Annotated in this window: 39 protein-coding genes and 2 tRNA genes; 21 read left to right on the top strand and 20 right to left on the bottom strand. The window is 62.7% G+C overall.

Annotated features, from left to right (window positions below; translation table 11 throughout):
- Window positions 1–110: 110 nt before the first annotated feature.
- Window positions 111–1,577, bottom strand: a complete 1,467-nt coding sequence (locus B7Y43_RS17550; protein ID WP_374132973.1) for a porin family protein — start codon at window positions 1,575–1,577, stop codon at window positions 111–113.
- Here B7Y43_RS17550 and B7Y43_RS17545 point away from each other — a divergent pair.
- Window positions 1,577–2,530 carry a transferrin-binding protein-like solute binding protein gene (locus tag B7Y43_RS17545; RefSeq protein ID WP_374132972.1) on the top strand — a complete coding sequence of 318 codons (954 nt, stop codon included), beginning with the start codon at window positions 1,577–1,579 and terminating at the stop codon, window positions 2,528–2,530. The two genes, B7Y43_RS17550 and B7Y43_RS17545, sit on opposite strands and share 1 nt — an antisense overlap.
- 150 nt (window positions 2,531–2,680) lie before the next feature.
- Here B7Y43_RS17545 and B7Y43_RS17540 read toward each other — a convergent pair whose 3' ends face one another.
- The gene (locus B7Y43_RS17540) at window positions 2,681–3,391 is read right to left on the bottom strand and encodes an NAD-dependent deacylase (RefSeq protein WP_374132975.1); all 711 of its coding nucleotides are present in this window, start codon (window positions 3,389–3,391) and stop codon (window positions 2,681–2,683) included.
- Window positions 3,392–3,583: 192 nt separating this feature from the next.
- Here B7Y43_RS17540 and dapB point away from each other — a divergent pair, with 192 nt between their 5' ends.
- From dapB to B7Y43_RS17520, 4 genes are all read left to right on the top strand, one after another.
- Window positions 3,584–4,312 (top strand): 4-hydroxy-tetrahydrodipicolinate reductase, encoded by a 729-nt coding sequence (gene dapB, locus B7Y43_RS17535; RefSeq protein WP_374132971.1) that lies wholly within the window; start codon window positions 3,584–3,586, stop codon window positions 4,310–4,312.
- Window positions 4,309–5,007: an endonuclease III gene (gene nth, locus B7Y43_RS17530; protein ID WP_374132970.1), complete on the top strand. Its 699-nt coding sequence runs from the start codon at window positions 4,309–4,311 to the stop codon at window positions 5,005–5,007. The genes dapB and nth overlap by 4 nt, the downstream gene beginning before the upstream one ends.
- 4 nt (window positions 5,008–5,011) lie before the next feature.
- Window positions 5,012–5,410 (top strand): hypothetical protein, encoded by a 399-nt coding sequence (locus tag B7Y43_RS17525; RefSeq protein ID WP_374132969.1) that lies wholly within the window; start codon window positions 5,012–5,014, stop codon window positions 5,408–5,410.
- Window positions 5,411–5,466: 56 nt separating this feature from the next.
- Window positions 5,467–5,543, top strand: a tRNA-Arg gene (locus B7Y43_RS17520).
- An 86-nt stretch (window positions 5,544–5,629) separates the two neighbouring features.
- On the opposite strand, the gene B7Y43_RS17515 is transcribed toward B7Y43_RS17520, so the two are convergent.
- From B7Y43_RS17515 to B7Y43_RS17500, 4 genes are all read right to left on the bottom strand, one after another.
- The gene (locus tag B7Y43_RS17515) at window positions 5,630–6,409 is read right to left on the bottom strand and encodes a carbon-nitrogen hydrolase family protein (RefSeq protein ID WP_374132968.1); all 780 of its coding nucleotides are present in this window, start codon (window positions 6,407–6,409) and stop codon (window positions 5,630–5,632) included.
- Between the two features lie 84 nt (window positions 6,410–6,493).
- Window positions 6,494–8,635: a GH92 family glycosyl hydrolase gene (locus B7Y43_RS17510; protein WP_374132967.1), complete on the bottom strand. Its 2,142-nt coding sequence runs from the start codon at window positions 8,633–8,635 to the stop codon at window positions 6,494–6,496.
- On the bottom strand, window positions 8,632–9,480 hold the full coding sequence (locus B7Y43_RS17505) for a phytanoyl-CoA dioxygenase family protein (protein ID WP_374132966.1): 849 nt from the start codon (window positions 9,478–9,480) through the stop codon (window positions 8,632–8,634). The genes B7Y43_RS17510 and B7Y43_RS17505 overlap by 4 nt, the downstream gene beginning before the upstream one ends.
- 70 nt (window positions 9,481–9,550) lie before the next feature.
- Window positions 9,551–11,167, bottom strand: a complete 1,617-nt coding sequence (locus B7Y43_RS17500; protein ID WP_374132965.1) for an alpha-amylase family glycosyl hydrolase — start codon at window positions 11,165–11,167, stop codon at window positions 9,551–9,553.
- 219 nt (window positions 11,168–11,386) lie between these two features.
- Here B7Y43_RS17500 and B7Y43_RS17495 point away from each other — a divergent pair, with 219 nt between their 5' ends.
- From B7Y43_RS17495 to B7Y43_RS17465, 7 genes are all read left to right on the top strand, one after another.
- The gene (locus B7Y43_RS17495; protein WP_374132964.1) at window positions 11,387–12,148 is read left to right on the top strand and encodes a phytanoyl-CoA dioxygenase family protein; all 762 of its coding nucleotides are present in this window, start codon (window positions 11,387–11,389) and stop codon (window positions 12,146–12,148) included.
- A complete protein-coding gene (locus B7Y43_RS17490) occupies window positions 12,148–13,551 on the top strand; it encodes an MFS transporter (RefSeq protein ID WP_374132963.1) in 1,404 nt (467 codons plus the stop codon). The genes B7Y43_RS17495 and B7Y43_RS17490 overlap by 1 nt, the downstream gene beginning before the upstream one ends.
- A 17-nt stretch (window positions 13,552–13,568) precedes the next feature.
- Complete coding sequence (locus tag B7Y43_RS17485; protein WP_374132962.1) at window positions 13,569–15,128, top strand: alpha-amylase family glycosyl hydrolase; 1,560 nt, start codon at window positions 13,569–13,571, stop codon at window positions 15,126–15,128.
- Window positions 15,129–15,166: 38 nt separating this feature from the next.
- Complete coding sequence (locus tag B7Y43_RS17480) at window positions 15,167–16,018, top strand: AraC family transcriptional regulator (protein ID WP_374132961.1); 852 nt, start codon at window positions 15,167–15,169, stop codon at window positions 16,016–16,018.
- A gap of 321 nt (window positions 16,019–16,339) precedes the next feature.
- Window positions 16,340–16,594: a PadR family transcriptional regulator gene (locus B7Y43_RS17475; protein ID WP_374132960.1), complete on the top strand. Its 255-nt coding sequence runs from the start codon at window positions 16,340–16,342 to the stop codon at window positions 16,592–16,594.
- Window positions 16,595–16,680: 86 nt separating this feature from the next.
- Window positions 16,681–17,169 (top strand): hypothetical protein, encoded by a 489-nt coding sequence (locus B7Y43_RS17470; protein ID WP_374132959.1) that lies wholly within the window; start codon window positions 16,681–16,683, stop codon window positions 17,167–17,169.
- An 8-nt stretch (window positions 17,170–17,177) separates the two neighbouring features.
- Entirely contained in the window at window positions 17,178–17,570 is a 393-nt protein-coding gene (locus tag B7Y43_RS17465) for a hypothetical protein (protein WP_374132958.1), read from the top strand.
- A 51-nt stretch (window positions 17,571–17,621) separates the two neighbouring features.
- Here B7Y43_RS17465 and B7Y43_RS17460 read toward each other — a convergent pair whose 3' ends face one another.
- Entirely contained in the window at window positions 17,622–21,188 is a 3,567-nt protein-coding gene (locus B7Y43_RS17460; protein WP_374132957.1) for a hydantoinase B/oxoprolinase family protein, read from the bottom strand.
- A gap of 155 nt (window positions 21,189–21,343) precedes the next feature.
- Between B7Y43_RS17460 and B7Y43_RS17455 the strand changes: the two genes are divergently transcribed.
- The 4 genes from B7Y43_RS17455 (at window position 21,344) to B7Y43_RS17440 (ending at window position 27,493) form a co-directional block, all read left to right on the top strand.
- A complete protein-coding gene (locus B7Y43_RS17455; RefSeq protein ID WP_374132956.1) occupies window positions 21,344–22,003 on the top strand; it encodes a DUF969 domain-containing protein in 660 nt (219 codons plus the stop codon).
- Complete coding sequence (locus B7Y43_RS17450) at window positions 22,000–22,908, top strand: DUF979 domain-containing protein (protein ID WP_374132955.1); 909 nt, start codon at window positions 22,000–22,002, stop codon at window positions 22,906–22,908. The genes B7Y43_RS17455 and B7Y43_RS17450 overlap by 4 nt, the downstream gene beginning before the upstream one ends.
- Window positions 22,905–23,921, top strand: a complete 1,017-nt coding sequence (locus tag B7Y43_RS17445; protein ID WP_374132954.1) for a DUF2891 domain-containing protein — start codon at window positions 22,905–22,907, stop codon at window positions 23,919–23,921. The genes B7Y43_RS17450 and B7Y43_RS17445 overlap by 4 nt, the downstream gene beginning before the upstream one ends.
- Window positions 23,922–24,124: 203 nt before the next feature.
- Window positions 24,125–27,493, top strand: coding sequence for a glycosyltransferase (locus tag B7Y43_RS17440; RefSeq protein WP_374132953.1), 3,369 nt, complete (start codon window positions 24,125–24,127; stop codon window positions 27,491–27,493).
- A gap of 207 nt (window positions 27,494–27,700) precedes the next feature.
- Here the strand turns inward: B7Y43_RS17440 and B7Y43_RS17435 are convergent, their stop codons facing one another.
- Entirely contained in the window at window positions 27,701–28,039 is a 339-nt protein-coding gene (locus tag B7Y43_RS17435) for a hypothetical protein (protein ID WP_374132952.1), read from the bottom strand.
- A 183-nt stretch (window positions 28,040–28,222) separates the two neighbouring features.
- On the opposite strand from B7Y43_RS17435, the gene B7Y43_RS17430 reads away from it, so the two are divergent.
- Together B7Y43_RS17430 and B7Y43_RS17425 are read left to right on the top strand one after the other, a co-directional pair.
- A complete protein-coding gene (locus B7Y43_RS17430) occupies window positions 28,223–28,543 on the top strand; it encodes a hypothetical protein (protein ID WP_374132951.1) in 321 nt (106 codons plus the stop codon).
- Window positions 28,544–28,600: 57 nt separating this feature from the next.
- Window positions 28,601–29,161, top strand: coding sequence for a YkgJ family cysteine cluster protein (locus tag B7Y43_RS17425; RefSeq protein WP_374132950.1), 561 nt, complete (start codon window positions 28,601–28,603; stop codon window positions 29,159–29,161).
- 45 nt (window positions 29,162–29,206) lie between these two features.
- On the opposite strand, the gene B7Y43_RS17420 is transcribed toward B7Y43_RS17425, so the two are convergent.
- Window positions 29,207–29,914 carry a L,D-transpeptidase family protein gene (locus tag B7Y43_RS17420; RefSeq protein WP_374132949.1) on the bottom strand — a complete coding sequence of 236 codons (708 nt, stop codon included), beginning with the start codon at window positions 29,912–29,914 and terminating at the stop codon, window positions 29,207–29,209.
- A gap of 180 nt (window positions 29,915–30,094) precedes the next feature.
- On the opposite strand from B7Y43_RS17420, the gene B7Y43_RS17415 reads away from it, so the two are divergent.
- Window positions 30,095–31,237 (top strand): pyridoxal phosphate-dependent aminotransferase, encoded by a 1,143-nt coding sequence (locus tag B7Y43_RS17415; RefSeq protein WP_374132948.1) that lies wholly within the window; start codon window positions 30,095–30,097, stop codon window positions 31,235–31,237.
- A 14-nt stretch (window positions 31,238–31,251) separates the two neighbouring features.
- Here B7Y43_RS17415 and B7Y43_RS17410 read toward each other — a convergent pair whose 3' ends face one another.
- From B7Y43_RS17410 to B7Y43_RS17370, 9 genes are all read right to left on the bottom strand, one after another.
- The gene (locus B7Y43_RS17410) at window positions 31,252–31,509 is read right to left on the bottom strand and encodes a BrnA antitoxin family protein (RefSeq protein WP_374132947.1); all 258 of its coding nucleotides are present in this window, start codon (window positions 31,507–31,509) and stop codon (window positions 31,252–31,254) included.
- A complete protein-coding gene (locus B7Y43_RS17405) occupies window positions 31,460–31,741 on the bottom strand; it encodes a BrnT family toxin (protein WP_374132946.1) in 282 nt (93 codons plus the stop codon). Before B7Y43_RS17405 ends, B7Y43_RS17410 begins: the two co-directional genes overlap by 50 nt.
- A gap of 107 nt (window positions 31,742–31,848) precedes the next feature.
- On the bottom strand, window positions 31,849–32,880 hold the full coding sequence (mtnA, locus tag B7Y43_RS17400) for an S-methyl-5-thioribose-1-phosphate isomerase (RefSeq protein ID WP_374132945.1): 1,032 nt from the start codon (window positions 32,878–32,880) through the stop codon (window positions 31,849–31,851).
- Between the two features lie 121 nt (window positions 32,881–33,001).
- Window positions 33,002–33,634, bottom strand: coding sequence for an acireductone synthase (gene mtnC, locus B7Y43_RS17395; RefSeq protein ID WP_374132974.1), 633 nt, complete (start codon window positions 33,632–33,634; stop codon window positions 33,002–33,004).
- Window positions 33,635–33,637: 3 nt separating this feature from the next.
- Window positions 33,638–34,180: an acireductone dioxygenase gene (locus tag B7Y43_RS17390; RefSeq protein ID WP_374132944.1), complete on the bottom strand. Its 543-nt coding sequence runs from the start codon at window positions 34,178–34,180 to the stop codon at window positions 33,638–33,640.
- Window positions 34,177–34,806 carry a methylthioribulose 1-phosphate dehydratase gene (gene mtnB / locus B7Y43_RS17385; RefSeq protein ID WP_374132943.1) on the bottom strand — a complete coding sequence of 210 codons (630 nt, stop codon included), beginning with the start codon at window positions 34,804–34,806 and terminating at the stop codon, window positions 34,177–34,179. The genes B7Y43_RS17390 and mtnB overlap by 4 nt, the downstream gene beginning before the upstream one ends.
- 22 nt (window positions 34,807–34,828) lie before the next feature.
- Window positions 34,829–34,902 (bottom strand) — tRNA-Gly (locus B7Y43_RS17380).
- A gap of 20 nt (window positions 34,903–34,922) precedes the next feature.
- A complete protein-coding gene (locus tag B7Y43_RS17375) occupies window positions 34,923–35,990 on the bottom strand; it encodes a helix-turn-helix domain-containing protein (RefSeq protein WP_374132942.1) in 1,068 nt (355 codons plus the stop codon).
- Window positions 35,991–36,078: 88 nt separating this feature from the next.
- Window positions 36,079–36,897 carry a sterol desaturase family protein gene (locus tag B7Y43_RS17370; RefSeq protein ID WP_374132941.1) on the bottom strand — a complete coding sequence of 273 codons (819 nt, stop codon included), beginning with the start codon at window positions 36,895–36,897 and terminating at the stop codon, window positions 36,079–36,081.
- 343 nt (window positions 36,898–37,240) lie between these two features.
- Here B7Y43_RS17370 and B7Y43_RS17365 point away from each other — a divergent pair, with 343 nt between their 5' ends.
- Both B7Y43_RS17365 and B7Y43_RS17360 read left to right on the top strand, forming a co-directional pair.
- Window positions 37,241–38,539: an isoprenylcysteine carboxylmethyltransferase family protein gene (locus B7Y43_RS17365; protein ID WP_374132940.1), complete on the top strand. Its 1,299-nt coding sequence runs from the start codon at window positions 37,241–37,243 to the stop codon at window positions 38,537–38,539.
- A 54-nt stretch (window positions 38,540–38,593) separates the two neighbouring features.
- A complete protein-coding gene (locus tag B7Y43_RS17360) occupies window positions 38,594–39,025 on the top strand; it encodes a hypothetical protein (protein WP_374132939.1) in 432 nt (143 codons plus the stop codon).
- Here B7Y43_RS17360 and B7Y43_RS17355 read toward each other — a convergent pair.
- Both B7Y43_RS17355 and B7Y43_RS17350 read right to left on the bottom strand, forming a co-directional pair.
- Complete coding sequence (locus B7Y43_RS17355) at window positions 39,022–40,395, bottom strand: glutamate--cysteine ligase (protein ID WP_374132938.1); 1,374 nt, start codon at window positions 40,393–40,395, stop codon at window positions 39,022–39,024. The genes B7Y43_RS17360 and B7Y43_RS17355 overlap by 4 nt on opposite strands.
- Before the next feature lie 66 nt (window positions 40,396–40,461).
- The gene (locus B7Y43_RS17350) at window positions 40,462–41,205 is read right to left on the bottom strand and encodes a 16S rRNA (uracil(1498)-N(3))-methyltransferase (protein ID WP_374132937.1); all 744 of its coding nucleotides are present in this window, start codon (window positions 41,203–41,205) and stop codon (window positions 40,462–40,464) included.
- Window positions 41,206–41,436: the final 231 nt, after the last annotated feature.

Genomic DNA, 41,436 nt, shown 5'->3' with positions numbered 1-41,436 from the left:
CATCTCTGCCGGCCTCCCTCACCAGCAAAGATCGTGAATCAGAAAAAGTCAGCCGTGGGAATCCCCAATCGATTCACCATCGTCGGAAACCGCTCTAGCCCGAATTTTTATTAAAACGCGGTGGCTACCCCCAATTCGCCTGCAAATCTTCGATAGTCATACAGTTGCACCGACGACACTCTGCGCTCGAAGGTCAGGCGCGCCAAGGGCACAATGGAACCGACCCGTAGCTGGCGAAATGTGCCGGTCAAACTGGCCACAAAATCGTTGTTCACCCGCCGCGTGAAAAACAGGGCCAACCGCTTGTCGGCCTCAATATGGTTATAGGACAGGCTAGCGGTGACAGTTGTCCGCCCAAACTCGCGGTACAGATACATATTGGCGCCGCCGCTGATCGTGGCGTAACCGGGGTCGTTGGCCCCCTGACGATTGACGGAAAGTTGCAGGCCGCCGCCCATACTGGCCGAAAAAGCCCGATCGACGCTGGTCGCGAGGCTGCCTACATACCCGCTTTCGAGCGCATTGCGACGGTTGTCCAGATAGGCCAGACTGGCATCGACCCGCAACTGGGTGCGTGGCCCTATGGCATGCTGCCAGTTGCCATTGGCTGCAATTGAAAAAGTAAAGGGTTTCGTGCCGTACCAGCGCCATGCTGGCCCGGCAGCCACACTCAGGCTGCCGCGGTTCGAAACCCACTCTGGGCCGATCTGCGGGGAAACGACAAAATCGTCAAACTGAGGTGATTTGTAGACCGTGGCACTCCCGGAAAGGCGCGCGAGCAGGTTGCTCTTGGCCCCCAACGGCAAGCGCACAAAACCCTGACCGCGAACCGATAGGCCGAGCCCTGAGCGGGCCTGCGCGTCAGGATCCAGCACGAAATTTCCGATGACCGTACCCAAAGTGCCCGAAGTCGTGGCTTGGTTGATATTGCTGTCCGGCGCCAGAGTGACCTCGAGGTTGCCGCCGGTTGGGCGGCGGGCGTTGAGCGCCTGCGCATAGAAGCGGATCATCCGTTCTACGTCTGGGGGCAGGCCACTTGCCTCGACAGCGCGCAATTCGCGCGCGGCATCGCCGATATTGCCGAGCAGCGCATGAATGCGAGCCAACTCCAGCCTGGCCCGGGCGGCGCGGGGCTTTTCGTCCAGGATGTGCCGTAATTCCAAGGCTGCGGCGCGATAGCGGTGTTGCTGATTGGCCAGCATAAGTGCCAGGCGAAACCGGGCTTCGCTCCGCAACTCGCCATCTGCATTGGTAGAAAGCGCACGATACGCCACTTCGGCGGTGGCATAATCACCACGGTCCCGCGCTGCATCAGCAAAGGCGAAAAGCTGGTTTGTGTTTAGTTCAACTTTGGCCGAGGTCTGCGCGGAAACTGGCGTACACACACTGGCTATCAAGAGACCAACGAAGGCGACAAACGAAATATTCCACAGTGAATACGGAGCCTGATCTTTGTGCAACATCATAGCTGCGTCAATGTCAGTATGTCGAAAATAACGCAACGCCAACATTGTCCCAAGAGCAGAGTTAACCCTCTCAATTTCAGTGACTAACTTGTTGACAGGCAGATGGTACATTGCAAAATGTTCATCCGTTCAATTTTTTGCCCATAGAGAGGCTCACCATGGCGAACCGGCATTTCTGGACCCAATGCGCACCGGCCGCACTCGCGATATTCGCCTTGTCCGGCTGCAGCGGCGTTGCTGCCACTGGCGGCGGCGTGGCCTCCGCACCGCCACCGCCCACCTACCCGACATTGGCATCAGGGACCGGCACATTGAGCACAACGGGCGTCGTCGAAAATTTCGATCGCAGCGCGGGCGCCGCAGTTCCGACCCTTCGCATATCTCCGGCCAATATCGAGATCAGCTATAATGCCTCAACCCAGACCTATTCGTTGAGTGGGGTTCTGAGTCCCCAGGGCGCCCGCCCGGATACCGCCAGTTATGGCCCTGCAGAATTGCAGGCCGCAGCACAGCGTCAGGGCTTTGGTTACGATGCAACAACCGTCGTCAACGGCGTGACTAACGTGAGCAGGCTGCAACTCGACGTGGCAATCCCACTGACCTATTCCAACATCGGTCTTTGGACCTTCGGCGTTACCCGGGCGGACGGCAGCCAGAGCTTCGCCAATGCCTATTTCAGTTACGGCGTGCAGACTTTGGCTAACGACATGCCAAGGACCGGAACGGCCAGCTATAATGTAAATATTTCCGGCACCGGCGGCGCGGCTCCTCTCGGCGGTAGCGGGGTGATCACGGCGAATTTTGGCGCTGCCAACCTATCAGTCGCTCTGTCGCCGACGATCGTTTTCGGCCCAACCAGAATCTCCCAGCTTGGGACGTTAACGGGAACCGGCCTGATTTCGTCAAATTCATTCGCTGCAGATATCGCCGGTGCTGGCTATACAGGCACAGCTAGAGGGCTGTTCTATGGCCCACAGGCGAGCGAAATTGGCGGTGCCTTCTCCTTTGCGGGACCGGGTTTAGGCGGCCCGGTTGGCGGCGCTTTTATCGGCAAACGCAACTGAGCAGTGCTTGCTCAAAGTGCCCGATTAATGGATCGGTATTTGATCGACCCTCATAAGCGATGGTTGAGTCCTATGCTCTCGGCGAAATGCGGCCAGCAGCAAACCCGCGCTGAACGGCATCGATTGATCGTTAGACGAAGGGAACGTCTGTCAGTCTCCGACCAAACCCAGCACTTCATCCACCCAGGCCGGCACCAGCGCGCTCGCCGCACCAAGCCGGGTCTCATGGAACAACCGGCTCCCCGCCGATGGCTCCAGGTTGAGTTCGAGTGTCTGCGCGCCATAGGCTCGCGCCGTCTGGACAAAGCCTGCCGCTGGATAAACACCGCCCGATGTGCCGATTGAAACGAACAAGGCGGCTTGTGCCAGCACTCGTTCAATTTGCTCCATCCGGTAGGGAATTTCGCCGAAAAAGACGATGTCGGGTCGCAGCGCTGCCTTCCCGCAGGCAGGGCATGCGCTGCTGGGCGGCAGCGTCCCGGTCCAGCTGTGCCGCGCGCCGCAAGCGGCACAGAGCGCTGATTGCAATTCGCCGTGCATGTGGAGCAGCCGCGTCGCCCCGGCGCGTTCGTGCAGATCATCGACATTTTGCGTCACGATCAACAACTCGCCCGGCCAGTCGGCATCAAGCCGCGCCAGCGCCTTGTGCGCTGCATTGGGCACAACGCCAGCAAGTGCGGCGCGGCGATCATCATAGAAACGGTGGACCAGCGCCGGATCACGCGCCAGCGCCTGGGGCGTACAGACATCCTCGACGCGGTGACCTTCCCAAAGCCCGCCCGGCCCGCGAAACGTCGCCAGGCCGCTTTCGGCGGAGATCCCAGCGCCGGTGAGAATCACGATTGTCGAATGGCGGTCCATGCGTGTTTGGTAGCTGGACTTACCCTTGAAGGCCATGCGCGCGATTTTTGGGAAATAGGGCAATAAGCCCCCTGTTTTCCTCTGCCGCTTTCTGCCATTTCGCAGGCCTGGCCGACGCGATTGATTCTGCAGCGCCTGGCGCGTGGCGGGTGTTTTTCGCAGTCCTCAACGAACGATAATCGGAGCATCTTGGTGACGGCGATCGGAATCTACGGCTGCGCAGGGCGCATGGGGCAGGCTATCGCGCTGATCTTGCCGGAATATGGTGCAGGGCTTGCTGGCGGTATCGATGCTGGTGAAGATCCGGCGCCGCTTGCTGGCCTGGCGGATGTGCTCGTTGATTTTACCGTGCCGGGCGCGTTGCCTGCTAACCTTGCCGCCGCGCGCAAGGCGGGGACACCGATTCTGATCGGCACCACCGGCATTACCCAGGCGCACCGGGCGATGATTGCCGAAGCGTCAGAGGAGATTGCGGTGCTGCAAACCGGCAATACCTCGCTCGGCGTGACGTTGCTCGCCCGGCTGGTGCGCGAAGCGGCCGCCCGGCTCGACATCAGCTGGGATATCGAAATTGTCGAAATGCATCACCGCGCCAAGGTGGATGCCCCATCAGGCACCTCACTGATGCTGGGCGAGGCTGCGGCGGCGGGCCGGGGCGTGGCACTGGGCGATGTCAGCGTGGTTGGGCGGGCGGGGCTTAGCGGCGATCGCGCGGAGGGCACGATTGGCATGGCCAGCCTGCGCGGCGGCACCGTCGCTGGCGATCATCAGGTGATCTTTGCCGGCAATGGCGAACGGATCGAGCTTGGCCACCGGGCGGAGGATCGCGCGATCTTTGCGCATGGCGCGGTTACAGCGGCACTGTGGCTGGCGGGCAAACCTGCCGGGCGCTATTCGATGGCTGAGGTGCTCGGGATTTGAAGAAGACCGATATCGTCGAATTTTACGCGCGGCTCGCTGCGGACAACCCGCACCCTGAAACTGAGCTTGAAGCGGGTAATGCCTATCAATTGCTGGTCGCCGTCGTGCTGTCTGCCCAGGCCACCGATATTGGCGTGAACAAGGCCACCCGCGCGCTGTTCCAGACGGTAAAAACGCCCGAAGCCATGGTCGCGTTGGGGGAGGCGGGTCTTAAGGATCACATCAAGACGATCGGCCTTTTCAATACCAAGGCGAAAAATGTCATCGCGCTTTCGGCGGCGCTGATCGCAGACCATGGCAGCCAGGTGCCACCAGACCGTGATGCGCTCGAAGCACTGCCGGGCGTCGGCCGCAAGACTGCCAATGTCGTGATGAACGTCGCTTTCGGTGCCGAAACCTTCGCCGTCGATACGCATATATTCCGGGTCGGCAATCGGACTGGCTTGGCACAGGGCAAGACGCCGCTGGCGGTTGAAGAAAAGCTAGACAAGGCAACGCCGCAGCCGTTCCGGCTTCATGCTCATCACTGGTTAATCCTGCACGGACGATATGTCTGCAAAGCGCGCAAGCCCGAATGCTGGCGGTGCGGGGTCAGTGATCTGTGCGCGTTCAAGGCAAAGACGGCCAAGGCCAAAACTGCTGTGGTCGGGAAACAGCCAATGCCGCTACCGCCTGCGCCGGAGCGTGAGGAGTAAACAGATGCGTCGCCCGATTTCCACCCTAGCGGCCACCGCGCTGACGATCGGTGCGGGGATGGCGCTGTGGATAAATCACAGCAGCGCCCGTGACCGGGTCCCGGTAGCGACGCCTGTTGGCAAGCCCGAATTCTGCATCCCGCATCGCCAGATCACTGAATCGCTTGTCCGCAGCGATTCGGTGATCGATTTCAAGATGCGCGGTGGCAAAGTCTATCGCGTGACCATCGATGGCGGCTGTCCGGGATTAGGGTTTGAGGGGCGCTTTGGCTATTCGACCTCGCTCGACAGGCTTTGTGCCAGCGACATCATCACCGTCCTTTATGTCAGCCCGATCGCCAGCGGCGCGCGCTGCGCGCTTGGGCCATTCCAGCCAGTGACGCTGGCGCCAGCCGAGAAATAGCGCTGCGGAAAAAATCTGGCCTTCTCGGTAGGGCTTTGCTAGGCGCTCAATTCCAGGCACCCGTAGCTCAGCTGGATAGAGCGCTGCCCTCCGAAGGCAGAGGCCACACGTTCGAATCGTGTCGGGTGCACCAGTTTTCCGCCGTTTGCGCTCCACCCGGTTTCGTGGACACCAAGATAAGGTGTTTTTGGAACCGGAGCGTGGTGCAACGATGGAGGTTCAGCCGGAACCTCGGCGATAGCGCAGCGCGCAGAAAAACAGGTCCTCTTGGCCAAATGCCGCCAGTCCAGCGATTGACCCATCACCATGAACCGCCAATGATCTGCCGATGATCGGGCGACCATCCCATGCGCCGCCTTCGATCCGCCCGACATTGCTGGCAGCGGCCACGGCGACGCCGCATTGACGCGCCAAGCTGCCATAGGCGCTGGGCCATTCGCCACCATAGGGCGTGATCACCTCGTCATGATCGTCCGGAACAGCCCATGCTGAGGGCGATAGAATGATTTCAGCGCCCATGGCCGCCAGCGCTGCGCCAATTTCGGGAATCAGCAGATCAGCACAGATGGCAATGCCAACTCGGCCGATCGATGTGTCAAAAACCTCCAGCTTGGCCCCGGTGGTGTAAAGCGATCGCGCAAAGTCCAGTTCGTTGATCTTGCGATGCTGGCCAATGATGGTCCCGTCGCGGTCGATCAGAATGGCGGCGTTGTAAATTTGGTCGCCAGCACGCTCGCTGAGTCCGGCCGTCAAGACGATGCCAGCGGCGCCGGCGCGCGCCGCAAGCAATGCCGCTCTGGGGCCGGGGATCGGTTCGGCACCTGACCGCGCGGCGTCGCTAGCCCAGCCGAAATCGAGGCATTCGGGGAGGACGAGCACCTCCGCGCCCGCCGCCGCTGCCGCATCGATGGCCGCCAGCGCCCGCCCGATATTATCGTCGGCCCTCCCCGGCTCGACAAGAATCTGGCCGAGCGCGACCCGGACGCAGCGGCCGTTCATTGGTTCATCGCCGAGGAAACAGGCCGACAAAGATAGACAGGCCCAACCGCTCGTCCCCAATGATCGCCGTTTGGCGGTCGATCGTCACGGGTGGTTTCCCTCGGCCCCCGACAGCCGGAGCACGCCGCCCCGCATCAGCGCGCGATAGGCGATCGTCCGGGTCAGAGGCTCGCCATTGATCACGCGGCCGTCCTTGCCCGGCGCGATCGCAAGCGTTTTGCCGTTCGGCAGGCTGACCGTTGCGTGCGCGACCAGCGGTTGCCCCAGCACAAAGTCGCCGCTCGTCGGGTTGACAGGGTAGAAGCCGAGCGTCGCGAAGATGTACCAGGCGCTCATCTGCCCGCAATCATCGTTGCCGACGATCCCGTCGGGGGTGTCCTTGTAAAAGCGTGTCGCGATTTCGCGGACCAGTTCGGGGCCGCGCTCAGGGCGGTCGGACCAGGCATAGAGCCAGGCGATGTGGTGGCTGGGTTCGTTGCCATGCGCATATTGGCCGATCAGCGCCTCCTGCCCAAGGAATTTCGATTCCTTGCCAGGAAGCGAGAAGAAAGAGTCGAGCATCGTTGTAAATGCCGCACGCCCGCCCATCGCCGCGACCAGGCCATCCACATCGTGCAGCGCGGGCGTCCAGCTATATTGCCAGGCATTGGCCTCGGTATAATCGCCAGGGTTGTTGAGTGGCGAGGTGGCGGTGAGCGGATCGAACGGCGTGCGCCAAGCACCGTTGCTGTCCTTTCCCCGCGCGAGCTTTGTTTCCGGGTCGATGAGCGCGCGATAGCCGTTGGCACGGGCGCCGAATCGTTTTGCGGACTCGGCGTCGCCCAGCATCGCCGCCATCTTCGCCGTGGCGGCGTCGCCGATCCCCGCCTCTAACGTGCGGGAGACAGCCTCATTCGATAGCTTGCCGGTCGGGTAATAGCCGTAGCGATCGAACAAGCTCCAGTCCGATTGAGCATGGTCGGTCGTGGATGTCGCGCGCATCGCAGAGAGCGCTTCCTGGCCATCAAACCCGCGAAATCCCTTGGCCCAGGCATCGGCGATTACGGGCAGCGCGGGATCGCCGATCATCGTGTTGGTCTCGCCACCCCAGATCGGCCAAAGCGGCAACGTGCCCGCGGCCTTGGCATGATCGAGCAGAGTCAGGACGAAGTCATCGACTCGCTCGGGGATCAGCAGTGTATAAAGGGGGTGCGCCGCGCGAAACGTATCCCACAAAGATAGCGTCGAATAATAATGGCGCCCGCGTGCCTTGGCGATCTGCCCGGTCGGCCCGCGATAGCGCCCGTCAGCGTCGGAGATGATGCTGGGCTGCAGGAACAGGTGATACAGCGCCGTGTAGAAAACCCGCTTGGTGCGCGCATCGGCATCGATACGGACGCGGCTGAGCAGCTTTTCCCATTCGGCATCGGCGGCACGCGCCACGGCGTCGAAATCCCAGCCCGGCAGCTCGGCAAAATTGGCACGCGCACCCGCGACATCGGTGGTCGACACCGCGACCTTTGCTTGCAGTACGGCGTGCTCACCCAGATCAAAGCCAAGCAGATAACGCGGCGCCTTGCTCGACGGCAAAGGGCGGACTTCGGCAACCGGATGGTCGAATTCCAGCGCGAAGGCGATCGTCCGCTTGGTCCAGTTGGTTGCGGTGATGCTGCCTTCGGCGCCGGTTGTCGTCGTGCGCACCGATGCCGTATCGACCGGCTCCTTGGTCAAGAAGCGCAGCCGGTGTTCGGTATCGACCAGCACCCACACGCGCCCGGCGCGGGCGAAACGATAGCGGTGGAGGGCGACACGCAGGCCGCAAGTGAGCTCCACCGACGCACCATTGTCGGCGAGCTTGACCGCATAATAGCCGGGCCGTGCGACTTCGCTCGCCTTGTCATAGTGACTGGCCAGATCGTCGCGCGGGTCGAGCACCGGCTGCAGCAGGATATCGCCGAGCTCGGGAATGCCAGTGCCGCTCGCGCGCGTCTGCGAAAACCCCATGATCTTCGGCGCGCGATACTGATAGCCGCTGGTGAAGTCCCAGCCGCTACCGGCATTGTCGGGACCAGGCTGAACCATGCCGAACGGACGGCTGGGCCCGGGAAAACAGTGCCCGGTGCCGTCCGTGCCGATGAACGGATCGACGAAACCGGTCAGTGCGCCCGGCACCGGCGCGCGCGCGAGTGCCGGCAGGGCAGGGATCGCCATTGCCGCGCCCAGCACGCTGCGGCGATCGATAATCATGCAGTGGCCCTACGATACAGCACCGGATTGCCGGGCGTCTCAATCACCGCACCGACGCTCGCACCCGCGCACCACTTCGCCCAATCCTCGCGTTGCTGGGCATTGGTCGGCTCGGCCAGCGTCATCTCGGCATCCATATAGATGACGGTCATCACTGATCGCGGTGTGGCCGATACATTCGGCCCGGCGCGGTGGAACAGCCATCCGGCATGAAAGCTGACATCGCCCAGGTCAAATGGCGCGTCGACAATCGGGTAGTCTTGCGCTTCCATCGCTGCGGTGATCGCCGCCTCGCTTTCGTCCGAGATTGGCAAGTCGCGACCGAGCGCGCTGTGGTGGCTGCCGGCGTAGAAGGCGAGCGGCCCCATCTCGCGCGGTACCGCCTGAAGCGGGATCCACGCGGTCACACAGCGATCGGTCGCCATCGGCCAATAATATTGGTCGGCATGCGCAGGCGTGATGCCACCGCCCGGCTCCTTGTAGAGCGATTGGTCATGATAGAGCCGCACGCCACCCACTTCCATCAGCTCAGCGGCGACCCGGGCGAGCGTCTTGCCGAAGACGAAGTCGCGCACGACCTGGCTTTCCTGCCATAGGTTCATGACCTGCAGAAAGGCGCGGTCATAGGTGGTGCGCTCGGCCAGCGGCAACGTTTGGGTGTTGAGCGCGATCGTCAGCCGGGTGATTTCGCGGCCATAGTGATCGAGCACCTCAGGCGGCAGCACTTGTTTGAGATGGACGAAGCCCTGCGCGCGGAAGGCGTCAATCGTGGCGCGGTCGAGCGGATAAGGGCGATCCAGATCGTTGGTGAGTGTCGTGGTCATGTCGGCAGAATAGGCCATCATCGTTCCCGTTCGAAGCGGCGCGACTGGCGGCCTTCGGGTGAAAAACTGTCAGGATGTTGTCTGTGGTTGGTCATTCGCCCGGCACCGCGAGCACAGCGCTGTTCGGCATGATCATTGTCGCAGTGGGATCAGCACCGATCGCGACCAGCGTTTGCCAGTCGGTCAGCAACCCGCCATCGATTGCTTCATCGCCGAGATTGAACACGCACCGCACGCGCTGCATGCCTGCCATCCGATCAAACGCCAGCAACGGCCCGCCGCTCTCCAGCAGCTCCAGCGCGCCATATCGAAGTGCTGGATGCGCACGCCGCAGCGCCAGTAAGCGCCGCGTCAGATGAAGCGTCGACGCGGGATCGCGCTCCTGCACCTCAACGGCAAGGGCCGCATGCTCGGCGCTGATTGGCAGCCAGGGTTCGCCGGTCGTGAAGCCAGCATGGGGTGCCCCATATGACCACGGCATCGGTGTGCGCGCGCCATCGCGGCCCAGCGTTAGCGGCCAGTTCTTGATCGCCTCAGGGTCGCGCAGCCGATCGAAAGGGATCGTTGCTTGCGGCAGGCCGAGCTCCTCGCCCTGATAGACAAAGGCATTGCCGCGCAGCGTTAGCAGCAACGCCATCGCCAGCCCGGCAGGCAGCGGCGCGCCCGTGGCTGATTGCCAGCGCGAGACCACTCGCGGCGCATCGTGATTGGAAAATGCCCAGGACGGCCAGCCCTCACCGGGGGCACCCGACCATTGCGCGAGCGCCGAGCGGACCAGATCGGCGGAGAGGCGCGGCGCCGACAGGAAGGCAAAGCTATAGGCGCTATGCAGCCGCTGATCATCGGCGGTATAGCTTTTCATCTCAGTTCGTGCCCATTCGCCGCCGATCTCGCCGACCAGAAACGCCTTGCCGCGCGCCTCGGTCAGCGCCCGCAACCGCCCAAGAAAGGGCAGGATTTCGGGCTGGGACTGATTGTGCAAATGACGCTGAAAATCGAACGGGCGGGTGCGCGCGCCTTGGGTCGGTGCCCGCGGGGGATTATCGCTCAGCGCGCGGTCATGCATCGCATAGTTGATCGCATCGAGCCTGAACCCATCAACGCCGCGATCAAGCCAGAAGGTCATCACGTCGAGCAGGGCTTTCTGCACCGCCGGATGATGGCCGTTCAGCTGCGGCTGTTCGGGCAGGAAATTGTGCATGTAATATTGTCGGCGGCCGGCATTCCACGTCCAGGCCGGGCCACCGAAGACCGATTGCCAGTTGTTGGGCGGTGATCCGTCGGCGCGCGGATCGGCCCAAACATACCAGTCGGCCTTGGGATCCGCCGCGCTCGATTGGCTCGCCGCGAACCACGGGTGCTGGTGGGACGTGTGCGAGAAAACGAGATCGACAAGCACCCGCAGGCCCAGTTCATGCGCCCGGGCGAGCAAGGCGTCGAAATCGGCCAGCGTGCCGAACATCGGGTCGACATCGCGATAGTCGGCGACGTCATAGCCATAGTCGCGCATCGGCGAGGTGAAAAAGGGGGATATCCATATCGCGTCCACGCCAAGCGAAGCGACATGGTCGAGCCGGGCCGTGATACCGGGCAGATCCCCCACGCCGTCGCCACGCGTATCGGCAAAACTTCGCGGATAGATCTGATAGATGACCGCGCCCCGCCACCATGGCGGCGCTTCGGCGCGGGAAACGGCGGCGGTCGTCATTCGGTATCCTCGTCCTACCGCGCTGTGGGGCGGTTGACGGTCATAATCACGCCGCCAGCTGCATTGTCTTGCGCAAGCGGACTGACGACAAAAAGCTGATAGTTTTTGGCAGAGGACATGGCAGTCTGCAGGCCGGACGGCGCGCGCATCGGTAGCTATCGTGTTGGCATCGCGTGGCCTGGCAATCGATCAGCGTCGCCATAGGGGAGTGGGAGTTTGATGGCGTCGGCTGCGCTGCAATCGGCCTATCGGCAAGACGGCTATGTGGTTGTGCCCGGCCTGCTGAGCGCCACTGAGATCGCAACGTTGCACGCAGAGACCGGCGCCGTGGCCGGTGAAGATGTCCTGGCGATTCATTTCCCGCACAAGCTATCTCCGGTGTTTCGCGCGACGATGCGCCATCCCGCGATCGTCGAGGTCCTCACCGCGCTGATCGGGCCCGACGTCAAAGCGATGCAGTCGATGCTGTTCGTCAAGCCAGCGGGCAAGCCGGGTCAGGCTTGGCACCAGGACGAGCATTTCCTGCCGACGCGTGACCGGTCTTTGTGCGGCGCGTGGATCGCGCTCGACGATGCGACGATCGACAATGGCTGCCTCTGGGCGCATCCGGGTTCGCACGCGCCGGGCATCCTCTATCCGATGCAGCCGCACGGCGAAGACCGTTTCGACGTCAGCGCGGAAGCCCAGGCCTTCCCCTATCCACGCGAAGGCGGCGTGCCGATCGAGCTGGCGGCGGGGGGCGTGGTGTTCTTCAACGGCTATCTGCTCCACCGATCCTTGCCCAACACGACCGCGGGCACGCGCCGGGCGCTGGTGATCCATTATATGAGCGCGGCGTCGCTGCTGCCGTGGAACCATGACGGCCACAGCCCGACCGAGGATTATCGCGACATTGATCTGATTGCGGGCACCGATCCTTATGCGTGGAAGGGGATCGCCGATCTGTCGCGCCCCTTCATCCGTGCCGAGGTCGCCGCCTGATGCTGGCCATGCAACGTGACCGGACGCCGGCCTTTTATCTGCTGATCAGCCTGCCCGCGACCGCGATGGGCTTCGCGCTGTCGGTCCAGATTTCGGTGCTGAGCTGGATGCTGGCGACCCGTTATGGCCTGAAGATCGACGAAATCGGGCTGGTCTGGGCGGCGGGGCCGCTCGCCGGGATCGTCGGGCAGGTGCTGGTCGGGGGCTTGAGCGACCGGATCTGGGTGTGGGGCGGTCGGAGACGCGTGTTCATCATCGGCGGTGGGGCGATGGCGGCGCTGGCGATGTTGCTGCTGCCGCAGATCGGGGCGATCGCGCATGGGCTTGGGCTGCCCGGCGTGTTCGGCGTGGCGATCACCGTGGCGCTGGCGCTCGACCTGGCCGTCAATGTCGGATTCAACCCGACCCGCGCGCTGATCGCCGATGTCACGCATGAGGGCGCGGAGCGGACGCGCGCCTATAGCTGGATGCAGGTCGTATCGGGCAGCTTCGGGGTCGGCGCTTATGCGGTCGGCGCGATCTTCGGCAATGATGTGCTGATCTATGTCGCGGTTGCGCTGGTGATGGCATTCGGTGTGGTGCCGTCGCTGTTGATTGCCGAGCCCCGCCCGGAGGCACCGACCGCCGCGTCTCCTGCCACCAGCCGCAGCCTTTCGCTGCCAACGATCGCCTGGACGCTGTCGCCGATCTGGGCCTTGCTGGTCTATGATCTTTATGGGCTCAGTGCGCGCGTGCTTGGGTTGGCTGAAACCGGCTATGCGGCCGAAGCACTGTGCGCTGCCGCGACGCTGGGGCTCGTCGTCCACGCCTTCATCGCCCGGCCCGATGGCGACAGCGCGTTTCGCCGCACGGTCGCCGCCAGCGCGTTGTGCTGGCTCGGCGTGCAGCCGATCTTCGTCTATATGGTCAGCTTTCTGCAGCAGCGGATGCCGATGCTCGATGCCGCCGCGCTTGGCCAAACAACGTCGATCGCCTTTCTCGCGCTCAATGCCGTCGCCGCCGTCGCGCCGATCGGTCTCGGCGCAGTCGCTCGGCGTTTTGGCCCTATCCCTGTGCATGTCGCAGCGGTTGCGCTGATGGCGGCGGGTTGCTTTGGCGTCTGGCTGTTCGCGCAGTCACCTTGGCATCTTTATGTCCTGATGGCGGTCTGCGGGATCGGCTGGGGATCGATCGTCAGCCTGCCGTTTGCGATCATGTCAGAACGCGTCGATGCCACGCAAATGGGCCTGTTCATGGGCCTTTTCAATTTGTCGGTGGTGCTTCCCCAGCTCGTCACCAGCCTGGGCATTGGACGGTTCGTCGCAGTCGTCGATGACAAGGGGCTGGTGTTCGCGCTGTCGGGCGGATTTCTGGCGCTATCGGCATTGCTCTGGTTTTTCACGCGTGGCGCGCGCGTGCCATGATGAGGAGGATATCGCCTGTGAAATCGACCCTGATCGCCCTTGCCGCCTTGCTCGCTGCGGCGATTGCGCCGCCGGCTATTGCCGCCCCGCGTCCCGCACCGGTGGCAGTCGATCCGCTCGACGATGCCGTGGTCTACCACATATTCCAGCGCAGCTTCCGCGACAGCAATGGCGATGGGCACGGCGACTTGAACGGCATCACCGCCAGCCTGCCCTATCTGCAATCATTGGGGGTCACGGCGATCCTGCTGACCCCGCTTTATCCCAGCCGCGTCTATCACAATTATTTCGCGACGAGCTTCGAGGGGATCGACCCGGCCTATGGCACAATCGACGATTTTCGCCGGCTGGTCGCTGAGCTGCACAAGCGGGGCATGAAGATCTTCCTCGACATGGAATTTCAATATCTGGCTGAGGGGCACCCGTGGTGGACCGCTGCGCTTGCGGATCGTGCGTCGCCCTATGCCGATTACATGCTGTGGGACGACCGCGCGAAGGGCGTCGCCGAGGAAGGACCATTCGGGCTGCGCGAGATCATCAATTTCAACAAGGATACCCACGGCGTGACGACGGTCGCAATGAAGGCGCCCGTCGTGCGCGCCTATTTCGATCGTTACCTCCACGACTGGGTCGATCCCAACCGTGATGGCAAGGTGGACGACGGCGTCGATGGATTCCGGCTCGATCACATGATGGACGATCTCGATTCGAAGGGGCTGTTGACCGACCTGTTCACTGAATTCTGGAAGCCCGCCTTTGACAAGCTGCGCCGCGTGAACCCGCAACTGGTATTCGTTGCTGAACAGGCCGAATGGGCGGATTATGGCGAGGGCTATCTGAAGCGCGCCGATACCAGCGCGGTCTTTGCCTTTCGCATTCACGAAGCGATCCGCAAATTTGACAAGGCCGCCTTGGTTGCGGCGATCGACCGCACCGCTGCGATCACCCCGCCCGGCAAGCACCAGTTCGTGTTCGCCGAAAACCATGACGTCAGCCGAATTGCCTCCGACCCCGAGATTACCCCTGAAAAATTGCGCACGGCGGCAGCGCTGGCGTTTTTCCTCAAAGGCACGCCGATCCTGTATTACGGCCAGGAACTCGGCACGCGCGGCGCGATCGACAAGGGCTATGACAGCGATGAGAGCGGCATTCCGGTGCGTGAGGCGTTCAAATGGGCGGCGGTCGATGCCGCCCCCGGCCAGGCAATTTGGTATCGGCGGCCCGGCGAGCGCTTCTGGGACCAGCGTTATGCCCGCGATTATGATCGCGTCTCGGTCGAGGAGCAGACCGGCCAGCCGGGATCGCTGCTGACGCGCTATCGCGCATTGGCTGCGCTGCGCCGTGCCCATCCGGCGTTGCGCACCGGAACTCAGCGCGTGCTCGATAGTGCGCCCGGGCTGCTCGTGGTTGAGCGCAGCGGCAGCGGTGAGCGGTTCGTGATCGTGTCCAATTTGACCTCGGCGGTTAAGCGCTACGACGGGCCCGGCGCGGGTTCGCCGGACATGATCGGTGGCGGCACGGCGAGCCTGCACCCATGGCAGACCATCCTGTTGCGCTTGCCATACACTGGCGACTGACTTGTCGCGCTTCGCGCAAACTGTCATGAATTTGCGTGATGGTGATGCAACCAATCTGCGAACCGGTCGATTTGCCGCTCGGCCTGACAGCGCTGGTGGCGCAAGTCGCCATGGCGGCCGGGTCGCCCCCGCCCGCACGGTTGCTGCATTTTCATGATGTTGCCGAAATCGTGCTGTTCGGTAACACGCACGGACGCCTGTTTTGCGCAGGCGAGAGCTTCGCGATCCGGCCCAGTTCGGTCGTGTTCGTCCCCAGCATGTGCTATCATGATTATCTCTTTGATGACGGGCCGAAACACTGGACGCTGATTCAGATCGAGCCTTATCTGGTCGAACAATTGGCCCGACAGGGCGATGGTGCCACGCTCGCGCGCCCGCTTTGCGTTGATCCCGACAACGCAAGCGGGGGGCGATTGCACATGCTCGCCGAATGGCTGGCGGAAACCGCGCGCACCAATGCGGCCGATCCCATAATCGACCGGATCGTTGGCTTGATCCTCAGCGCGCTGGTGCGCCTGCCGACCGTTGCTGGGGAGCCGAGTGCGGACACGGCAAGCCATTTGTCGCGCTTTCTGCCGGTGGTCGAACGGCTGCGTCAGGCCCCTGGCGGGCGACTGACGCTCGGCGAGGCGGCCACGCTGTGCCACGTGTCGCCCGCCTATTTCTCGCGACGTTTTGCGGCGGTGTTCGGCTGTGGCTTTGCCGATTATGTAACGTCTTACCGCTTGCACGTTGCCTCTCGCCGGATCGCGACGACGGCAACGCCCTTGTCAGAGATTGGCTATGATCTCGGCTTTTCATCGCATTCGCACTTCACCGCGCGTTTTCGCGAGCGCTTCGGAATCGCCCCACGCGAGTATCGCAAACGCCTGGCGCGCGCCTTGGCTTAGAGTCCGATGACTTTGGATTGGTCCAACCCAAACCCCGTTCGCCCTGAGCGAAGTCGAAGGGCATGCGAAGCGCGTGGGCTTCGACGTCCGCCATATTGGCCGAAGTTTATCTTGAGCGCCTGCCTTGCAGGCAGTCGAAGGGCTCAGCGCGAACGGGTATGGGGTTTAAGCGACCTAACGTCATCATGCTCTAGCAAGCTTTGAGGGCCCAACCACCCAAGTTTCTCACCGATTGACACATCAAATCTATATAGGTAGAGTTTGATCATGGTACGTCGCGCGCATTCATCCCGCCAAGCTCTTTTGGTCCTTGAAGCTCTGTTGGCTCGGCCAGACCAATGGCGGCACGGCTATGATCTGCTTCAAGAGACGCAGCTCAAGTCCGGCACACTCTACCCGTTGCTGATGCGCTTGGCTGATGACGGACTTCTCGAATCCGAATGGCGCGCACCCGTTCCGCCTGCCCGTGCGCCGCGTCATGCCTATCGGCTCACCCCCGCAGGGTGCGCCTTTGGCCAGGCGCTGCGCCTCCGCACCGATGGGCGCGGGCTTGGTCTGGTCGGGGTGACGGGATGAACACTGATCGTCGCGCTTTGGCCTACACGCTCATCGGCTGGTGCGCTGCGCTGCTGCCTGCGGGTCGCGCCTCCTGGGCCGCTGCGATGAAGGCCGAACTGAGCGCTATTGGGGACGGGGATGCCGCCCTCTCATTCGCCGCTGGCTGTGTCTGGGGCGCTATCAAGGAAAGGACGTTGACGATGAACTTCGCTGTGCAATCGGTTCGGTTCGCCACGATCTTGGGGATGGTGGCGCTTGCCCTCATCGCTGCCACGACAGCGGGACGCATGGCGAATGTCCAGGCGCCGAGCGCTCTGGTTTTCGGCCTGACATCCGCGCTATTCGCGACGGGGGCAGTCTGGAGCTACCTGCGGGGACCTCTGGCGTTGGTGCAGGCCGCCAGCTCGATGATCCCCTTTTACATCATCGCCTATGCCTTTGTGTTGTCGCAGAAAGGCATTGCCCCCGAATGGGCAAACGCAAGGCTGTATGAGGCTCTCGCCGTCGAAGGCATTGTGATCTGGGCCGCCCTCTTGGCTGGCGGCATCTTCATGCTCCGCGGTGGAACGCTCTCCTTCAATACACGGAAGTGAATTGGGCCATGAGAGAACGGCACGCTTATGCGGTCTGGACTGGCGCCGTCCTGTTAACGATCACGGCATTGTTTCACTTCACCGGCTATTTCGAGATCCCCGCTGCTCGATCCGACGCGGGATTGCCCAGTTTCTTTGACGCTTCGCTTCGGCCCCTTTGGCTGTTCGCCAGCCTCCATTGGCTTCTGACAGCCGCTATATGCGTCTTGGTGACTAAGGCCGAGCCAGTTATCGCTCGATCGATCCTGCTTAGTTGCGCCGCAGTCGTGATCCTGGATGCGATGCTGCTTTACTGGTTCATTGGCCCCTTTATCGGCGAAGCCTTGCTAGCGGCTGTGGCGCTGCTGATGGTGATCGGCGCTTACCGATCTCCCACCGGTGTCAAAGCCCAAGGGGTATGAGACCAGCCGAAGAATCGGCGTTCTACCCGGCGGCACCCAAAATCCGCGATCTTATCGCGCGGCGATGCGCGCATCGATCGGGCCATAGCCGCCGCCACCCGGCGTTTCGATCACGAAAACATCGCCCACCAGCATGTCGGTGCGTGCCGACGAGGGGAGAATTTCCACCCGGCCATCGGCGCGTTCGATTGAACTGCGACCGCAGGCGCCATCCGCTCCACCGGCCAGCCCGAACGGGGCAATGCGGCGACGATTGGCGAGGATGGTGGCAGTCATCGGCTCGCGAAAGCGCAGGCGGCGGATCGTGCCATCGCCGCCGGGCTGCGCACCATCCCCGCCAGACCCTTGGCGGATCGCAAAGCGCTCGACCAGGATCGGGAAGCGTTGTTCGATTACTTCCGGGTCAGTGATGCGGCTGTTGGTCATATGCGTCTGCACCGCCGCCGTTCCGGGAAAGTCGGGGCCCGCGCCTGATCCCCCGGCGATCGTTTCGTAGTACTGCCGCGTGCCATCGCCGAAGGTGAAATTATTCATCGTCCCCTGCGCCGCCGCCATCGCCCCGAACGCCCCGAATAGAGCGTCGGTCACGACCTGGCTGGTCTCAACATTGCCCGCGACGACGGCAGCTGGCCATGCGGGGTTGAGGATCGAGCGTTCGGGCAGCACGATCTCAAATGGCGCCAGGCAGCCATCGTTGAGCGGGATCGGCTCATCGACCATCACCCGCACGACATAGAGCAATGCCGCGCGCGCGATTGAGGCGGGGGCGTTGAAATTATCGTCGCGCTGCGCGCTGCTACCGGTGAAATCGACGATCGCGCTGCGGTTTGCCTTGTCGATTGTGACGCTGACCGCGATCACCGCGCCATTGTCCATTGCATAGCTGAACTGGCCGCCCTCGATCCGATCGAGCAGCCGACGCACCATCTCCTCGGCATTGGCCAGGACATGGCCCATATAGGCCTGGACGACGGCCAGCCCGTGCTCGGCAACCGTTGCCCGAAGTGCTTCGGCGCCGCGCGCGCAGGCGGCAATCTGCGCCCGGATATCGCCGACATTCTGGTCGATGTTGCGCGCCGGCCAATCGCCCGAGCCGAGCAGCGCGCGCAGTTCCGCTTCGCAAAGCCGTCCGCCATCGACCAGCAGGAAATCCCTGATCAGCACGCCTTCGTCTTCGATACGGCGGCTGTCGGCGGGCATTGATCCCGGCGTGGTCCCGCCGATATCGGCCTGATGCCCGCGCGCGGCGACATAGAAAGCGGGCATGTCGGCTTCAACAAACACCGGCATGATGATCGTGACATCGGGCAAATGCGTGCCGCCGTCATAGGGATCGTTGAGTGCATAGACATCGCCCGGCCGCATCGTCCCGCCGCGATTGGCGATGATCGTGCGGATGCTCTTGCCCATCGATCCCAGATGCACCGGCATATGCGGTGCGTTGGCAATCAGCTTGCCGCTCGCGTCGAACAGCGCACAGCTAAAGTCGAGCCGCTCCTTGATATTCACTGACCAGGCGGTCTGCTGCAACGCCACGCCCATCTGCTCGGCGATGCTCATGAACAGATTGGCGAACAACTCGAGCCGCACCGGATCGACCTGCGTGCCCGCCGCCACCCGATTTTCGCGGCGGACGACGCGGTCGAGAATCAAATTGGCCTGCGCGTCGATCGTCGCACGCCAGCCTGGCGCGACAAAGCTGGTGCCGGAGGCGTCGACGATGATGATCGGTCCCATCGCCGACCAGCCGACCGGCAGACTCGCCCGGTTGAACAGAGTCGCGGCAACCCTTGCGCCGTCGATATGTAGGTCGATGGGTTCGGCCACTGGCTCCCCCAGACCAGCGGCAAATTGCACCGACGCGGCTGTCGATCGGCCAATCGCTTCGGCCTCGCCCGCTTCGATGATCAGCGGCGTGTCGGGATCGAAAAAGCCGAATCGCGTCGCGTGGGCGTCGGCAAAGCGTCGGCTCAAATCCGCAAAGGGCGCTGCATTGATCGTCAGCGCCGAATCCGCGCCAATATAGCGCACCCGCAGCCGTCGCTCGACGCGATCGATCGCCACCGCCTGCTCGGCCAGCGCTGATGCCGCGTCTGCAGCCAGCCGGTCGAGCACCGCCACGACCTCGGCCTCGCGATCGATCGGCAGGGCGATCGTCGCCTCGCGCACAACGCGGTGCGCGGCCATCCCCATGCCGAAGGCGGAGAGCACCCCGGCAAGCGGATGGATCATCACCCGGTCGATGCCCAGGATATCGGCGATCGCGCAGGCATGCTGTCCCCCGGCGCCGCCAAAACTCGCCAGTGCATAGCGCGCCAGATCATGCCCGCGCTCGACCGAGATCGTGCGGATCGCGTTCGCCATTGCGTCATTGGCGATGTCGATGAACCCGGCGGCGAGGGCTTCGGGTGTGGATCCGACCTCTTCAGCCAGTGCCGTGAGCCGTGCACGCACCACTGCCAGGTCAATCGGCTGATCGCCACCCGGCCCGAACAGCGACGGAAAATGCGCGGGCTGCAGGCGCCCCAGCAACAGATTGCAGTCGGTAATCGTCAGCGGCCCACCGCGCCGGTAACAGGCCGGTCCCGGATTGGCCCCGGCGGATTCCGGCCCGACGCGCAGCCGCATGCCATCGAAGCGGCAGATCGACCCGCCGCCCGCCGCGACCGTTTCGATCTGCAGCATCGGCGCGCGGACGCGCAGCCCCCCGACGATCGCCTCGCCGGTCCGCTCGAGCTGACCGGCATGATGCGAGACATCGGTCGAGGTGCCGCCCATGTCGAAGCCGATGACGCGATCGATCCCGGCCAGCCGCGCGGTCTCCGCCATGCCGACGATGCCGCCTGCGGGGCCCGACAGGATCGCGTCCTTGCCGCGAAAGGCGCCTGCGCTCGCCAGCCCGCCATTGGATTGCATGAACAGCAATTCGGTATCGCCCAGCGCCGCAGCAACGCGGCTGACATAGCGATCCAGCACCGGCGACAAGTAGGCATCGACCACGCTCGTTTCGCCGCGCCCGATTAGCTTGATCAATGGGGTGACCTGATGGCTGACCGAAACATGGGTAAAGCCGACTGCGCGGGCGATTTCGGCTAGTCGCCCCTCATGCGCGGTGTAGCGATACCCATGCATCAGCACGATCGCGAGCGCGTTCAGCCCGCTGGCGAACGCCTCGGCCAGCGCTGCGCGTGCCGTTTCCTCGTTGAGCGGCTGGAGCACTTCCCCCTCGGCGGTGACGCGTTCGTCAATCTCGATCACGGCGGCATAGGCCTGTTCGGGCAGCACGATATGCTTGGCAAAGATATCGGGCCGCGCCTGATGCCCGATCCGCAAAGCGTCGCCAAAGCCGCGCGTGATCGCCAGCAGCGTCGGCTCGCCCTTGCGTTCGAGCAGCGCGTTGGTGGCGACCGTCGTGCCCATCCGGACCATATCGACATCGGCAATCGTCGCCCCGGCGGCGGCCGTCATCCGGGTGATCCCCTCGACTACGGCATCGTCATAGCGCGCATCCTGCGACAGCAATTTGGCGGTGCGGATCTGGCCGTCGGGCAACCGCGCGACAATGTCGGTAAAGGTGCCGCCGCGATCGATCCAGAACTGCCAGCCGGTGTGCGCCATCGGGCCCCTTTGCCAATGTTGGCGGTTAATGCAAAGTCTCCGGGGCAAAGTCTCCGGGGCAAAGTCTGCTGGGCAAAGGGCGCTGGCTTGAATGGGCAAGGCCGGTTAGGCTCGGGCCGATGGGCAGGGGCGAACAGGTCGGGGCGATTTCATAAATGCTGGTGCTCGCCGGTATCGCGGTGATCGCGCTTGGCTTCCTGCTGCGGTTCAACCCGCTGCTCGTGGTGGCGGTGTCGGCGCTGGTGACGGGGCTCGCCGCCGGGCTCGATCCGCTCAAGATCCTCGCGGTCTTCGGCAAGGCGTTCAACGATAATCGCTTTGTCAGCGTGGTCTATATCGTTCTGCCCGTGATCGGTCTGCTCGAACGGCACGGGCTGCAGGCGCGCGCCGCCGCCCTGGTCCGGCGGCTGCGCGGCGCCACGCCTGGCCGATTGCTGGCGCTCTATCTCGTCTTTCGCCAGTTCACGGCGGCGCTTGGTCTGGTTTCGATTGCTGGCCACGCACAGACCGTACGCCCGCTCGTCGCGCCGATGGTCGAGGCCGCGGCCGAGACCGAGGCTCCCGGCGCGCATGATCCGGAAAAACTGCGCGCGCTATCGGCTGCCACCGACAATATCGGGCTGTTCTTCGGCGAGGATATCTTCATCGCGATCGGGTCGATCTTGCTGATGAAGGGCGTGCTGCAGGGCTATGGGATCACCGTTGAACCGCTGCAGCTGTCGGTCTGGGCAATCCCCACCGCGATCGCGGCGCTGTTGATCCATGGTACGCGGTTGTTGTTGCTTGATGCCCGCGCAAAGCGACGCCGCGCATGATCGGGCTCAATCTTGTCTATTTGGTCGCGGGCACGACCTTTCTGGCCTTTGCCGTGCTTGGCGCGAGCGGCAGGCGCTGGAGCAATGCCGCGTTCCATCTCCTGCTCGCGATCAGCCTGTTGCTGGGCGATGTCATTGGCGATCTCGGTAATGGCTTACTGGTCCTCACGCTGATCGCGGTCGCTGCCTCCGGCAGGATGCGCGCCCGCCGCACCGACGATATCGTCGCCGTGCCGCCACGCGGTTCATGGCTGTTCGCTCCTGCGCTGATCGTGCCCGTAACCGCGCTGATCGGCACCCTGGTGTTCAAGCAAATCCCGTCGATCATCGATCCCAAACAGGCGACGCTGGTCGCGCTTACCGTTGGCGTGCTGTTCGCGCTCGCCACCTGTTACGCTTGGCTAAGGCCAGCCCCCGCTGCTCCATTTCGCGAAGGGTTGCGGCTAATGGACGATATCGGCTGGGCAGCGGTGTTGCCGCAAATGCTCGCCAGCCTGGGTGCGGTGTTTGCTATTTCGGGCGTGGGCGAGGTGGTCGGGGGGATCGCTGGACAGGCCATTCCGCAGGGCAGTCTGATCGGTGCGGTGATCGGCTATGGGCTTGGCATGGCGCTGTTCACGATGGTGATGGGCAACGCCTTTGCTGCTTTCCCCGTGATGGCGGCGGCGATCGGTCTGCCGCTGCTGGTGCAGGCGCATGGGGCTGATCCCGCCCGCGTCGCCGCGATTGGCATGCTTGCCGGGTTCTGCGGTACGCTGATGACCCCGATGGCCGCCAACTTCAATCTCGTGCCCGCCGCCTTGCTCGATCTCAAGGATCGCAGCGGCGTGATCAAGGCGCAGATCCCGACCGCGTTGCCGCTGCTGGTGTTCAACATTTTGCTGCTTTGGCTGGTGATCCGATGACAATCCTCGACGCGGCACTCGCTGATCGGTTCGCCCGGCTCACGCTTGGTCATCTCGGCCAGGAATATCCGCACAAACTCGATCAAGTGCTGAATGGCCCCGCCGACGTGGCAACCCCGTCTGCGCTGCATCCGATTTTCTACGGCAGCTTTGACTGGCACAGCTGCGTCCATGGCTGGTGGCAGATATTGCGTCTGGCGCGGCTATTCCCCGATATGCCCGTCGCTGCTGATATTCGCGTCCGTGCCGATACGATGCTCACCGTCCAAAAGGTCGCGGTCGAAACCGCCTATCTCGCGCGGCCAGGCAGCGCTGGGTTCGAACGACCCTATGGCTGGGCCTGGGCGCTGGCCTTGCATGGCGAGGCGATGCAGCACGATGATTCCTTTGGGGCACCCTGGGGGCCGGCGCTGGAACCGCTGGCGCGCGCCTTTGCAGCGCGATTCACGGCGTTCCTGCCCAAGCTGACCTATCCGATCCGCACCGGCACGCATGGCAACACCGCCTTTGCCCTGCTGCTCGCGCATGAATGGGCAGACGTCCATGATCCAGCGCTTGCCGACCTGATCGTGGCGCGAGCGCATGACTGGTTTGCCGATGACCGCGGCTGTCAGGCCTGGGAGCCGGGCGGGGATGAGTTTCTGTCATCGGCATTGAGCGAGGCGGCCTTGATGAGCCGAGTGCTCAATCGTTCTCAGTTTACCGTCTGGTTCGGCGATTTCCTTCCGCACCTGGCACAGGGCCAGCCAACAACGCTGTTCACCCCGGCTCATGTTTCTGACCGCAGCGACGGCAAGATCGCGCATCTTGATGGATTGAACCTCAGCCGGGCATGGGCGTGGCGGATCATCGCCGCGGCGCTGGGTGATCAGCATCCAGTCCACGCCATCGCGCAGCGTGCGGCAACGCACCATATCGCCGCCAGCCTGCCGCATATCGCCGATGATTATATGGGCACGCATTGGCTGGCGACCTTCGCCTTGCTTGCCCTTTTGCCGCCGCCATCGGTGTAGGTCAGGCGCCACAGCCGCGCCTCAAAACGCCCGGCGCAATACCCGCGCTGAAGGGGGCAATGAGGACCATTCCCGATTTGGCACACTGCGCTTTCGATGACCCAGCATCGAACAATCGTCATAAGCTGTAGCCATGATCCCGAGGGGGTACCCTATCCTTGCTTGCCCTGAAGGTACGGAATTCCCGGATTGAGTGAGCTAATTTGATCAACAGGCAGGTTTTTTTCGATGCGAGCGGCACGCGTTCGCGGTGGACGACTCGCGCCCTGATTTTTGGCTATCTCGCCCTGTTTGGCCTCATCGCCATTTTTTCAGCGACCGTCTTCGATCTGCCTAAGCCCGATCCACTCTCGCTGTCGCTGCAAAACGCCCGGCCGCGGTCGTCAAAGCCATTGCCGCCGGGCGCTATGCCCGATCTGGGCAGCGCGATACCCGTGCAAGCGCCGCCCATGCTGGCGCCCGTTCGGGTTGCTCGATCGGCGGCGCCGATCCGGGTCGGCTTCTATGTCCCTTGGGATGATAACGGCGCCGCGTCGCTGGCACAGAATAGTGGCCAATTGGACTGGGTCGTCGCGGGGCTCATTTCTGTGGTGGGGCCAAGACACGAGCTCAACGTCGCTGCCGATGAGCGGCTCAATGCCGCGCTGGCGGGCACCAGGCGACCCGTCGAGCTCTTCCCGATGGTGCAAAATGCGGTGGAGGAGGATTGGGACGGTAACGGCGCCGCCGCGCTGCTGGCCGATGCGGGCGCCCGCAACACGTTACTCGATCAAATCAGCAACCCGCTTGCCGATCTGGGTGCCGCCGGGGTGGTGTTCGATTTTGAGGAGCTGCCCCCAGCGGCGCTGCCGGATTATCTGCGCTTGATCGAGGCGGCAAAGGCCCGTTTTGCAGCCCGCAACTTGCAGGTGGTTGTCGTGGCACCGCCAGATAGTTCCGATTGGCGGCTCGCAGCGCTTGCCCGCGTTGCTGACAAGGTGATCGTCAAAGCTTTTGACGAACATTCGGCCAGCAGCGGCCCGGGGCCGATCGCCAGCCAGCGCTGGTTCACCGTCCAGTTGATGCGGGCACTGTCCGCCATCCCGCCGGACAAACTGATCTTGGCGGTCGGCAATTTTGGCTATGATTGGGGTACCAAAGGCGATGCAGCGCCCATCTCTGTCGAAGAAGCCTGGCTGATCGCTCGCGACAGCATGGCACCCATTCGCTTCGACCCCCGCACCGGCAATCCCGTGATTGCCTATGAGGAGGATGATCAACCGCATACGGTTTGGCTGCTGGATGCCGCGACGGCGTGGAATCAGATGAAAGCGGCCTATGCGTCCGGCGCGGCGGGGATCGGCATTTGGCGCCTCGGCACGGAGGATGGCGGGATATGGCGGGTCCTGCGATCGCTGGATCGGGATACACCGCCCGACATTGCTGTCCTTCGATCGACCTCCAATGTCGATGTCGAGGGTCGGGGGGAAATCATGCATATCGCCGCGGTCCCGACGAACGGTCGCCGGGCGCTGACCGTCGACCGCGATAGCGTGATCGTCGATGAACGCTATCTCAGGCTCCCCACGCCCTATGTTATCCGTCGCACGGGCGATCATCCGAGCTATGTCGTGCTGACCTTTGACGACGGGCCCGATCCGGTCTGGACGCCGCAGGTGCTCAACATCCTGAAAGAGAAAAAGGCGCCGGCAACCTTTTTCGTGGTCGGTCAAAATGCGCTCGGCCAACGCGCGCTGCTCAACCAGATCGTTGCCGATGGCCATGAGCTCGGCAATCACAGCTTTACCCATCCCAACATCGCCAATGTGTCGGGGGTTCAGGCGCGGCTGGAGCTGAATGTGACGCAGCGTCTGGTCCAGGCCTATACCGGGCGATCGATGCGGCTGTTCCGCGCGCCCTATTTCGGGGATGCCGAGGCATCGACGGCGGGCGAATTGAATGCCGCCCTGATCGCGCAGGAGAGCGGCTATACCAATGTCGGGCTCCATGTTGACCCCCAAGACTGGCAGACGCAGTCGGCTGACGAGATCGTTCAATCGGTCATTGCGCAAGTCGAGGACCGTTCGGGCGACGAGACCCGTCAAATCATCCTGCTGCATGATGGCGGCGGCGATCGGCGCCAGACCATATCGGCGCTGCCCAAAATCATCGATGAACTCCGCGCGCGTGGGTTTCAGTTCGTCAGTGTGGCGACACTGGCCCGGTTAAGCCGCGAAAATACGATGCCTCCGGTCGTTTCTGGGGAGATGATCGCGGTGCAGGCCGATACCGGGCTGTTTATGCTGTTGTCGGCATTGGGCCAGGCACTGACCTGGATATTCCTCGCCGCGATCCTGATTGGCATGGCGCGCGCCCTGATCATGACCAGCCTTGCCTTTCTGCAATATGACCATAGCCGCCACCAAGCGCGGCCGCCGATCGATCCATCGCTGCTGGTGACGGTGATCATTCCGGCCTTTAACGAAGAACGCGTCATCGAAGCGGCGGTGCGGCAGGTGCTGGCCAACCGCGACGCGCATATTGAGGTTTTTGTCGTCGATGACGGATCGACCGATGCCACTGCAGCGATTGTCCGGGCCGCCTTTGGCGACGATCCTCGGGTTCAGCTGATCTCCTTGCCCAATGGGGGCAAAGCAAAGGCGCTCAACCATGCCATCGGCCTGGCGCGTGGCGAAGTGTTGATCGCGCATGATGCCGACACCTTGTTTGGCACGGATACCATCGCTCGACTTGCACGCTGGTTCGCCGACCCGCGGATTGGCGCGGTTGCGGGAAATGTGAAGGTTGCCAATCGGGTCAATCTGATCACGCGCTGGCAGGCGATCGAATATGTCACGTCGCAGAATCTGGAGCGGCGGGCGTTGGCGGCGGTCAACAGCATCACTGTTGTCCCCGGCGCCGTGGGGGCGTTCCGGCGCGCGGCCCTGGTGCCAGGCTATCCCGAAGACACGATGGCTGAGGATCAGGACCTGACGATCCGGATCCAGCGCAACGGATGGAAAGTGATCTATGATCCATCCGCCATGGCCTGGACGGAGGTACCCGAAAGCTTTGGTCTGTTGGCCCGCCAGCGGTTTCGATGGGCATTCGGGACGCTGCAATGCCTGTGGAAGCACCGGTCAATCCTGTGGACCTTCAAGCCAATTGGCTTGGCCCTGATCGGCATTCCCCAGGCGTGGGTCCTGCAGATCGGATTTGCCCTGATCGCGCCGCTGATTGACCTGCTGCTTGTCTTCAACATCACCTCCGCGCTCGTCCAATGGCTCCAGCATGGCGCTGGCGAAGTGCGCGTGGAGGTGGCCGTCTTGGCGCTCTACTGGTTTGGCTTCACGATTATCGACGCGCTGTGTGGCTATGCGGCCTATGCGATGGAGCCGCGTCGCGAACGCTGTCCGGTCTTGTTGCTGATCGCCCAGCGGCTCGTCTATCGCCAGTTGATGTACTGGGCGGTCATCCGCGCGATCATGGCGGCGCTGCGTGGTCCTTCGGTGCGGTGGGGCAGGCCAAAGCGCCGGGGGCAGTTCGGCATCCGCCGTCAGCGGTTGTTCTTCCGGCGCGTGAAATCAATTTGAGCAAGTGGCGACTAGAGTCTGATGACTTTGGATTGGATCAACCCGTACGCCGTTCGCCCTGAGCGAAGTCGAAGGGCATGCGGATCGCGTGGGCTTCGACTTCCCCCGGACCTGATCCGGGGCCGAACGGGTCTGAGGTTGAAGCGACCTAACGTCATCACGCTCTAAATAGCGGCGAGCTGGGGCAAGCTGGCGGGTGGACGCCGGTCAGCGTTGTTTCTTTGTGATCGTCGCCGTGAAATCCGGGTCCTTCTTTGCGACCCAATCGACAAATTTGCGGATGGCAGGATTGGCCAGCAACGCGTCCACATCCAACCCGTAACGCTCGAGTTCCGAATTTGTAAAATTGGCGATCACCGTTTGCTGGCAAATCGGGTGCATGGGCACGACGTCGCGACCACCCCGGCTCTTTGGCACGGGATGGTGCCAGACGATGGTCTCGCCCGTGGGCCGACCACATAGCCAGCACGGTACCGCCTCTACCGGCGCCTCGTCCTTGGGCTGCGGGTCTTCATAGGGGCCATGTTTCGAATGTTTGCGTGCCATGCGCCTGTCTGCAGTCCGTGCGCGCGCTGCCCAAAGCGGACAGCGCGGTGGTCATCCCTACACGAGCACCGGGGAGATACCAGGTCGTGCCGACATGGCCCGTCTCGCCCGGTCGTGGCACCGCGCACCCACGTCAACGGTCAACGCGTGGCTTGGGCCGATCTGCATGCTACAGATGCCATTATGTCAAACGCTCGAAGCAACACCGGCACCGTCGACGTCGATGGTGTCAAATATGATTGGCACCTGCAACGCGAGCCGCAATGGTCCGATGACGATGGGTGGAAAGGCATGACCGTCGCGCTGCTGCAACAGGATACCCAGCGCGCGGCGGTGCTGGAATTTCCCCCGCCCAAGCGCCTGTTAAAGGGGTTGCAGCGCGGGCGTCTTCAGCTTGACGACGCCACTGTTTGTCGCGGCGTGCGCGCGGCGTTGCAGGCGGGGTGGGAGCCACTGTCGCGCGGCAAGCCGATGGTCTTCACGGTAGACGCTGACGGGCGCTGAGGCGTGGCTTCGCGCCAGGCCCTTGTTTTTCAATCAGTGTAGAGGCACCCAACGCGGATGCGCACCGACACGGACGTGGAGACCATGTTGCTGGGACCGGTCCTGGCCGATCGCACGTGCGGCGATTGCACGGCGTGCTGCACGGTGCTGACAGTAAATACGCCCGAATTCTCAAAACCTGCGGGAACGCCTTGCGTCAATCTCCGTGCCGGCGGGTGCGGTATCCATGACGTCCGTCCTGGCATTTGCCGGACATGGTTCTGCGCCTGGCGACGCGTCGCGACTATGCCCGATGCTGCCCGGCCCGATCGATCCGGCCTTCTCGTCTCAATCAATTTCGTTCAAGCGCCGCAGAACTGCTTCGAAGGCGTCTCGATCAACGTCCGCGCACTTGCTGGCAGCGACGCGATAGAGAATGGCATGGCTGCCGCCGTGCTCGACAGTCTGTGCGATCGGCTGGTCCCGGTGTGGTTCAGCGATGGGTCAAAGAAGATGTTGATGCATCCCGACAACGACGTGGCCAGCCTTGTCCTGTCGGGAGATCTTGCCCCTGAACATCTGCAGGATGAAGTGGCGGCGTGGCGCGAGCGCTATGGTGTATTTGCACCAAATGGCTAGGCGTTATGGCGCGTGTGTGGGCGTCGGTGTCACCCTGCGAACATGCTAGAGCACCGCATCGACCATGTCGCCGACGGCCAGCAACTTGCCGCGCGTGACGACCACGCGATCGCCCAGCTTCACGGCCCCAAAGAGCTGGCGCGCAAATGGCGTCGGCACCCCAATGCAGCCATGCGTCATGTATCCGTCTGCAACGGACGTGCCGTGGATGCTGATGCCATCATTGGTCATCCGCAGCATATAGGGCATTGGCGCATCATAAAGATTGGAGACATGATCCGCATCTTTTTCGGTGATCGCAAACACACCCAAGGGGGTCGGTTTGTCGTCGGCACCGTATAGGATCGCCGCCGTGCCGATCTCATACCCGCCGCGAAACACCGATATCGTCTGGGCGGCGAGATCAACCGTGATCATCATGGGCCCATCTGGCGCGCCGCGTTCGTCCCAGTAATGGTCGCCCATGTGCAGCGGGCCTTCGATCGGCAGGATATGCTTGATCAAATAAGCGGTGGGCGAAGCGGTAACAGCATCTGGCGACGGTGAAGCTGGCGGCGTGGCGGTTGCCTCTGCGGGGGATGGTTTAGGCTTCGATCCATCACGGTCGCTGGGGCTGATCGCTGCCAAAGGCACGCGGGACGCCGTGGCCGGTGATGTCAGTGCGCCATTCGCCAGGGCAATAAACGCGCCCACCAGCACCAGCGCGAGGAGGATCATCCCCTTTACCTGGCCACCAAGTCTTGCCTGCTTCATCCCGCTTTGGGTACCGAAACTTGGGGCTAGGACAAGCCCGACATTTGGCGCGTTCCATCGCCGGACACTGGGCTCCCTTGTTAACATTCCGGACACCAGCAGGATTTGCCGCAGGCTGCCGGGGGATTGGCGGGCTGTGGTTGCGTTGACGCTTATGCTGCTTTGTCCCAAGGACGGCGTGTGAACCCGCTCTACGCTAATCTCGGCACCACCATTTTTGAAGCCATGTCGGCGCGCGCGCGGGCCAATGGCGCGATCAATCTGGGGCAGGGCTTCCCCGATGGGCGCGGGCCGGAGGATGTGCTGGCAGAAGCCGCGCGGGCGCTGCTCGGCGAGTCGAACCAATATCCGCCGATGGCGGGCACGCCAGCGCTTCGCCTGGCGGTGACGGATCATTATGCCGCGCATCAGGGGCTCGATCTCGATGCGAGCGAAGTGATCGTCACTTCGGGCGCGACCGAGGCACTGGCGGCGTCAATCCTCGCGCTGGTGTCGCCGGGCGACGAAGTGGTGATGTTCCAGCCGCTCTACGACGCCTATCTGCCGCTGGTGCAGCGCGCGGGCGGCACCGCGCGGCTGGTGCGGCTCGAACCACCCGAGTGGAAGATTACGGCGGCGGCGCTCGCCAAGGTCGTCAGCCCGCGTACCAAGCTGATCATCCTCAACACCCCGCTCAACCCCACCGCGACGATGGCAACGCCAGAGGAGCTCGCGTTGCTCGCCGATTTCTGCGTTTCGCACGACGTCATCGCGATCTGCGACGAGGTTTGGGAGCATGTCGTGTTCGACGGGCGCGAACATGTGTCGCTGATGACGCTGCCGGGTATGCGCGACCGCACGGTGAAGATCGGGTCTGCGGGCAAGATTTTTTCGCTCACCGGTTGGAAGGTCGGCTGGCTCTGCGCCGCGCCTGCGCTGTCGCAGGGGATTGCGAAAGCGCACCAGTTCCTGACCTTCACCACACCGCCCAATCTGCAGGCCGCCGCGGCTTACGGGCTGGGCAAGGACATGGCCTATTTCACCGGCATGCGTGCGGGGTTTCAGCGTTCGCGCGACCGGCTCGCGACGGGGCTGACGGGGCTGGGCTATAAAGTGCTGCCGAGCGCGGCGACCTATTTCCTGTCGATCGACTTGGCAGCCAGCGGCATTACGATGGGCGACTTAGCGTTTTGCGAATGGCTGGTCGAGGAGGCAGGCGTCGCAGCCATCCCGGTCAGCGCCTTCTATGCGCAGGACGCGGTGACCAACGTCGTGCGGCTGTGCTTTGCGAAGGCGGACGAGACCATCGACGGTGCTTTGGAGCGGATGGCGCGGCGACCTTGAGGAAGCGGAGGCTGCTAGAGCCGTGCGGCCGCTCGTAGCGCCTCATTGATGCGCGATTGCCAGCCGGGTCCGGCTGCCTTGAAACTGTCGATTACGTCCTGATCGAGGCGTAGCGACACATGCTGCTTGGTCCGGTCCAGTTTAGGGCGGCCTCGCCTGACCAATGTCTCGCCCTCAAAGGCGTCGGCACCATCCGCCCAATCCTGATCGAGCTTCGGCGCATCATCGGGATCGCTCCAGTTCTCGTCGATAGATTTCGCGTTCGTCATCATCCGCCATTCTAATCGAGATAACGCGAACGGCGTCACCCCTAGGTGTCCAGACACAGACGACCGGCTGACCTTCCAACGCGCCGAGAACGACGTATCGGGTTTCACCATAGTCCCGACGGTCGTCCGTCCGGCTCAGATAGAAGCCCCCAAAAACTTCGGCGATAGCCTCGAAATCTAAGCCTCTGTCGTTGAGCGTCCGTTGTCGTTTAACTGGGTCGTATTCTATCTTCATTGCCATCAAACTCCGAAACACATTTCAAAGTCAGATCCGATGGCCTTCAATTTATGTAGCACGTAAATTGGCGGTTGCAACCGGAATCGCTACAAGCCAAGCTTTCGTTAAATCGTCGCGCTCACGCCCTTTTCCGTAATATACCCCGTCACCAGCCGGGCAGGCGTCACATCGAACGCCGGGTTTGCCGCGCCCGATGCCGTCACGCGGATCGCGCCGCCTTCGCCCTGGACATGCGTCACTTCCTCGCCCGATCGTTCCTCGATCGGCACGTCGGCGCCAGTGGGGGTGGTCGCGTCGAAGGTCGTGCTCGGCAGCGCCACGTAAAAGGGGATGTTATTGTCCTTGGCGGCGAGCGCCTTGAGATAGGTGCCGATCTTGTTGCAGACGTCACCATTCGCCGCGACCCGATCAGTGCCGACGATCACCATATCGACCTGGCCGTTCATCATCAGATGGCCGCCGGCATTGTCGACGATCACGGTGTGCGGCACGCCGTGGCTGGCGAGTTCGAACGCGGTGAGCAGCGCGCCCTGGTTGCGCGGGCGCGTCTCGTCGACCCAGACATGCACCGGAATGCCCGCGTCGTGTGCGACATAGATCGGCGCGGTCGCGGTGCCGTAATCGACCGTCGCCAGCCAGCCCGCATTGCAATGCGTCAGGATATTGAGTGGGCGATCGGGGTGTTGCGCGTGCAGATCGCGCAAAATGGCAAGGCCGTGCGCGCCGATTGCCTCGCTCATTGCAGCGTCTTCGTCGGCAATCTGGTCGGCGCGGGTGAAGGCGGCCTCGGCGCGCGCTTCGGGAGCGAGCGGGCGGACATGCGCCGCGACATCATCCAATGCCCAGCGCAAATTGACCGCCGTTGGCCGTGCTTCGAGCAGAAACTTGTGCGCCGCCTCAAGCCCCGCGTCCGACGCATCTTCGGCCAGCGCCAGCGCCAGCCCGTAAGCCGCCGTTGCGCCGATCAGCGGTGCGCCGCGCGTCCACATTTCGCGGATCGCTCGCTCGGCGGTGGCCGCATCGCGCAGTTCAACCCAGGTGATCTTCCACGGCAGATCGCGCTGATCGAGGATCGTCGCGCCTTTGCCGTCATCGGTGCGACGGATCGATCGGGTGTGGATGCCGTTGAGTTTCACGTTTCTACTGCCTCGCAAAAATCCCGTTTGCCCTGAGCCTGTCGAAGGGCTGCCTTTTCTGTCGACCTAGGAAAAAAAGGCAGGGCTTCGACTTCGCTCAGCCCGAACGGGGAGGGGTTGGTTAGAGGTTTATCTCGTCGAAGCTTGCAATATCCGCTGGCCCGCCGCCCCGATCGATCAGCAGCGCCTGCATGCCCGCCGCCTTGGCCGCATCGGTTTCCGCTGACACATCGGACAGGAACAATATCTCACCCGCTAGCAACCCGATCGCGTCGGCAATGCGCGTATAGGCCACGGCCTCGCGCTTCGGCCCCGTTGTCGTGTCGAAATAGCCGGAGAAGAGCGGCATTAAATCGCCCGCCTCGCTAAAGCCGAAGATCAGCTTTTGCGCGGCGACCGATCCGCTCGAAAACACATAGAGCTTCAAGCCTGCGGCGTGCCAGCGTTGCAGTGCCGCGACCGCATCGGGATAGACATGCCCCTTGAACGCCCCGCCCTTAAACCCCGCGTCCCAGATCATCCCCTGCAGCGTTTTCAGCGGAGTGATCTTGCGATCCTCATCAATCCACCGCGTCATCGTCTCAATCGGGTCGCCGGGCTCGATCGCTTCAACCTCGGCCAGGATCGACGCAACCTGCTCAGGGTGCGCCGCGCAATAGCTGCCCAGCCGCGCGCGCGCATAGGGGAACAGGACGTCTGCCACGAAGGAGATTGACGAGGTCGTTCCCTCGATATCGGTAACGATCGCGCTGATCACTCAGGCGGCGACCGGTTCGTGACGCGGGAAGCGATCGGCGATGTCGTCGCCGGTAAGCGTGGCGATCCAGCCATCGGGATTGAGGAACAGCCGGATCACACTGAAGTGCGGGTTTTCGCCCATATCAAACCAGTGGCGCATGCCGGCGGGTACCGAAATCAGGTCACCCTTGGTACACAGCATGTTGAACACCCGGCCCTGATGGTGGAGCGTGAACAGCCCCTCGCCCTCAACGAAAAAGCGAATCTCGTCCTCGGCATGGGTGTGTTCGGACAGAAACTTGGTGCGGATCGTCGCGCGATCGGGGTGATTGGGGGCGACGGCCATCACGTCGATCGATTGATAGCCATCGGCGGCCACCAGCTGGTCGATTTCGGGCGCATAGGCGATCAGGACATCCTCGGCGCTTGCCACGGCGCGGGTTGGCCAGCGTTCGAATCGTACGCCGATATGGCTAAGCTCGGTCGCGATCAGGGCCGCATCGGCGGTTTCGAGCAGCGCATTGGTGCCGTCAGTCTCGTCGAAAATCTGCAAATGGCTCATTTCATGCTCTCTCTGAAACGGGCTTCGGCGAGTTCGGCGGCGATCATCCATTCGACGCCCTCGATCACGCGTTCCGCCTCGGCCATGTCCTTGCCCCAGCCATACAGGCCGTGGCTGCGGATAAGATAGGCCGGCGGTGGCGATTCGGCCAGCATGGAGGGTTCCAGCGCGGCGATGATGTCCGCCATGTCCTGGCTATTGTCGACGATCGGCAGGTCGAATTGCGCCTCGTGCGTGGTGAAGCCCGGCAGCACCTTCAGCATTTCATGCCCCGCAAGCATGTAGCTGGCGGCGTCGGCATAGGCGCGGCTCATCCCGACAGCCTCAGGCGAATGGCTGTGCAGCACCGCATTCACGTGCGGGAAACGCGCATAGAGCGCCATATGCAGCGCGGTTTCGGCGGACGGTTTCTTGCCATCGAGCGAGCGCCCTTCAGCATCAACCGTCATCACGCCAAAATCAGTCAGCCGCCCCTTGTGCCAACCCGAAACGGTGATCGCGAACCGGCCATCGGCGAGCCGCATCGAATAATTGCCCGCCGTGGCAGGGGCCCAGCCCTTGCTATCCAGCCATCGCCCTGCGGCGATGATCTGCGTCTTCGCCTCGGCCAGGGTCGGTGTTGTCATGGGGTCACTCGGGCAGGGGAAATGGAGCGGGTAACGGGAATCGAACCCGTGTATTCAGCTTGGAAGGCTGCTGTACTACCATTGTACTATACCCGCATTGGACGGTTCGATTACTGTCAAGCGCGCGGCGGCGCAAGCGCAGCGGCGCGATAAGCGCTCGGGGTGGTCGCCTCGCTGTCGCGAAAGGCGCGATTAAAGGTGGCGAGCGAACCGAATCCGGCATCGAGCGCGATCGTCAGGATCGGCACATCTCGCTGGGCTGGGTCGCTCAGCGCGGCTTTGACCTCGGCGAGCCGATAGCCGTTCAAGAAAGCGGCAAAGTTGCGATGGCCAAGGCGTCCGTTGATCGCCCGGCGCAGGCGATATTCGGGCTCCCCCAGCTGCGCGGCGAGCGCTGCGATCGTCAATGTCTCGTCGCGATACGCCCGCTGCTCGGCAACATGCGCCTGGACGCGATTGGCAAGCAGGGCGCTGGCGCTGTCGTCGGCCGGGGGATCGTTCCGTGCCGGTGGTTGGCGGCTTAGAAAGATGTCGCTTCGTCTGAAACCAAGCACTGCGGCGCAAATGCCGCCGGTAACCGCCAGAGTGACCAGGCTGATCGCCAATGACATTGCGGGGGCGGTCCGTTCGATCGATGTCAGATTATTGGCTGCATAGATCAGGTTGATGCCAACGACCGCGCTGCCGGTTGCCCAGACAAAGCCGATACGGACCCGCCGCCGCGCTTCGACAAGATCATTCTCGCGCCCCTGCCAGGCGACCCATAGTCCCGCCAGAGCCAGCCCCAGCCACAGCGCGCGCATCGGCAGGTCGGTCGGCCAGAAATTGCCGCGTTCGGGTGTCCATAGCGCGAAATTGGCGAGCGACAGGACCAGCGTTAAGCCGACCAGCGACCAGCTTGCCCAGCCAAAGCGCGCTTCATCGTTGAACCAGCTGCGGACGAACAACCAGAAAAAGCCGGAGATTGATGCTTCGCCGATCAACAGCACCGCGCTGAATGGCTGATCAAAAGTGGTCAGGCCATGCGCTTCAGCGATCACGCTGCAGGCGACGCCGAAAATCAGCGCGCTGGCCATCCGCGCTGGCACGGTGTGGCGGTGATCGCGCAGCAGCAATGCCGTGATCAGCGCCAAAAGCGAAAGCGCCCCGCCGCGTGCAACAAGATCGAGTTCAGAAAAGCTCATTGGCTGCTGCTGTCAGAGCCCCGTCATGGGCGCAAGCCAGTCATCAAAAAAGGGGCGGGGCAGCCATGTTGGCGCCCCGCCCAGGCAATCACAGGCCGGATGGTGTTGACAGAAGGCCCTGTGATTCGGTTGCGTCGGGACGCGCAGTCACCCGCGCGAAGGTTTCGCGGTAACGGGGGTGCTCGGTCCCCATCAGCCGGTCCCAAAAGGTGAACCAGAAACCGTAATTATGGTTGAACCCGCCGCTATGATGCAGATCGTGATGCGTCGTCGCGCTGATCCAACTGGTCAGGGGCGTTGACAGCCACCAACGCGGGTGCAGCTCTAGCCCGGCATGGGCGGTGACGTTGCGGATGATCTGCACCGTCAAAAAGCTGAAGGTGACGATTCCCGGGGTCGGCACAAGAATAAGCCAAAAGGGGAAAAACATCGCGTTCACCAGCGCTTCGGGCAGCGCAAAGCTATAGGCGGTCCACGGCGTCGGGGTGGTCGACAAGTGATGATGCCGATGGAATGTCTTGAACAACAGCCGGGTGTGCATCGCCCGGTGGGTCCAGTAGAAATAGGCATCATGCCCCAGCACGATCAGGGCGAACATCATCAGATTATAAGCAAAGGGGTGACCGTCGCCGCCATAGGTCATCCAGCCATTATGCTCTGACCAGTCGATCGGAATCGCCACCAGCAGGTAGATGAAGATGGTCATCAGCGAAGAGACGACCTCACGCCGAAAATCCTCGCGGGTTGCGGTGCGCGGCTGAATCTGGCGCGACTTGAAACGGGTTCGCCGCAGCACCCAGATGATGCCCGCCAGCACGCTCGCCGCGATAAAATAGCGGCCAAGTTCGTAGGGCAGATAATAGCGTAAATCATCGACGACGACGTCGATCAAGGATTTGGGGTTCATTGCGAATGCTCCGATGACCGGACGGCTATCGGTCGCGCCGGGCGCTGAATCCGCGCATCGTTCGATTCTGGCTGATCAAATTTGAAAAATGCCCAGTGATTGGCCAGCGGCTTGACGGAATCGCGCGCAACTGGCTGTTGGGAGCCTGATCAGGCGCGGTGAACACATGGCCAAGACAACACAGACGACCGAAACCAGGCAAGATGCGCTTCGTGCGCTTGAAATGCTCGATACAGCGGCGATTGTTGATGCAGCGGCGGAGTTGTTCCTGGGCTGAACGCGGCTTGCCGATGGGCGCGATGCTTCACGGCTTGCTTACCATTGCTGCGCTATCACCGCAGCGATGTTGCACGATCCTTCTTTGGCGCGCGCGGTGGCAACCGATCCGCGACCGGCATCCGCCGTCAGCACCGGGGTTGGCATGGCCGGATTGGCAGGCTTGCTTGCCTGGGTGGTTGTTGCCCGCTGGTTCGGGCTCGATGGGCCCTATTCGGCGCTCGTCAATGTCGCGGCCTGCGGCTTGCCGATGATTTTGTGGTCGGTATGTGTCGATAAGGTGCATCGCCGCCCGACGACCGGCATCGATTGGTCACGCACCACCAGCTGGCGCGAAACGCTCGACATCAGCCTCACTAAACTTGCCGGATTATGGGCGACCTGGGCTGGCATTGCGCTGATTTATGGCACCGCGCGCTTCTATTGGGACCGGCAATGGGCGGACTACCCCTTTGCAATGAACATGCTGGGGGCAGCAGCGCCAATTCTGTTTATCGGCTCGATTCCCTATGTGATCTGGCTCGATCGCAAATTGGTTGCGCCAAAGGATGGTGCCTGGGCGCTGGGCAGCTGGCTGATGGGAACGGGCGAGGCCGATCCGCAGATGATCTTCGCGCATCTGCGCAGCTGGGCGGTCAAGGCGTTCTTCTTTGCGTTCATGCTGGCGATCGTCCCGCCGGGCTTTGGCAATTTCATCCGCGCCGATTGGCAACAGGTGCTGCACGATCCAATCGCGCTGGCCAATTGGCTGATCACGCTGATGTTTGTGATCGACGTCGCCTTTGCGACCGTCGGCTATGCGCTGACGATGCGCCCGCTCGACGCGCATATCCGCAGCGCCAATCCCCATGCCGAAGCATGGATGGCGGCGCTGATCTGCTACCCGCCCTTTTCACTAATGGCCAATGGCGGCGTGCTTGATTACCATCCCGGCACCGCAGACTGGACGCATTGGTATGCCAACCAACCCGTATTGCTGGCGATTACCGGCGTGGTCCTGGTCGGGCTGACGGCGATTTATGCCTGGGCGACGGTTGCCTTTGGCCTGCGCTTTTCGAACCTCACGCACCGCGGGATTTTGACGCACGGGCCCTATGCCTGGTCGCGGCACCCCGCTTATCTCTCCAAAAACCTGTTCTGGTGGATCGCCACTGTGCCGTTTCTCAGCACCGGTTCGCTCGTCGATGCTGCGCGCGCGACGTTGCTGCTGGCGGTGGTGTCGGGCATTTATTACTGGCGCGCCCGGACCGAGGAGAAGCACCTCCGCGACGATCCTGATTATCAGGCCTATTCGGACTGGATGGCGCGCAACGGCCCGGTGCCGCGCTTCTTCGCTTGGGTCTTCGGCCAAAAGCCAGTCGGCTGACATCTTGCTCCCGCGCTGATCGCTGCCTAGGTTCGCGATCCGGTGTCGGGGGGCATGATGCAAAGCGAAGCACAGCAGGCGATGAGTGTCTTCGCCACGCAAATCGGTTCGATCAGCGCCTTTTTTGGGGGCGTCGCCGTGGCATTCCTGGGACTGTTGATTTTCGCCAACACCCGGTCGCGGCTGATGGAAGCCACGATCGGCACCTTTGTCACCGCCGCGGTTTGCTTCATCGTCTCGGCGCTGTCGGCGACGATCCTCAGCGTCGGCCTTCTGCCCGGCGCGTCGCGCGACATCGCCAGCCGCCCCTATCTCGAATCGACACTGCTGCTGATGAATGTCGCGTTTCTGCTGGGCATCATCGCGCTGCTCAGTGGCATCATGTCGAGCGGCTGGCTGCGCAGCCGGTTGACGGGCTATACGACCACTGCCGTTGGTGCGGTCGGTTTGGTCGCGGTGCTGTGGTTGTCGGTGCGCGTTAGCTAGAAGCGCATTTCCTCGTAAATCCGACTGAGATCGCCGCCCCATTCACCGTGATAGCGATCGAGCAGCAATTGCGCCGGCACCTTGCCGGAGCGGACGATCTCGCGCAGCGGATCGAGAAAGCCCGTTTCGTTGCTGCCGCCCGCATCGGTGCGCGCGCGGGCAGCAAGCCCGGCATGCGAAATATCCAGCACTTGCCCAGCGATATCGCGCAACGTGCCACCGCCCGGCAACGGCGCATCAAGCGCCAGCTTGGGCACCGATGAGCGCAATAATTCGCGCTCTTCCATCGACCAGCCCTTGACGAGATCCCAGGCGGCATCGAGCGCGCCTTGGTCATACAGCAACCCGACCCAAAAGGCCGGCAAGGCGCAAATGCGGTTCCACGGCCCGCCATCGGCGCCGCGCATTTCGAGAAAGCTCTTCAGCCGCACCTCTGGGAATGCGGTCGAAAGATGATCGTTCCAGTCATCGGTGGTCGGCAATTCGCCGGGGAGGACTGACAGATCGCCCTTCAAAAAGTCGCGAAAGCTGAGGCCCGCCGCGTCGATATACTTGCCGTCGCGGTAGACGAAGTACATCGGCACATCGAGCGCATAGTCGGTATAGCGGTCATAGCCGAAGCCGTCTTCGAAGACGAAAGGCAGCATGCCGGTGCGCGCCGGATCGGTGTCCGACCAAATATGGCTGCGATAGGAAAGCATCCCGTTCGGCTTGCCCTCGGTAAAGGGCGAATTGGCGAACAGCGCGGTGGCAAGTGGCTGCAGGGCCAGGCCGACGCGAAACTTTTTCACCATATCGGCTTCAGACTGATAGTCTAAATTAACCTGAATGGTACAGGTGCGCAGCATCATGTCGAGGCCCATGCTGCCAACGCGTGGCATGTGGCGCAGCATGATCGCATAGCGGCCCTTGGGCATGATTGGCAATTCGGCGCGGGTCTTGTCGGGCCACATGCCCAGCCCCAAAAACCCGATGCCGAAGCGCTCGCCGATCTTCAGCACCTGCTCGAGATGACGGCCGGTTTCGGCGCAGGTCTGGTGGAGATTATCGAGCGGCGCGCCCGACAGTTCGAACTGCCCAGCGGGTTCCAGGCTGACGCTACCGTCGCTGCCGTTCAGCGCGATGACCTTCCCGCCTTCCAGCACCGGTTCCCAACCAAATTCGGTCAGCGCCATTAACAGGTCGCGGATGCCGCCGGCTTCGTCATAGGAAGGGGCGCGATGATCGTTCAGCGCATAGACGAATTTTTCATGCTCGGTGCCGATTCGCCAGCGCTCAGGCGGCTTTTCGCCCTTGGCGAAGCTCGCGATGAGTTGGTCGCGGTGTTCGATGACCGCCGATTTGCTGTTGGTTACGGTCTTAGTGCTCATGGATCGCGCCTTTAGCCGGGGGCGGGGCGGGACGCTAGTGCTCGTGCCTTGTGCTGCTGAAACCTATTATTGCCAGTCGCCCGCCGTGGTCATCCAAATAGCGACTGCTGCTGCTGCTGCCGTGTCGGCGCGCAGGATGCGGGGCCCTAGCGACATACCGATCGCGGCGGGGTGGGCGCGGATCAGATCGCGTTCGCTATCGTCAAAGCCGCCTTCGGGGCCGATCAAGATGCCGGCCGGTCCGGGGTGCGATCGCATCGCGTCCAAGGCGGGCTGCCCACCGGCTTCGTCCGCAAAAAACAGCATGCGATTGTCAGGCCAGTCGCGCAACAGGGCAGGCAGCTTGATCGGGTCGGTCAGGCTCGGCAGCGCGGTGCGGCCGCATTGTTCGGCCGCTTCGATCATGTGGGCGCGCAAGCGATCAAGGTTCAGTCGATCGACCACCGTCCGCCGCGTCAGCACCGGCATCACCCGATCGACCCCTAATTCGCAGGCTTTTTCGACCAGCCAGTCGATCCGCCCCTTTTTCAGCGGCGCAGCACAGAGCCATAAATCGGGGACAATTTCGCATTCGCGCAGCTTTTCGGTGACGTTCAGCGTCAAGTCGCGCTTCCCCAGCGATTCGACGATCCCCAGCCATTCGCCGCTGGTGCCGTCGAACAATTTCACAGGATCGCCATGTTTGGTCCGCATCACCGCCATTAAGTAATGCGCTTGTGGCCCCTCAACGCGGATTGAACCGGCGACGATGGGCGTCGCCACGAAGAGCCGCGGTGTCGATTGAGGGGGCCAGGCGGGTGTGGCGGGCATAGCGAATCGGATAGCTGATAAGGCCGGTGTCGTCACCGGCAGCACGAAAAATCCGCCTGTTCACCTTTTCCCACCAATCGACTAGGACGGCGGATCGAATAAGGGATTCATTTTTGCATGTCTTTGCCCGCTACCCCGCTTTTGGACACTGTGACCACGCCTTCGGATTTGCGGAAGCTTTCACCGGAGCAGTTGCCGCAATTGGCGGCTGAGTTGCGTAGTGAGGTTATT

The organism is Sphingomonas sp. 28-62-20, assembly GCF_002281505.1.
The sequence above is the reverse complement of the archived record's forward strand: the minus strand, read 5'-3'. Positions and strand labels throughout refer to the sequence as shown.

What these genes read in the sequence shown, in the direction of transcription:
- B7Y43_RS17505 (WP_374132966.1), bottom strand. Translation starts at nt 9,480, where the DNA reads ATGATGGCCTATTCTGCCGACATGACCACGACACTCACCAACGATCTG.
- B7Y43_RS17365 (WP_374132940.1), top strand. Translation starts at nt 37,241, where the DNA reads ATGTTGCACGATCCTTCTTTGGCGCGCGCGGTGGCAACCGATCCGCGA.
- B7Y43_RS17410 (WP_374132947.1), bottom strand. Translation starts at nt 31,509, where the DNA reads ATGATGACGAACGCGAAATCTATCGACGAGAACTGGAGCGATCCCGAT.
- B7Y43_RS17420 (WP_374132949.1), bottom strand. Translation starts at nt 29,914, where the DNA reads ATGAAGCAGGCAAGACTTGGTGGCCAGGTAAAGGGGATGATCCTCCTC.
- B7Y43_RS17430 (WP_374132951.1), top strand. Translation starts at nt 28,223, where the DNA reads ATGTCAAACGCTCGAAGCAACACCGGCACCGTCGACGTCGATGGTGTC.
- B7Y43_RS17390 (WP_374132944.1), bottom strand. Translation starts at nt 34,180, where the DNA reads ATGAGCCATTTGCAGATTTTCGACGAGACTGACGGCACCAATGCGCTG.
- B7Y43_RS17465 (WP_374132958.1), top strand. Translation starts at nt 17,178, where the DNA reads ATGAGAGAACGGCACGCTTATGCGGTCTGGACTGGCGCCGTCCTGTTA.
- B7Y43_RS17425 (WP_374132950.1), top strand. Translation starts at nt 28,601, where the DNA reads ATGCGCACCGACACGGACGTGGAGACCATGTTGCTGGGACCGGTCCTG.
- B7Y43_RS17435 (WP_374132952.1), bottom strand. Translation starts at nt 28,039, where the DNA reads ATGGCACGCAAACATTCGAAACATGGCCCCTATGAAGACCCGCAGCCC.
- B7Y43_RS17500 (WP_374132965.1), bottom strand. Translation starts at nt 11,167, where the DNA reads ATGACGACCGCCGCCGTTTCCCGCGCCGAAGCGCCGCCATGGTGGCGG.
- B7Y43_RS17350 (WP_374132937.1), bottom strand. Translation starts at nt 41,205, where the DNA reads ATGCCCGCCACACCCGCCTGGCCCCCTCAATCGACACCGCGGCTCTTC.
- B7Y43_RS17540 (WP_374132975.1), bottom strand. Translation starts at nt 3,391, where the DNA reads ATGGACCGCCATTCGACAATCGTGATTCTCACCGGCGCTGGGATCTCC.
- B7Y43_RS17360 (WP_374132939.1), top strand. Translation starts at nt 38,594, where the DNA reads ATGATGCAAAGCGAAGCACAGCAGGCGATGAGTGTCTTCGCCACGCAA.
- B7Y43_RS17495 (WP_374132964.1), top strand. Translation starts at nt 11,387, where the DNA reads ATGGCGTCGGCTGCGCTGCAATCGGCCTATCGGCAAGACGGCTATGTG.
- B7Y43_RS17355 (WP_374132938.1), bottom strand. Translation starts at nt 40,395, where the DNA reads ATGAGCACTAAGACCGTAACCAACAGCAAATCGGCGGTCATCGAACAC.
- B7Y43_RS17370 (WP_374132941.1), bottom strand. Translation starts at nt 36,897, where the DNA reads ATGAACCCCAAATCCTTGATCGACGTCGTCGTCGATGATTTACGCTAT.
- B7Y43_RS17490 (WP_374132963.1), top strand. Translation starts at nt 12,148, where the DNA reads ATGCTGGCCATGCAACGTGACCGGACGCCGGCCTTTTATCTGCTGATC.
- B7Y43_RS17515 (WP_374132968.1), bottom strand. Translation starts at nt 6,409, where the DNA reads ATGAACGGCCGCTGCGTCCGGGTCGCGCTCGGCCAGATTCTTGTCGAG.
- B7Y43_RS17480 (WP_374132961.1), top strand. Translation starts at nt 15,167, where the DNA reads ATGGTGATGCAACCAATCTGCGAACCGGTCGATTTGCCGCTCGGCCTG.
- B7Y43_RS17445 (WP_374132954.1), top strand. Translation starts at nt 22,905, where the DNA reads ATGACAATCCTCGACGCGGCACTCGCTGATCGGTTCGCCCGGCTCACG.
- B7Y43_RS17455 (WP_374132956.1), top strand. Translation starts at nt 21,344, where the DNA reads ATGCTGGTGCTCGCCGGTATCGCGGTGATCGCGCTTGGCTTCCTGCTG.
- mtnB (WP_374132943.1), bottom strand. Translation starts at nt 34,806, where the DNA reads ATGACAACACCGACCCTGGCCGAGGCGAAGACGCAGATCATCGCCGCA.
- B7Y43_RS17525 (WP_374132969.1), top strand. Translation starts at nt 5,012, where the DNA reads ATGCGTCGCCCGATTTCCACCCTAGCGGCCACCGCGCTGACGATCGGT.
- B7Y43_RS17405 (WP_374132946.1), bottom strand. Translation starts at nt 31,741, where the DNA reads ATGAAGATAGAATACGACCCAGTTAAACGACAACGGACGCTCAACGAC.
- B7Y43_RS17510 (WP_374132967.1), bottom strand. Translation starts at nt 8,635, where the DNA reads ATGATTATCGATCGCCGCAGCGTGCTGGGCGCGGCAATGGCGATCCCT.
- B7Y43_RS17375 (WP_374132942.1), bottom strand. Translation starts at nt 35,990, where the DNA reads ATGAGCTTTTCTGAACTCGATCTTGTTGCACGCGGCGGGGCGCTTTCG.
- B7Y43_RS17460 (WP_374132957.1), bottom strand. Translation starts at nt 21,188, where the DNA reads ATGGCGCACACCGGCTGGCAGTTCTGGATCGATCGCGGCGGCACCTTT.
- B7Y43_RS17550 (WP_374132973.1), bottom strand. Translation starts at nt 1,577, where the DNA reads ATGTACCATCTGCCTGTCAACAAGTTAGTCACTGAAATTGAGAGGGTT.
- B7Y43_RS17450 (WP_374132955.1), top strand. Translation starts at nt 22,000, where the DNA reads ATGATCGGGCTCAATCTTGTCTATTTGGTCGCGGGCACGACCTTTCTG.
- B7Y43_RS17470 (WP_374132959.1), top strand. Translation starts at nt 16,681, where the DNA reads ATGAAGGCCGAACTGAGCGCTATTGGGGACGGGGATGCCGCCCTCTCA.